We start from the raw sequence: 54,544 nt of genomic DNA, 5'->3' as shown, positions 1-54,544 counted from the left end.
TCGGCGACGGCGACCCTGGACCGGCTGGGCGGCTCCGGCAGCTGGCTGCTCGCGCTGCCGACCTCCTCGGTCGGCGGCCTGCAGGTGCTCTGCCGCAGCGCGCTGGCCGACCGCACGCCGGCGGTGCTCGGCCGGGGCGAGTCGCTCGCCGCGGCCGCGGCCCGGCTGCCGGCCGGCGACCGCCGCTACACCTCGCTGGTGCCGACGCAGCTGCGCCGCTACCTGGCCACCGAGCCCGCGGCGCTGGCCGCGTTCGACGGGGTGCTGGTCGGCGGGGCGGCCACCGATCCGGGTCTGCTGCGGCAGGCCCGGGACGCCGGGGTGGCGGTGCGGACCACCTACGGGATGAGCGAGACCGCCGGCGGCTGCGTCTACGACGGCCGGCCGCTGGACGGCGTCCGGGTGCGGGTCGACGACAGCGGCGTCGAGCTGTCCGGCCCGGTGCTGGCGCTGGGCTACCGGCTGGACCCGGCGGGCACCGCGGCGGCGTTCGCCGACGGCTGGTTCCGCACCCGCGACGCCGGCGACCTGGGCCCCGACGGCCGGCTGACCGTGCACGGCCGGCTGGACGAGGTGCTGGTCACCGGCGGGGTGAACGTGGCCCCGCAGGCGGTCGAGGCAGTGCTCCGCGAGCACCCGGCCGTGGCCGACGCCGTGGTGACCGGGCGGCCCGACGCCGAGTGGGGGCAGCGGGTGGTCGCCGTCGTCGTGCCCGCGGCCGGGGCCGAGCCCTCGCTGGCGGAGCTGCGGCCCTGGGTGGCCGAGCGGCTCGGCCCCGCTGCCGCCCCTCGCGAGCTGCACCGGGTCACCGCCGTCCCCACCCTGCACACCGGCAAGCCCGACCGCCGCGCCGTGGCGGCGGGCATCGAAGGAGAGCGGTAGTGGCCACCCCCGCCCAGTGGCTGGCCGGCGCCCGCCCGAAGACCCTGCCCGCGGCCGTCGCCCCGGTGCTCGTCGGCAGCGGCGCGGCCGCTGCCCTGGACGGGTTCCGCGCCGGGCCGGCCGTCCTCGCGCTGGTGGTCGCCCTGGCGCTGCAGGTCGCGGTCAACTACGCCAACGACTACTCCGACGGCCGGCGCGGCACGGACGCCGACCGGGTCGGTCCGATGCGGCTGGTCGGCTCCGGCGCGGCCCCGCCGCGGCAGGTGCTGGTCGCCGCGGCGCTGGCGTTCGCCGTCGCCGCGGTCGCCGGGCTGGCGCTGGCGGCGCTGTCGAGCTGGTGGCTGGTGGCCGTGGGCGCGGTGAGCATCGTCGCCGCCTGGACCTATACCGGCGGGCCGATCCCGTACGGCTACCGGGCCCTCGGCGAGGTCTTCGTCTTCGTGTTCTTCGGCCTGGTCGCGGTGGTCGGGACGACGTTCGCCCAGACCCGCAGCCTCGAGGGGCTGGCGTTCGCCGCGGCCGTGCCGATCGGCCTGCTCATCGTGGCGCTGCTGGTGGTGAACAACCTGCGGGACGTGCACGGTGACGCCGCCGTCGGCAAACGGACCCTGGCCGTGCTGCTCGGCGAGCAGCGCACCCGGCTGTTCTTCACCGGGCTGGTGGTGCTCGCGTTCGTCCTCGTGGCGCTGATCGGCGCCGCCCGCCCCTGGGCGCTGCTGGCGCTGCTCGCCCTTCCGCTGGCCGTACCGCCGGTGCGGGTCGTGCTGCGCGGCGGGCGCGGTCCGGTGCTGATCGGGGCGCTGCAGACCACCGGCCGGCTGACGCTGGTGACCGGGGTGCTGCTGGCGCTGGGGCTGGCGCTCAGCTGAGGAAGGACCCCGTCCACCTCACCGCTCGCAGGCTCGCGGCGGGCCACTGCAGCGGGGGCGTCACTGCGCGGCGTCGTCCGTGTCGCTGCCCCGCAGGCGGGCGCGCAGCGCCTCCTTGGCCTCCGCCCGGGCGACGATGGCGGCGGTGAGCCGCTCGCGCACGGGCCGCAGCAGGAAGTAGGCGGCAGGCATGCCCAACAGCAGCGCGAAGAGCGCCCCAGGGATGCCCGGGAGACCGGCGAAGGCCAGCACGGCGTAGAGCACGGCGACGATGACCAGCCGGCCCAGCGTGTAGAGCAGGAGCGCCGGCAGCAACGAGGGTGCGGCCGGGGCGGCAGGTGCGGACTGGTCAGCCATGACGGCCCTCCCACTTGGTGGACAGCACGACGGTCGTCCGGGTGCGGGCGACGCCTCTGATCCGGTTCAACGCGCTGATGGTGTCCTCCAGTGCCGCGATGTCGGCCACTCTCACCTTGAGCACGTAGCCCTCGCTGCCGGCGACCCGCCAGCAGTCCTCGACCGAGGGCAGCTGGGCCATCGCCTCCTCCAGGCCGGTGTCGTCGACCGAGTCGCTCTCGATCACCCCGACCAGCGCGGTCACCCCCAGCCCGACCGCGGCCGGGTCGACCACCGCCCGGTACCCGGTAATGACCCCCGAGGCCTCGAGCTTGCCGACCCGCTCGTGCACCGACGGCGCGGACAGCCCGACCTGCCGCGCGAGCTCGGCGTAGCTGGCCCGGCCGTTGGCCCGCAGCAGGGCGATCAGCTGCTCGTCCACCGCGTCGATGACCGTCCTCCGTCCACTGCCCCGTCCGGCCCGGCCCGGCCGGGCCGCTGCGCCGCCGCCGAGTATGTCCACGGACGTACATTGGGGGCGACGAGGGGGGTGGCCGGGGTGGTCTTCCTGGTGATGCTGGTGATTGCAGTGACCGTGGTCGTGCTGGTGATGCGCGCCGGGGCGGCGCAGGGAGGTCCCGGCGGGCGCAGCGGCCCGATCCGGCCGTCCCGACCGCAGCGACCCCAGCGGCCGACCCGGCCGCTGGCACCCGACGACGACCCGGAGTTCCTGCGGGAGCTCGAGCGGCGCACCCGCCGGGACGACGGCGCCCCCAGCTGACGGCCCCCTCCGGGGGCCGCGCCAACGTCCTCAGGCCCCCCTTCAGGGGCCCGCGTCGAGCTTGCGAGGCGTGGGGGGAAGGGTGGTCCTTCCACAGGGGCCCGCGTCGAGCTTGCGAGGCGTGGGGAAACGCGGCGACGTTCTTCGGCCCCGCCCCGGGTCCCGCCCTGAGCTCGCGAAGGGTGGGGAGGGCGGGGTCCTTCCTCAGGCGGCGCTGCTGCCGCGTCCGCCGAGGAGCCGCCGCCAGTCCCACCGGCGTCCTGCCGGAGTGACCGTCGCGGTGGCCGGGGTGCCGGTGCGGGTGTCCTCCGGCCAGCCCAGGCCCGTGCCGTCGCCGGGCTGACCGGGCCAGCCGAGCTCGCCCTCCCCCTCCGGCGAGGTCAGCCGGGGAGCCCGGTTGCCCGGCGCGTGTGCCGGCGTCCCGGTGCCCGGAGTCGGCCTGGCCTCGAGCGCGGCCGCGACCAGCGGGTGCACCTCGGAGCCGTCGGCGGCCGCGTGCCTACCCACGGTGAACCCCACCGCCATGAGTCATGCCGCACAGGATGACATGGGTGCCGCTCCAGGACACGTCCCCGGCGGGACTCCGCCCGGGCGGTGACCCAGGGTGACCGCACCCGGCACGCGGGCCGGTCAGCTCAGTTCAGGCCGCCGTAGCTGTGCAGGCCGGTGGACACCATGTTGACGTAGAGCAGGTTGAACAGGACGACGACCAGCCCGACGATGTTCACCCAGGCCGAGGGCCGCCCCCGCCAGCCCGACGTCGTCCGGGCGTGCAGGTACGCGGCGTAGACGACCCAGGAGATGAACATCCAGGTCTCCTTGGGGTCCCAGCCCCAGAACCGGCCCCACGCGCTCTCCGCCCAGATGGCGCCGGCGATGAGCGCGAACGTGTAGATCGGGAAGCCGAAGACCACCGTGCGGTGGGCGGTGCGGTCCAGCGCGGCCGCGCTGGGCAGCCGGGCCAGCATCGACGTCGGGGAGGTCGTGCCGGCGGGCTTCTCCTCGAACCGCGACCTCACCAGGTACAGCACGCTGGTGATCCCGCTGACCAGCAGGACACCGGAGCCGAGGACCGCGCTGCTGACGTGAACGCCGAGCCACCAGGACCGCAGTGCCGCGACCAGCGGACCGGCCTCGGCGTAGAGGAAGAGCCCGATAAGCACCATGGCGACGACGACCGGGCCGAGCACGAAGACGCCGATGTGCCGCAGCACCGGCGCCCGGACGGCCAGCACGGTGTAGGCGACGACCGCCACCAGCACGACCGCGGTGGCGAACTCGTACATGTTGCCCCAGGGCAGCCGGTCGGTGGCCATCCCCCGGGTCACCAGCACCGCCGCGTGGGTCAGCAGACCGAGCACGGTCAGGGCCATCGCCACCATGCCCACCCGCCGGGCGCGCGGCGGCTCGACCGGCTCCGCCGTGGGCGGCGCGTCGGGCAGTGCCCGGTCCGCACCGGCGGCGACCAGCTCCCGGGAGCGCGCCGGCGCCGACCGGGCACCGAACGCCAGCTCCGCGCAGAAGGCCACCACGGCCAGCGAGTAGAGCCCCACCGTGAGGGAGAAGAGGGTGTCCGACAGCGAGGCCAGGGACGGGTCGATCACGAGGGCGGGATCTCCTTCTCCGGGGCCGCGCCGTCGGGGGACGGCGGGGCCGGGGTGGGACGGGGCGTGCGGTCGGTCCGGGCGGTGAGCGCCGTCCGGACCTCGTCGGTGAGCGCGGCGAAGCGCGGCCCGGTGTCGGCGCTGCCCCGGGTCAGCGACCCGATCGTCAGCACGGTACCCCCGCCGTCCGAGGCGGGCCGGGCGCGGGCGAACACCCGTTCCCGCCGGACCAGCAGCATCCCGAGCAGGCCGGCGAGCACGGCGCCGGCCGCGCCGAGCACCCAGACCTGCCCAGGGTCGTGCGACAGCTGCAGGGCGGCGAACTCCTTGTAGCCGGTGAAGGCGACCACCGTGCCGTCCTCCAGGGTGGTGGACTCCCCCACCGCGAGGTTGGCCGCCCCGACCCGGGTCAGCCGCTCCCGGTCGATCTGGGTCTGGTCCAGCGAGTACACCGACTGCGGCAGCCCGGAGTCCAGGCCCAGGTAGCCGCGGTAGACGAAGACGGCGACCTGCGGGTCCAGCGGCCGGGGGTCCACCGAGGTGAGCACGCCGCCCTGCAGGACGCCGGTGGGCGCGAAGAACCCCTGCAGGGCCAGCTGGTCGGTGGCGCCGGCGCCCAGGTCAGGGAGCTTCAGCGCCCCTTCGCTGGCCATCGTCGTCTGGTCGGCGGGCAGGAACGGCGCGCAGACGTCGGTGAAGGGCGCGGCGCCGGGCACCGTGACGGTGAAGCACGGGCTGAAGCCGTGCCCGGTGACGTAGACCCGGTCGCCGTCGACCCGCAGGGGGTCGTTGACCCCGATGGTCGTGCGGCGCTGGTCGGCGTCCCCGGGCGCGCCGTAGCCGATGTCGGCGGTGAAGGAGGCCGCGGTGCCGTTCTCCTCGTACTCCGCCCGGAAGTCGGTGAGGTCCACGCACAGCGGGGTGAGGTCGGACTGGTCGACCAGCGGGCCGGCGGAGTAGGTGTCGTACTGCTGGAAGGAGTTGCAGAAGCCGCCGCCCTCGGTGACCAGGATGCTGCCCTCGTGGCCCCACAGCTTCCCGCCGGCCAGCCCCAGCAGCAGCGCCAGCAGGGCCAGGTGGAACAGCAGGTTGCCGGTCTCGCGCAGGTGGCCCTTCTCCGCCGAGACCTCCTGCCCGGCGGGCCCCTCGCGGCGGACCACCCGGTAGCGGGCGACCCGCAGCTCCTCCTCCGCCGCGTCCAGCGCCTCGGCCGGGGGCAGCGGGGTCGCGAGCTCGGCCGACTCGGGCAGCCGGTGCAGGTGCCGGGGCGCGGCCGGCGGCGGGGCGAGCACGGCCCGGGCGTGCTCGACCGCCCGGGGCAGCACGCAGCCGATCAGCGAGACGAACAGCAGCAGGTAGATGGCGGCGAACCAGGGCGAGCTGAAGACGTCGAAGGCGTACAGCCGGTCCAGCACCGGCGCCAGCTCCGGGTGGTCGGCGAAGTACCGGCTGACGTTGGTCCGGGACAGCGACCGCTGCGGCAGGAGCGAGCCGGGGATGGCCGCCAGCGCCAGCAGGAAGAGCAGCACCAGCGCGGTGCGCATGGCGGTGAGCTGCCGCCACCAGCGCAGCAGCCGGGAGCCGACGACACGGTGCAGCGGCGGCCGGGAGGGCGGGGTGGGGACGGCCTCCGGGGGCCGCGGCGGGGCGGTGGTGGTCACGGTCGACTCACAGCGGCGCGCCTTCGCCCAGGCCGGTGGCGGCCAGCCAGCCGCGCAGCCACAGCATCATCTCGGTCCAGGCGCCGGTGACCAGCAGGAGACCGACCAGCACCAGGACCGCGCCGCCGACCCGGGTGACCGCCGCGGCGTGCCGGCGGAGGAACGACGTCGCCCCCATCGCCCAGCGCGCGCCCAGCGCCACCAGCACGAACGGCACGCCCAGGCCGAGGCAGTAGGCCACCCCCAGGAGTGCACCGCGGGTGGCCGTGGCCTCGGTGAAGGCGAGCACGTTGACCGCCGAGAGCGTGGGCCCGAGGCACGGCGTCCAGCCCAGTCCGAAGACCACGCCGAGCAGCGGCGCCCCGGCGAGGCCGGCGGCGGGCCGGACGGCGAGCTTCCGGGTCCGCTGCAGTGCCGGCAGCCAGCCCAGGAAGGCCAGCCCGACGACGACGGTGACCACGCCCATCACCCGGGTGATCACGTCCTGGTGCTCGAGCAGCAGCCGGCCCAGGCCGCCGAACAGCGCCCCGAAGGCGACGAAGACGGCGGTGAACCCGAGCACGAACAGCACGGCGCCGAGCACCATCCGGCCGCGGGGCGAGCGCCCGTCGACCGTCGCGCGGACCGCGGTGACGGTGCGCCCGGGCCCGCTGGAGGGCCCGCTGGAGTCTCCGGCGCCGGAGGGTGCCGGGGCGGCCGTCACGGCGCCGGTACCGACCAGGCCGGTGACGTAGGACAGGTAGCCGGGCACGAGCGGCAGCACGCAGGGCGAGGCGAAGCTGATCAGCCCGGCCAGCGCGGCGACCGCGGCGGCCACCAGCAGCGGCCCGTCGGTCACCAGCCCCGTGACGGTCTCCCCCACCCCTCAGACCTCCCCGAGCACCAGGTCGAGCACCGCGCGCAGGTCGTCCTGCTGCACCTCACCGGTGTACACCGCCGCGACCCGGTAGTCCCGATCGAGCACGATCGTCGAGGGGATCGCCGTCGCCGGGTAGTCCCGGAAGGCGAGCGCGGTCTCCCCGGTGGGGTCGAACAGCGAGGGGAACGTGATGGCCTTGCTCTCCACGAAGGCGGTGGCCAGCTGCTCGGCGTCCTTGACGTTGAGCCCGAGGAACTGCACGCCGGAGTCCCGGACCTCGTCGTAGACCTCCTGGAACTGCGGGGTCTCCACCCGGCAGGGCGCGCACCAGGACCCCCAGAAGTTCAGCACGGCGACGTCCCCGGCCAGCTCGGTCGACTGGAACTGCCCGCCGCCGAGCAGGGTGCCGGAGAACTCCGGCGCGGCGGCGCGCTCGGCCTCGGGGATGACCTCGCCGGCCGGCGTCCCCGCCACGAACCGGAACTCGCCCCCGTTGGCCACGTCCACCTGGCCCTGGCCGGTCGAGCAGCCGGGGAGGACGGCCAGCGCCAGGGCGAGCGCCACGGCCGGCCCCCGGGGTGACCGGCTACGCACCGGGCACCGCGTCGGGGTCGGTCGCGCCGGCGGGCTCGGCGTAGTCGATCCCGGTCAGCCGGTCGCCGACGTAGGTCAGCGAGGTGACGCTGGCCAGACCGCACTCCCGGCGCCGGGGGTCGTGCAGGTAGCTGCGTCCCTCGAGGTGCAGCCGCAGCGTCCAGATGGGCAGCTGGTGGCTCACGAGGACGGCGGCGTGCCCCCGGGCGGCGTCCCGGGCGGTGGCCACGGCACCGACCATGCGGGCGGCGATCTCCCGGTAGGGCTCGCCCCAGGAGGGCCGCCACGGGTTGCGCAGCCGCCACCAGTTGGCCGGGTGCCGCATGGCGCCGTCCCCGACGCCGAAGGTCTTGCCCTCGAAGTCGTTGCCGGCCTCGATCAGCCGGTCGTCGGTGGCGACCGGCAGGCCGAGCACCTCACCGATCGGCCGGGCGGTCTGCTGCGCGCGCTCCAGCGGGCTGGCGACCAGGTGGGTGACGTCGCGCCCGACGAACCAGTCGGCGGTGGTGCGGGCCATGTCCTCGCCGGCCGGGGACAGCCGGAAGTGCGGCAGCCGGCCGTAGAGGACGCCGGTGGGGTTGTGCACCTCGCCGTGCCGCATCAGATGCACGACCGTCGTCGGCTGGTCCGGGTCGCTCACGGGGAGAGCACCTGCGCGTCGTTGGCGACGGCGGTCTCCTCGTCACCGGCCGCCGCGGCCGCCGCGCGGGCCGCCGCCGGCAGGGCGTCGAGCACGTGCTCGAGCGCCTCGTCGTCCAGCGCGGCGCTGACGAACCACGCCTCGTAGGCCGAGGGCGGCAGGTACACGCCGTCGGCCAGCATCGAGTGGAAGAAGGCCCGGTGCCGCGCGGTGTCCTGGGTGCGCGCGTCGTCGTAGTCCCGCACCTGCCGCTCGTCGGGGACGAAGAACACCGAGAACATCGAGCCGGCCTGCTGCACGCGGTGCGGCACCCCGGCCGAGAACAGCGCGGCGCTGGCCGCTCCGCGCAGCACGGCGGCGACCTCGTCGCAGCGGGTGTAGACGTCCTCGGTGCACAGCCGCAGCGTGGTGAGGCCGGCCGCGACCGCGACCGGGTTCCCCGCGAGCGTGCCGGCCTGGTACACCGGGCCCGCCGGCGCGAGCTGCTCCATCACCTCGGCCCGACCGCCGAACGCCGCGGCCGGCAGCCCGCCGCCCATCACCTTGCCGAACGTGAACAGGTCGGCGTCGACCGGGTCGATCCCGTACCAGCCGGAGCGGGACACCCGGAAGCCGGTCATCACCTCGTCGAGGACGAGCAGCGCCCCGTGCGCGGCGGTGATCCGGCGCAGCTCGGAGTTGAAGCCGTCCAGCGGCGGGACGACGCCCATGTTGCCGGCGGCCGCCTCGGAGATGACGCAGGCGATCTGGTCGCCCCGCTCGGTGAACACCGCCTCGACCGCGGCGACGTCGTTGTACGGGAGCACGACGGTGTCCGCGGCCGCGCCGGTCGTGACGCCGGGGGTGTCGGGCAGCCCGAGGGTGGCCACACCGGAGCCGGCCGAGGCCAGCAGGGAGTCGACGTGGCCGTGGTAGCAGCCGGCGAACTTGACCACCAGCGGGCGGCCGGTGGCGCCGCGGGCCAGCCGGATCGCGGACAGCACGGCCTCGGTGCCGGAGTTGACCAGCCGGACCCGCTCGACCGGGGCCATCCGGCCGGCGATCTCCTCGGCCAGGTCGACCTCACCCGCGGTGGGCGTGCCGAAGCTGAAGCCGCGGCGGGCGGCGGCGGTGACCGCGGCGACGACCTCCGGGTGGGCGTGGCCCAGGATCATCGGTCCCCAGGAGGCGACCAGGTCCACGTAGCGCCGGCCGTCGACGTCGGTGATCCACGGGCCCCGGCCCTCGGCCATGAACCGCGGCGTGCCGCCGACCGCCCGGAAGGCACGCACCGGGGAGTTGACGCCGCCGGGGGTCACCCGGCCGGCACGGTCGAACAGCTGCGCCGACCCCGGCGCCTCGTACGGGTACCGCTCGCTCATGATCCCACCCTCCCAGGCCTGCCTGTGTGGCTCGCGACGTGCTGGAACGGCCCCGCTGCAGGGTCCCGCCGCGAGCTGGCGAGTGTCGGGGCAGCGGGGTCCCTATCGAACCCAGCGGGCGGCCTCGACCGCCCAGTAGGTCAGCACCGACCCGGCTCCGGCCCGGCGGATGGCGGTGAGCGTCTCCAGGACGGCCCGCCGCCGGTCCACCCAGCCGTTGGCGGCGGCGGCCTCGACCATCGCGTACTCGCCGCTCACCTGGTAGGCGCTGACCGGGACGTCGACGGCGTCGGCGACCCGGGACACGATGTCCAGGTAGGGCAGCGCGGGCTTCACCATGACCGCGTCGGCGCCCTCGGCGAGGTCCTGGGCGACCTCGCGCAGCGCCTCGTCGGCGTTGGGCGGGTCCATCTGGTAGGTCGACCGGTCGCCGAACTGCGGCGCGCCCTCGGCGGCCTCCCGGAAGGGCCCGTAGAAGCCGGAGGCGTACTTGGCCGCGTAGGCCAGGACCGGCGTCTCGGTGTACGCGGCGCCGTCCAGGCCGGCCCGGATGGCGGCGACCTGCCCGTCCATCATCCCGCTGGGCGCGATGACGTGCGCCCCGGCGCGGGCCTGGGCGACGGCCACGGCGGCGTAGCGGTCCAGCGTCGGGTCGTTGTCGACCACGCCGGCCGGGGTGACCACGCCGCAGTGCCCGTGGTCGGTGTACTCGCACAGGCACAGGTCAGCCATCAGCACCAACTCGTCGCCGAGGTCGGACCGGAGCTGCCGCAGCGCGACGTTGACCACGCCGTCGGCGGCGTCGGCCTGGGAGCCGACCGGGTCCTTGTCGGCGGGGATGCCGAAGACCATCAGCCCGCTGATGCCGGCCTCGGCGGCCTCGTGCGCGGCCTTGCGTAGCGAGTCCTGGGTGTGCTGGACGACGCCGGGCATGGAGCGGATCGGCACCGGGTCGGAGATGCCCTCCTTGACGAACACCGGCAGCACGAAGTCGGCCGGGGACAGCCGGGTCTGCGCCGTCCACCGCCGCATCGCCGGGGTGGACCTCAGCCGGCGGCCGCGGGCGAAGCCCGGAGCGGCGCCGCCACCTCGGGGGCCGGTCACTTGGTCCCCTCGCCCTCGGCCTCGGCGCGCCGCGCCTGGGCGAAGGCGGCCAGCGCGTCGACCAGCGGGCCGACCGCCGCGGTCTCGGGCTGCACGTCGACGCGCAGCCCGAACTCGGTGGCGCTGGCCGCGGTCGCCGGGCCGATCACCGACACCACGGTGCGGGCGTGCGGCTTGCCGGCGATGCCGACCAGGTTGCGGACGGTGGAGGAGGAGGTGAAGCAGACGGCGTCGAAGCCGCCGCCCTTGATCGCCTCGCGGACGGCGGCGGCCGGCGGCGCGGCCCGCACGGTGCGGTAGGCGGTGACGTCGTCGATCTCCCAGCCGCGCTCCTTGAGCCCGGCGGCGAGGGTCTCGGTGGCGATGTCGGCGCGGGGCAGCAGCACCCGGTCGATCGGGTCGAACACGTCGTCGTAGGGCGGGAAGTCGACCAGCAGGCCCTCGCTGGACTGCTCGCCACTGGGCACCAGCTCGGGCACGATGCCGAAGTCGCGGACCGCCTGCGCGGTCTGCTCGCCCACGCAGGCGACCTTGACCCCGGCGAAGGCGCGGGCGTCGAGGCCGAGCTCGGTGAACTTCTCCCGGACGGCGCGCACCGCGTTGGTCGAGGTGAACACGATCCAGCCGTAGCGGCCGGTGACCAGGCCCTTCACCGCGCGGTCCATCTGGGCCGGGCTGCGCGGCGGCTCCACGGCGATGGTCGGCACCTCGACCGGGACGGCGCCGTAGGCACGCAGCCGCTCGCTCATGTCGCCGGCCTGCTCCTTGGTGCGCGGCACCAGCACGCGCCAGCCGAACAGCGGCCGGCTCTCCCACCAGGACAGCCGGGCGCGCTTGTCCACGACCGAGCCGATCGTGGCCACCACGGCACCGGTCAGCGAGTCCAGCCCGGCGGTCTTCTCCGCCACCGCGGACAGCTTGGTGACCACGCTCTTCTGCGCGGTGCCGGTGCCCTCGACGGTCACCACGACCGGCGTGCCGGCGCCCAGGCCGCCCTCGAGCAGGCCGGCGGCCGCGGCGGGCAGCTGCGCGGCGTCGGCCTGCAGCACCAGCGGGCTGCCGGTGCCGGTGGCCGCGGCCGCCAGGGCGGCGAGCTGGGCCGGGGAGTCCGCGGCCGACTCGCCACCGGGGACGGGCCGCAGGTCGGCCTGCACGGAGGTGCCGCCGAGCGCCACGCCGGCGTAGGCGGGGACAGCGGTGCCCACGGCCACGCCGGGGACGACGTCGAAGGGCACGCTGGAGCGGGTGACCGCCAGCGCCTCCCGGACCACGGCGTCGCTGGTGAAGGGGTCGCCGGCGACCAGCCGGACGACGGTGCTGCCGTTCTTGGCGGCGGTCACCGCCGTCTTGGCGACCTCGGCCGTCTCGCCGCCCACCGTGCTGAGCTCCAGCCCCGGGTGCTGTTCGCGGACGGCGTCGGTCACCGCGGCCGAGACGTCGGGGTCGACCAGCACGAGGTCGGCGGCGGCCAGCGCCGCGCTCGCCCGGGCGGTGAGCAGCCCCGGGTCGCCGGGGCCGGCACCGACGAGGACGACGGTGCCCTTGCTGCTGGACTGCTTGCGTGAGCGCGTCATCGCGTGCTCCTGTTCCTGCCCCGGGAAGGGGTCGCTGCGGGTGGTACGGGACGGGTGGGGGGTGTGCGGCGGCCGCGGCCGCGTGGGGTGGGGGTCACCGGCTGGCCGCCATCAGGGCGCCGGCGCCCCGGTCGAGCAGCTCGTCGGCCAGGGCACGGCCCAGCTCCCGGGCCGCGGTGGCCGGACCGCTGATCGAGCCGCGGACGCCGTCGCTGCCGTCGATCGCGGTGACCGAGGCACGCAGGTACAGCTCCGCGCCGCCGTCCTCGGCCTCGGCCAGCTCGGCGTAGGCGGCGACCGGTGCGCTGCAGCCGGCCTCCAGGGCCGACAGCACCGAGCGCTCGGCGACCACGCAGGACCGGGCGGCGGGGTCCTCCAGGACGGCGAGCAGCTCCCGGACCCGGGCGTCGTCGCCGCGGCACTCCACGGCCAGCGCCCCCTGGGCCGGTGCGGGGAGCACCTGGAGGGGGTCGAGCACCTCGGTCACCGCGGCGAGCCGGCCCAGCCGGGCCAGCCCGGCACGGGCGAGGACGACGGCGTCCAGGTCGCCCGGGCCGTCGCCGGGCTGCCCGGCGACCCTCGCCATCCGGGTGTCGACGTTGCCGCGGATGGGGACGACGTCCAGGCCCAGGCCCAGCGCGCGCAGCTGGGCCATCCGCCGGGGTGCCCCGGTGCCGATCCGGGACCCGGGCGGCAGCTCGCCGAGGGTCAGGCCGTCGCGGGCCACCAGCGCGTCGCGCGGGTCCTCGCGCGCGGGGACGGCGGCCAGCGCGAGGTCGGCCTCGGCCGCCGTGGGCAGGTCCTTGTAGCTGTGCACCGCCAGGTCGACGGTGCCGGCGCGCAGGGCGTCGCGGAGCGCGCTGACGAAGACGCCGGTGCCGCCCAGCTGGCTGATCGCCGCCGAGGAGCGGTCACCGTGGGTGCTGACGTGCACCAGCTCGACGGGGACGCCGGTGGCCGCGGTGAGCGCGTCGGCGACGTGCCGGGACTGGGTGAGCGCGAGCTGGCTGGCCCGGGTGCCCAGTCGCAGCGGCTGCCCGGTCACGGAGCACCTCCCGGGCGCGGGTCGGGATCGCCGATGCGCAGGTCCAGCGCGGACAGCCGGGTGCCGGCCGGCAGCTCGGGGTCCAGCGCGACAGCGTCCGAGAGCGTGGCGGTGTCGCCGTCGACGCCGATGCCCAGTCCGAACAGGGCGCGCAGCGCGTCGGCGTAGTCGGTGCCGCCCGGGGCGCTGGCCAGCTCCTTCACCCGCACGGTCGGCTCGTGCAGCAGCTTGTCCACGACGCGGCGGACGGTCCGGGCGATCTCGCTGCGGGCCCGGGCGTCCAGGTCGGGCAGCCGGGTCGACAGCCGGAGCAGCTCGGCGTCGACCACGTCGGCGGCCTGGCTCCGCAGCGCGGAGACGGTGGGGGCGACCGCGGCGGCCTGCCGCTCGGCCCGCAGCAGCGACGTCTCCAGCTCGACGAGGGCGTGCGCGGCGGCCACGTCGTCGGCCGCGACCGAGCCGGCGACCGGCTCGCCGGGGTGCGCCGCCCGCTCGCCCTGCAGCATCGCCAGGTCCACCACGTGCACACCGGGCAGGCCCGCCACGGCGGGGTCGACGTCCCGGGGCAGCGCCAGGTCGACGATCGTCAGCGGCCGGCCGGCCCGCCGGGGAAGGGCGGCGCGGACGACGTCCTCGCCGATCACGGTGCCGGTGGCGCCGGTGCAGGTGACCAGCACGTCAGCGGCGGCCAGCTCGTCGGGGAGGTCGGCGAGGTCGGCGGCGCGGCCGCCGATGGTGTCGGCGAGCCGGGCGGCGCCGGCCGGCGTCCGGCTGCTGACGGTCACCCGGGCGCCCCGCCGGGCCAGGGTGCTGGCGGCCAGCGCGCCCATCGACCCGGCGCCGACGACCAGCACCGGCCGCGCGGAGAGCTCGCCCAGGGTGGCGGTCACCCGGTCCAGCGCCACCGACACCAGCGAGGCGCCGGCCCGGTCGATGCCGGTCTCGGCGTGCACCCGCTTGCCCACCCGCAGCGCCCGCTGGGCGATCGGGTGCAGCTCCCGCCCGACGGTGCCCTCCTCCTGCGCGAGCGCGTACGCCGCGCGCAGCTGCCCGAGCACCTGCGTCTCGCCGACGACCATGGAGTCCAGCCCGGCGGCGACGGTGCACATGTGCCCGATCGCCTGGTCCTCGTAGTAGACGGTGACGTAGGGGGCGAGCTCCTCGACGGTGGTGCCGGCGTGCCGGGCCAGCACCCGGCTGACCTCGGTCACCCCGCCGTGGAAGCGGTCGACCTCGGCGAAGACCTCCACCCGGTTGCAGGTGGCCAGCACGATCGCCTCGCTGACGTGGGCGCTGTCGACGAGCTCGTGCAGCGCCTTGACCCGGTCGTCCCCGGTCATGCTGACCTGCTCGAGCAGGGCGACGGGGGCGGTCTGGTGGCTGATGCCGACGGCCAGCAGGCTCACCGGGCACCTCCGGCGCGCGCGGCCACCTGCGGGGCGGGCACGACCACCGGGGTGGGGCCGCCGTCGCGCTGCTGGTCGAGGAAGGCCAGCACCTGGAGCTCCACGGAGAGGTCGACCTTGCGGACGTCGACGTCCGCGGGGACCGACAGGGCCACCGGCGCGAAGTTCAAGATGCTCCTCACCCCGGCGGAGACCAGCCGGTCGCAGACCGACTGGGCCACCTCGGCCGGTGTCGTGATGACGCCGATGGAGGCCTCGGTGTCGGCGACGACCGCCTCCAGGTCGGCCACCGGTCGGACCGTGCACCCCCCGACCCGCTCGCCGACGCGCGCCGGGTCGGCGTCCAGCAGGCCGACGAACTCGAACCCGCGGCTGGCGAAGCCGGCGTAGTCGGCCAGCGCCGCCCCCAGCCGGCCGATGCCGACGAGCACGCAGGGGCGGTTCCGCTCCACCCCGAGCGCCGCGGTGAGCCGCTCCTGCAGCCCGGCCACCGAGTAGCCGACGCCGCGCACGCCGCAGGGGCCGAGGTAGGACAGGTCCTTGCGCAGACCGGCGGGGTTGACCCCGGCGGCCGCGGCCAGCTCACCGGAGGAGACGTGGCTGCGCCCGCCGTCGGCGAGGGCGGCCAGCACCCGCAGGTACACGGCCAACCGGGCGACGGTGGCCTCCGGGACGATCCGGGGCCGCGACTGGGTCACGGGGCAGACTCCACAGCGTTCCGATCACGGCCCGGCGGGGGCCGGCGCGGTCGGGAGGACGTCGAAGGCGCGGGCTCGTGGCGGCCCGGCAACGCCACGGTAACCGCTTGTGAACGCAGGAACAAAGTCGCGAGCGGCGTCCGTGCAGGTGGACGGGCGCGGCTGTGGCGGAGACCACCGTAGCCGAGGGGTCCGGCGGGCGGGTCAGCCGGTGCCGAGGTCCCAACGCAACCGGTCCACGTCCACCGTGAAGTAGGAGTGCTCGCGCCCGTCGAGCAGCACGACGGGCACCCGGTCGCCGTACTCGGCGCGCAGCTCGTCGTCGGCGTCCACGTCGACCAGCTGCGGGACCAGCCCGGCCTCGGCGGCCAGCCGGCCGACCGTCTCCGCGGCGATCTCGCACAGGTGGCAGCCGCTGCGGGTGAGCAGCTGCAGTCGCGCGTCAGCCACCGGACACCTCCCCGTCGGGGGCCGCACCGTCGGCTCCCGCAGCCGCGCGGGCCTCTGCCTCGGCGGCGATCCGTTCCAGGCCCAGCTCCCGGAGCCGGGCCCGGCTGACCTTGCCGGCCAGCGAGTGCGGCAGCTCGGGCACCACGTGCACGGCCGTCGGGACCTTGAACCGGGCCAGCGACGCCCGGGCGTGCGCCAGCAGCTCGGCCTCCCCGACCGGCTCCCCGGGCGCCCGGACCACGATGGCGTGCACCGCCTCCCCGGTGCGCGGGTCCGGCACCCCGATGACGGCGCTCTCGGCGACCCCCGGGTGGGCGTCCAGGACGCGCTCCACCTCCCCGGGGTAGACGTTGAAGCCGCTGACCAGCACCAGGTCACGACGGCGGTCGACCAGCCGCAGGTCGCCGTCGACGTCCCGGTAGGCGATGTCCCCGGTGAGCAGCCACCCCTCGGCGTCGGGCCCGTCCGCCCCGTCGGGCCAGTACCCGGAGAACAGGTTGGGGCCGCGGGCACACAGCTCGCCGGCCTCCTCGCCGTGGTGGTCGGGACCGTCCTCGCCGTAGGGGTCGCCGAAGACGCCGGGCCGCACCCGGCTGCCCGGGTCGGGACCGGCGACCGGCCCCCCGGCGGTGTCGCGCAGCGCGAGCTGGACGCCGGGCAGCGGTCCGCCGATGCACTGGGGCTTGGCCCGGCCGGTGGCCAGCGTGCTGGCCAGCACCGGGCCGGCCTCGGTCAGGCCGTAGCCCTCCCACACCGTGACCGCCGCGCGGTCCCGCATGCCGGTGAAGACGGCGGCCGGGAGCGGCGCGGCGCCGCAGGAGGCGGTGCGCACGGCGGCGAACGCGCGGCGCAGCGCCGTGTCGCTGCCCGCCGCGTCGGCCGCGGCCAGCCAGGCGGCGTACATCGGCGGCGCCCCCGGGACGGCGGTGACCTCCTCCTCGACCATCAGCCGCAGCGTGGCGACCGGGTCGAACTCCTCGACCAGCACTCCGCAGGCACCCGTCGCCGCCACCAGGCCGAACCCGGAGTTCAGGCCGTAGACGTGGAACAGCGGCAGCACCAGCAGGACCCGGTCGTCGGCCCGGACCGGCGGCGGGTCCAGCGCGAGGCACTGCTCCTGGTTGGCCAGCAGCGCGGCGTGGGTCAGCATCGCCCCGCGCGGCAGCCCCGTCGTCCCGCTGGTGTAGGCGAGCAGGGCGAGCGCCGTCGGGTCGTCGGGAGCCGGCGGCGGAGGTCGGTCGGCCGTGGGCGGGCCGTCGAGCACCGGCACCCCGGCGAGGTCGGACCGGGCCGCGCCGCCCACCAGCAGCCGCGCGCCCGAGTCGGTGAGCAGGTGGGTGACCTCGGGGTCGGTGTAGGCGGTGTTGACCGGCACGACGACCAGCCCGGCACGCAGTGCCCCGACCGCGGCCAGCACCCACTCGACGCCGTTGGGCAGCTGCACGGCGACCCGGTCGCCGGGGACCAGGCCGCGCTCGGCGTACCCGGCGGCGACCCGGTCCACGGCCGCGTCCACGTCGGCCCAGGTCAGCCGGCGGGACCCCTGGACCAGGGCCGGGTGGTCCCCCCGCACGGCGGCGGCCCGGCGCACCAGCGCGTCGAACGTGCGGGCGTCCCCGTCGGGTCCGCGAGCCGGCACCGTTCCCTCCCGAGGTCGCGCGGAGCCGTCCGGGACGGCGTCGCGTGGACGCAGCGCCCCGATGTTGTCACCATGGTCGTCGGCCCGCAGCGTGCGAGCGTCCCCTGATGGCCCGAGCCTTCGGCTCGGGGGTACGGACGAGGAGGTCCCACCGGCATGTCCCGCCCCCGGCTGGCGACGTCCCGGCCCGTCGTCGGCCGCGCCGGGCAACCGGCCACCTGCGCCGTCCCGCTCCCCCGGGCCGGCGACGCCCCGTCCGCCGCGGTGCGTCCGATCGGCCGGCTCGCCGCGCCGGCGGGGGACGCCGGCCCGCGACGGACCGAGGAGGAGACGGTCTGGCACCTGGTCCGCCGGGCCCAGGCCGGGGACGCCGAGGGCTTCGGTCTGCTGTACGACCGGTACGTCGACGTCGTCTTCCGGTTCCTGCTGCACCGGGTCGGCGACCGGGCCACCGCCGAGGACTTCACCAGCGAGACCTTCGTGCGGGCGCTGCGCCGGATCGACTCGCTGTCCTTCCAGGGCCGCGACGTGGGCGCCTGGCTGGTGACCATCGCCCGGAACATCGTGCTGGACCACGTCAAGAGCAGCCGGTTCCGGCTCGAGGTGACCACCGGGGACATGCGGGACGCCGACCGGGTCACCCCGGGACCGGAGGACACGGTCCTGCAGGCGATGACCCACGCCGAGCTGCTGGACGGGGTGCGGCAGCTGTCCGAGGACCAGCGGGAGTGCCTGGCGCTGCGGTTCCTGCAGGGCCTCACGGTCGCCGAGACCGCCGCGGCGATGGGCCGCAAGGACGGCGCGGTCAAGGCGCTGCAGCACCGGGCCGTCCGGCGGCTGGCGACGCTGTTCCCCGAGGGTCTGCGGTGACCGGCGACCCCGTCCCCGGCACCCCCAGGGCGGCGGCCGGTCCGCCCGGCCCCCGCCGCTAGGGTCGGACGAGGCGGCGGAGCCTCCGCCGGAGGGGGTGAGCGCCGTGGTCCGAGTGCCCTTCCGGGGCGGGGCGGCGCGGATCCCCGAAGGCCTCCCCGACGAGGAGACCAGGGCGCTCGTCGCCGGCACCGCCTCGGCCGCCGCGGCGGAGACCGAGCTCCCCCCGACGCCCGATCCCGACCGCACCGCCGCGGCGTTCTTCGACGTCGACAACACGATGATGATGGGCGCCTCGATCTTCTGGTTCGCCCGAGGCCTGGCCGCCCGCGAGTACTTCACCACCCGGGACGTGGCCTCCTTCATCTGGCAGCAGGCGAAGTTCCGGGTGGCCGGGACCGAGAGCAGCATCGACATGCACACCGTGCGGGACAACGCCCTGGCCTTCGTCGCCGGCCGCACCGTCGAGGAGATCCGCCGGGCCAGCGAGGAGATCTACGACGAGCTGATGGCCGACCGGATCTGGTCGGGCACCCGCAACCTCGCCCAGCAGCACCTCGACGCCGGGCAGCGGGTCTGGCTGGTCACCGCGACGCCCGTGGAACTGGCCTCGATCATCGCCCACCGGCTCGGGCTGACCGGCGCGCTGGGCACCGTCGCCGAGGTCGTCGACGGGAAGTTCACCGGCCGGCTGGTCGGGGAGCTGATGCACGGCGAGGCCAAGGCGCAGGCGGTCCGGGCGCTCGCCGAGCGGGAGCACCTGGACCTGTCCCGCTGCACCGCCTACAGCGACTCGACCAACGACCTGCCGATGCTGACCCTGGTCGGCACCGCCGTCGCGGTGAACCCGGACAGCGAGTTGCGCGCCGTCGCCCGGTCCCGCGGCTGGCTGGTCAAGGACTTCCGCACCGGCCGCAAGGCGGCCCGGATCGGCGTCCCCACGGTGGGTGCGGCGGCCCTGTCCGGCGGCGTGGTCGGCGGCCTGGTCGCCCTCCGCCGCCGCAACCTCTGGCCCTTCTGAACTGTCGTCCTCCGGACTCCCACCGCAGCCAGGGGCCGTGCCCCACTGGCGCTGAGCCGCTGCTGCCGCTCCTCGGGGAGGGCTTCGCCCCCCCGTCGTCGCGGCGTGCGGCTACCGCCGCACGTCCGTCTTCCAGCACGTTGCGTCGCTGACTCTCCTCGGGGAGCCTCCGGCCCCCCTCGTCGAGTCAGCTGAAGACGCTGCGACGCTGGAGCAGGAGCCGGTAGAGGGAGTGCTGGATGGTCTCCCGGACCTGGTCGGTCAGGTTGAACACCACCATCGGGTCGTCCGCGGCCGCCGGGCCGTAGGACGCCGTCTCGATCGGCTCGCCGAAGGCGATGAACCACTTCGAGGGCAGCGGCACCGCGCCGAGCGGGCCGAGCAGCGGGAACGTCGGCGTGATCGGGAAGTAGGGCAGTCCCAGCACGCGGGCGACCGTCTTGACGTTGCCGATCATCGGGTAGATCTCCTCGGCCCCGACGATCGCGCAGGGCACGATCGGCACCCCCGTGCGCAGAGCCGCCGTGACGAAACCGCCCCGGCCGAACCGCTGCAGGGTGTACCGCTCGCTGAACGGCTTGCCCACGCCCTTGAACCCCTCGGGGAAGACGCCGACCAGCTCGCCGCCCTGCAGCAGCCGTTCGGCGTCCTCGTTGCAGGCCAGGGTGGCGCCCATCTTGCGGGCCAGCGCTCCCATGAACGGCGTGGAGAACACCAGGTCCGCGCCGAGCAGCCGGAACCGCCGGGCGGCCGGGTGGTCGTCGTGCAGCGCGACCGTGGTCATCAGCGCGTCCACCGGGATGGTCCCCGAGTGGTTGGCCACCACGAGGGCGCCCCCGACGTCGGGCACGTTCTCCACGCCCTGCGTCTCCACCCGGAACCACTTGGAGAACCACGGCCGCATCATCGGCAGCAGCACGTGGTCGGTCAGGTCCGGGTCGAAGCCGAACTCGTCGGTGTCGTAGTCGCCGGTGAACCGGCGGCGGAGGAACTGCAGCGCGTCGCCGAGCTGCTCGTCCCATCCGGACGGCGGGGTCGGCGTGGGCTCGTCGTCCCCCGGGTGCAGCGGGATGACCCTGGCCTCAGGCACCGGGCAGCTCCGTTCGTCGGTGGGGTGTCGTCGGCGCGGTCACAGGTCGCGCACCGCGCGCAGGCCGGGCACGACCGGAGCGGGCGTCGCACGGCGCAGCGACCGCCGGACGGACCCGAGGGCCGCGGCGCCCTCGGCGACCCGGGACACCACCGTCCCGGCGCCGGCGGCAACCGCCCCGACCAGCTCCGGGGCGACCACGGGAGCCAGCGTCCGCCCGTAGTCGGCCAGCGCGGCCGACGTGGTGTAGCGCGGGGAGTAACCCAGCTGGTCCCGCAGTACGCGGGTGTCCAGCACGCGACCGAAGTTCAGCAACCGCATCTGCTCCGGTGACCAGTCGACCATGCCCGCGCGCCGGGTGAGCTTGGACAGCGACCCGATGGCCGGGGAGGGGACGGGGAGCGGGATGCGCCCTAGCCGGCGGATCGCCTGGGAGAGCAGCACCGTCCCGGGAGCGCCGACGTTGGCCGTGCCGGCGAAGTCCCCGGTGGTGGCGCGCACCAGGACGGCCAGCGCGTCGTCCTCGTGCAGCAGCTGCAGGCGCGCGTCGTAGCCGAGCACGGTCGGGACGAGCGGCAGCCGGAAGAACTCGGTCAGCAGCGAGTCGATGCGCGGGCCGATGAAGTGCGCGAAGCGCAGCACCGCCACGTCGACGTCGGGACGCCGCCGCGCGAAGGACCGGACGTAGCCCTCGATGTCCAGGCTGTCCTTGGCGAAGCCACCGCTGGGCACGTGCCGGGCCTGCATGGCCTCGGTGAAGACGGCGGGGTCGCGGGGACTCGCGCCGTACACCGCGCTGGTGGACTTGAGCACCAGCCGGCGCAGGGTGGGCGCCCGCTGGCAGGCGGCGAGCAGCTGCATGCTGCCGATGACGTTGAGCTCCTTCATCGGCACCCGCCCGCCGGCACCTGCCGGCGTCGCGCTGATGTTCATGTGCACGACCGTGTCGACGGCCGCGGACTCGATCACCTTGGCGATCAGCGGGTTGCGGATGTCGGCCCGGACGAACTCGGTGCGGCCCAGGCGCCGGAGCACCTGGGGGGACGGGGGGACGGTGTCCACCCCGATGACCCGGCCGATGGCCGGGTCGGCAGCCAGCTCGGCCGCCAGCGCACCCCCCAGCCACCTGCTCACACCGGTGACGAGGACGACCGCGGGCGGCACGAGCGTCAGCTCACTTCTTGTTGCGTCGCTGGACGCGGGTCTTCTTGAGGAGCTTGCGGTGCTTCTTCTTCGCCATCCGCTTGCGGCGCTTCTTGATGACCGAACCCATGTCAGTGCTCCCGACGTCGTGGTCGCGCGGCGACCGGGAGGGTGACCGGGGCGGTCACGCCGGGCACCGTGCGAGGTGAACAGCTCGTGCGCGGGCCACCCCGCCACGGGGCGGCACCGCTCGACGTCCGAGCCTACCTGCCAGGTGTCGACGGGCCGAGACACTCACCCTGCCGGGTCCCGCCGCGAGCCCGGTGACGTGCTGGAGCGGCCCCGTCGCAGGGTCCCGCCGCGAGCCCGGTGACGTGCTGGAGCGGCCCCGTCGCAGGGTCCCGCCGCGAGCCTGCGAGTGGCGGGGGGCGGCGGGGTCCTTCCTCAGGCGATGTCGGTGTAGGCGTCGCGCAGGTAGTCGTGCACGGCGCGCTCCGGCACGCGGAAGGAACGGCCGACGCGGACGGCGGCGAGCTCGCCACCGTGCACCAGGCGGTAGACGGTCATCTTGGAGACGCGCATGAGGGCGGCGACCTCGGCGACGGTCAGGAAGGCGACGGCGGCGCGGGGGGCCGGGACGGCGGCCGGGCGACCGACCGGCACGGAGGCCGGGTGGGCGGCCGGGACCGGGCGGCCGAGCGAGGCGGCCGAGATGGGCCGGCCCATCTGGCGCGGCGCCGGGACACCCGGGCGAGCGGTCTGCACGGTGGCGCGGTGGGGCATGGTCATCTGGATCATCTCCGGGTTCAGCACGAGTCGGGCCACCGGCTTCCCCACCGGCGGACGGGACACGCACGTGCTGTTGAGAAGAACCCTAGGGGGACCTGAGTGACAGAAGCGATGGGTGAAACGGACAGGCGGACCGGTCCGTCCTGGGCACAAGTGGACAGAGACACAGGGTGACACTCCTGTGACGGCGTGTTATCCACAAGCCGACGAGTCGACACCACCCCTCGTCCACAACCAACTGTGGAGAACTACACCGCTGTCTTTCACTTTCCACACACTGGGTGCCTCGTTGCTCACTGCCCGCATCGACACCCGGTCACCCATGACGTGCTGGAAACGCCACATCACGAACCGTGTCCGGTCAGTGCGCAGCACCCAGCTCCACGGAGCGGTCATGGGCCGCCTCGATGGCCGCGATCAGGGCCGCCCGGACACCGTGCCGCTCGAGCTCCCGGATGGCCGCGATGGTCGTCCCACCGGGGCTGGTGACCGCCTCCCGCAGCTGCACCGGGTGCTCCCCCGAGTCGCGCAGCATGACCGCCGCCCCCAGCGCCGTCTGCACGATCAGGTCCGCGGCCAACGTCCTGGGCAGGCCCAGCAGGATGCCGGCGTCGATCATCGCCTCGACCAGGAAGAAGAAGTAGGCCGGGCCGCTGCCGGACAGTGCGGTCACGGCGTCCTGCTGGCTCTCCGGCACCCGGCGCACCCGCCCGACGGGTGACAGCAGCGCCTCGGCCTCGTCCAGGTGCGCGTTCGAGGCGTGCGTGCCGGCGGACAGCACGCTCATGCCCTCGTCGACCAGAGCGGGCGTGTTGGGCATGACCCGCACGACCGGCGTGCCGGCCGGCAGCGCGTCCTCGATGCGGGCCGTCGGCACCCCGGCGGCGACCGAGACGACCAGGTGGTCCGCGGTGACGTGCGGTCCGAGCAGGGCGAGCAGGGCGTCGATGTCCTGCGGCTTGACCGCGAGCAGCAGCACGCGGCACCGACCGGCGGCCCCGGCGAGGTCCTCGGTGGCCACCCCGTAGCGCGTGGTCAGCTCCGCGGCGCGCTCCGCGCTCCGCTCCACGACGACGATGTCCCCCGGCCCGGCCCCGTGCGCGCCCGCCTGGCGGATCAGCCCGGCGAGCAGCGCCTCGCCGATCTTGCCGCCGCCGATGATGGCCAGTCCCGAACGCCCGCCTGTGGTCACGGCGGCGACGGTAGTGCCCGGGCCCGGGGACGACGTCCGTGGCCGCCCTGCCGGTCCCGCGGCCGGACGGGCTCAGCCGGCCAGCAGCCCCGCGGCCGGCGCGATGACCAGCAGTGCCCCGGCGAACACCAGCACCGCCAGCAGCGGCACCCCCAGCTGGGCCTGCTCGTGCCGGTGCCGCCACGCCGCGACCCCGGCGACCAGGGCGGTGAGCACGAGGGGCGCGGCGATCAGCGCGACGTAGGGCATCAGCTCCCACAGCACGGTGAACGCGAAGTAGGTGCCGACCCCGATCCCGACGGCCAGCAGCAGCTCCAGCGCGAAGCGCAGCCAGGCCAGCGCGCTCTGCACCGCGGTCGGTGGGGGCGCGTCGGGGTCGGCCGTCTCGGCGGCCAGCGCACCGGCGGCCACGGCGGCGAACGAGCCCGTCGCCACCGGGTCGTCGGTGCTCGGCACCCCCGGCTTGCGGGAGGGCCGCAGCCCACGGATCCCCGAGGTGGTCGGTCCGGCCGTGGCAGCCGCACGGTGCGACGACCGGGGCGCGGGCGCGGCCGGCGGGGTCGCAGCCGGCGCCGCTGCCCCGGCGCGGGCCGCGGCCGGCGCCGGGCTCGCGGGGGCCGGCGCGGCGGGCGCGGCGGAGACGTTGCGGCCGGTGCGGGCCTCCTCCCGCGGAGCCTCCCGCGGGCGGGCGACCTGGGCCGGCGGTCCGGGGTCGGCCGGTGGCCTCAGCCGGCTGTGCGGCTGGTCCGCGGGGGCCGGTCGGGCCGGCCAGTCGGCCCGGGCGGCCTCGTCGCTCCGCTTAGGCCGGGTGCCGAACTCGGACTCGAGTCCGTGCTGCCGAAGGATCTCGGCGACCTCGGCCTGGGTCCTGGCCTCCGGGCGGGGAGGAGCGGCGGACGCGCCCCGCGGCGGGGCGGGCGCTTTCCGCGGTGCGGCGTCCCGCGACTGGGCCGGGGTCTGCCGGCCCCGGGAGCCGGTGCCGGGGCCGCCGTCCGGTCCCGGGCGCAGCTTCGACGGCGGCTGGTCCTCCGGCGCCGGTCGCGCCGGCCAGTCCGCCTTCGGCTCGCCCTCCCGCCGGCGCCGGCCCGGCCGGGTGCCGAACTCGGACTCCAGGCCGTGCTCGCGCAGGATCTCCGCCAGCGAGCGGACGGTGTGGTCACCCGGAGGTCCGGACATCACGCCCCCTCCAGGACGTCGAGGCGACGCAGGATGACCCCTTCACGCAGCGCCCATGGGCAGACACGGACGCACGGTACGTCCACGGCGCGCATGGCAGCCTGCGCCACGACGGCGCCCGCGGGAACCTGGTGCGCCCGCTGGGGAGAGACCCCCTGCAGCTCGGCGAGCGCCGAGGACTCGATCCGCGAGACGAACCCGATCACCTGGGAGAGGCCGGTCGCGGTCAGCTCACGCGGCACGCGCAACCCGGCGCCGGACGGCGCGGCCCCCGCGAGCCGGGCCAGGCTGCGGAACGTCTTGGACGTCGCGGCGACGAGGTCGGGCTCGCCGGCCGCCTGCAACTTGGCGCCGACGGGGGCGAGGACGTCCTCGGCGTGCAGCCGGAGCTCCTCCAGCGCGGCCAGGTCCGGCCGGCCGCCGCTCTCCGCCTCGGGCAGGAACCGCCGGGTCATCCGGCCGGCGCCCAGCGGCACGGAGAGCGCCACGTCGGGGTCCTCGTCCAGGCCGGAGGCCAGCTCCAGCGAACCGCCGCCGATGTCCAGGACGAGCAGCCGGCCGGCGCTCCACCCGAACCACCGGCGCACCGCCAGGAAGGTCAGCCGCGCCTCGTCCTCCCCGGTGAGCACCTGCAGGTCGACGCCGGTCTGCTCGCGGACCCGGCGCAGCACCGCCGCCCCGTTGTCGGCCTCCCGGATCGCCGAGGTGACGAAGGCCAGCAGGTCGTCGCACCGCTGGTGGGCGGCCTGCTGCTTGGCCCGCTGCACCGCGGTGAGCAGCGCCTTCTCCCCCGCCTTGGACAGCTTCCCGTCCTCGCCGACGTGCTCGGCGAGCCGCAGCACCGAGCGGTCGTCGTGCATCGGGGTGGGGTGGGCACCACGGTGCGCGTCCACCACCAGCAGGTGGACGGTGTTCGATCCGACGTCCAGCACACCGAGCCGCATGCCGCAGAGTCTGCCGGGTCGGGGACCTACGCTGCGCCGGTGGCACCGCAACGACCGTCCGCGCCGCCCGAGGTGGGCCTGGACTTCGCCCGGGAGTGGGTCGAGTTCACCGACCCGGCGGACGCCGACCACCGGGTGCGGGCCGACCTGACCTGGCTGACCTCCGCCTGGACCTGTGTCTACGGCCGCGGCTGCGCCGGCGTCGTGGCGGGCCGGCCCGAGGACGGCTGCTGCAACCACGGCGCCTTCTTCACCGACGGGGACGACCTGGCCCGGGTCGGGACGGCGGTGGCCGAGCTCGGGGACGCCGACTGGGCGCACGCCGCGCAGTGGCGGGAGGACTGGACCGAGCCGGACACGCTGACCGAGCCGGACCCCGACGCCGACCCCGACGCCCCGGACGACCCCGATGCCGAGCCCGTCGAGCAGGCGCTGCGCACCCGCGTCGTGGACGGCGCCTGCGTGTTCCTCAACCCCCCGGGCTGGCCCGGCGGTGCCGGCTGCGCCCTGCACGCCATGGCGGTCCGCCAGGGCCGTCACCCGCTGGAGACCAAGCCCGACGTCTGCTGGCAGCTGCCGGTCCGCCGCGAGCAGGAGTGGGTCGACCGGCCCGACGACACCCGGGTGCTGGTGTCGACCATCGGGGAGTTCGACCGGCGCGCCTGGGGCCCGGGCGGGCACGACCTGCACTGGTGGTGCACCGGGTCCCCGGTGGCACACGTGGCCGCCGAGCCGCTGGTCGAGACCTACGCCGCCGAGCTGGTCGCGCTGCTGGGCGCGCCGGCCTACGCCGAGCTACGCCGGCTCACCCAGGCCCGCCTCGACGCCGGGCTCGTCGCCCCGCACCCGGCCGGCCCCGGGCCAGTGCCGGTGCAGCTGCACCGGCGCCGGCCCGGCTGAGCCACCGGCGCCCGCGGCCCGGAAGGTCTGCCGGTAGGCACGCGGGGACACCCCGCGGCGGCGGGTGAACTGGTCGCGCAGCCCCGCCGCGGTGCCGAACCCGACCAGCCGCGCGACCTCCTCCACCGGGGCGTCGCTCTCCTCGAGCAGCGCCTCGGCGGTGGCCAGCCGCTGGTCCAGCAGCCAGGCGTGCGGCGTCGTCCCGGTGGTGAGCTTGAACCGGCGGGCGAAGCTCCGTGGGCTCATCAGCGCCCGGCGGGCCAGCAGGTCGACGGTGATCTCCTCGGCCAGGTGCGCCCGGGCCCAGTCGAGCACCACGCCGAGGCGGTCGTCCTCGCAGCGCGCCACCGGAGCGTCGATGAACTGCGCCTGGCCGCCGTCCCGGTGCGGCGGGACGACCATCTCGCGGGCCAGCGCGTTGGCCGCCGCGGCGCCCCACTCGCGACGGACCAGGTGCAGCAGCGTGTCGACGCCGGCCGCCGTCCCGGCACCGGTGAGCACCTGGCCGGCGTCGACGTAGAGCACCGACGGGTCGACGTGCACAGCGGGGAAGCGTGCGGCGAGCTCGCCGGCGTACTTCCAGTGCGTGGCGGCCCGCTGCCCGTCGAGCAGGCCGGCGGCGGCCAGCACGAAGGCGCCGGTGCACTGGCTGACCACCAGGGCGCCGCGGGCGTGGGCCGCGCGCAGCGCCGCCAGCATCTCCGGCGGGGGGTCGGCGGAGTACAGCTCCCAGGCGGTGAGCAGGACGACGTCGGAGACGGCCAGCCGGTCCAGTCCGTGCTCGACGACGACGGCGATGCCGGTGTCGGTGCGCAGCACGCCCGGACGGGGACCGACCAGGGCGAAGTCGAACCGCGGCAGGCCCAGTGCCCGGCGGTCGTAGCCGAAGACCTCGGCGGCGACGCCCAGGCCGAAGCTCCCCACCGATCCGTCGGCGACGACGGCGCTGACGACCAGGGGGCGGGCGGTGTGGTCCACGTCTCCATGATGGCAGGTTCGACGCGGTCGTGGTCAGTCCTGCCACTCGTCGCACGGGGAGCTCGGCGCCACGCTCGTCCCATGTTGCTGATCACCTGCCCCACGACGGGGACCGACGAACTGGTCGCCGACCGGCGCATCCGGTCGGTCACGAACCACCCCACGCACATCGCGCTGGCCGTCGACTGCCCGTGCGGTGCGGTGCACGTGTACCGCACCGGGCGGCGCTGGGAGGAGCGGCCCGACCGGGTGCCGGCCCGGGAGGCGCGACAGCTGCTCCCGGCCTAGGCTCGAACACATGAGCGAATCGAACGCACCCGTCAACTCCGGCCAGCAGGGCGACCCGACGGCGGAGAAGGACCCCTCCGACTGGGTCACCGGCGGCGAGCCGGCCACCGGCGCCCAGAAGAGCTACCTGAACACCCTCGCCCGGCAGGCCGGCGAAGAGGTGCCCGACGACATCACCAAGGCGGACGCCTCGGTCAAGATCGATGAGCTGCAGGAAGAGACCGGTCGCGGCCAGTGACAGGCCGCGGCCCGTAGGGCCCCGTCCCGAGGCTCACCCCGAGCTCGCGAGGGGTGAGGAGGACGGGGTCCTTCCGGCCGCAGGCGGTCACCTCGGGCGGCGGGCCCGCATGGCCCCGTCCGGAGGCTCACCCCGAGCTTGCGAGGGGTGAGGAGGACGGGGTCCTTCCGGCCGCAGGCGGTCACCTCGGGCGGCGGGCCCGCATGGCCCCGTCCAGAGGCTCACCCCGAGCTTGCGAGGGGTGAGGAGGACGGGGCCCTTCAGGCGTCGAACTTGTAGCCGAGGCCCCGCACGGTGAGCAGGTACCGCGGGTTGGCCGGGTCGGGCTCGATCTTGGCCCGCAGCCGCTTCACGTGGACGTCGAGGGTCTTGGTGTCCCCGACGTAGTCCGCGCCCCAGACCCGGTCGATGAGCTGCCCGCGGGTGAGCACCCGGCCGGCGTTGCGCAGCAGCAGCTCGAGCAGGTCGAACTCCTTGAGCGGCAGCGCGACCGGGTGCCCGTCGACGGCCACCACGTGCCGTTCCACGTCCAGCCGCACCGGACCGGCGGTGAGCGAGGTGTCGGCGGTGGGCTCCGGGTCGGTGCCGCGGCGCAGCACCGCCCGGATCCGGGCCAGCAGCTCGCGAGCGGAGTAGGGCTTGGTGACGTAGTCGTCCGCGCCCAGCTCCAGGCCGACCACCTTGTCGATCTCGCCGTCCTTGGCGGTCAGCATGATGATCGGGACCGAGCTCCTGGCCCGCAGCGAGCGGCAGACCTCGGTGCCCGACAGCCCCGGCAGCATCAGGTCCAGCAGCACGATGTCGGCGCCGGCGCGGTCGAACTCCGCCAGCGCGCCGACCCCGTCGGCGGCCACCACCGTCTCGTAGCCCTCACGGCGCAGCATGTACGACAGCGCGTCGGAGAAGGACTCCTCGTCCTCCACCACGAGCACTCGGGTCATGGACGTCCTCTCGTCGCGGCCCCGGTGGGGCCGTCCTCTCGTCGGGCCCTCGGCGGGCCGTCCGTTCGTGTGTCCTGTGCCGGCGGGTCCTCGCCGGGGTGCACCTCGCCACCGGACGGGCCGCCGGCCTCGGTCGCGGCACCGTCGACGAAGGGTGGCCGAGGCGTGGCGCGCAGCTCGGCCAGCGGCGGGACCGGTGGCCGCTCGGCGTCCCCTGCCGGGTCCGGCGCCGTCACGCCGGCAGCCAGCGGGATGCGCAGGGTGAAGGTCGAGCCCAACCCCTCCTCGCTCCACACCGACACCGACCCGCCGTGGTTGCTGGCCACGTGCTTGACGATCGCCAGCCCGAGGCCGGTGCCGCCGGTGGCGCTGGCCCGGGACTGGTCGACCCGGTAGAAGCGCTCGAACACCCGGCCTCGGTCCGGCCGTGGGATGCCGATGCCGGAGTCGGTGACCGCGATCTCGGCGAAGCCGGACCGGGCGCGGGCGCCCACCGCGATCGTGGTGCCCTCGGGGCTGTAGGACACGGCGTTGGCCAGCAGGTTGGTCAGCGCGGTGGCGAGCTGGGCCTCCACACCCTGCACCACCAGTCCGGGCTGTGCCCCGACGGCGAGCTGGATGTCCTTGGCGGCGGCGGCCGCGCGGGTGCGGTCGACGGCCTCGCCGACCACGGTGGCGATGGCCACCGGCGCCAGCTCGGGCAGCGGCTCGGCGCCCTGCAGCCGGGAGAGGTCGATGAGCTCCCGCACCAGGCGGGCCAGCCGGTCGGCCTCGTGCTGCATCCGGGCGGCGAAGCGCTGCACCGTCTCCGGGTCGTCGGCCGCCCCCTGCACCGCCTCGGCCAGCAGGGCCAGCGCACCCACCGGCGTCTTCAGCTCGTGCCCCACGTTCGCGACGAAGTCGCGGCGCACCGCCTCCACCCGCCGTGCCTCGGTCACGTCCTGGAGGACCAGCGCCACCGGCGCCGGGGTCAGCGCCGGCCCGCTCTCCAGCCGGACGCCGTGCACGCCGACCGTGCGCGGCCCGCCGCCGACCAGGTCACCGGGCAGGGCCACGTCGGCCCGGCGGCTGCCGTGGGCCTGCACGCTGCGGGCGACGTCCACCAGGCCGGGGACCAGCAGGCGGTTGCCGCGCAGGATCCCCAGCGCGCGGGCGGACGGGTTGGCCATCAGCACGGCGTCGTCGGGTCCGAGCACCACGACGGCGGGGTCCATCAGGTCGACCAGCCGGCGGCTGAGCGCGGCCTCCTCGTCGGCCCGCAGCTCCACGCCCGGCTGCCGGCCGGGGTTGTCGTCGGCACGGCTGCCGGGCCCGAACAACGCCCAGCCGGCCCGCGCCGCCGAGACGGCGAGCAGCAGGCCGATCAACAGGCCCGCCACCAGGGCGACCACCGGGTCCACGGCTCGATGCTAGATCGACACGACCGCCTGACCAGCGACTCCGGGGAGGATCACCCCTGCAGGGCGCAAGAGTTCACCGCGGCGTGCCCGCCCGTTCACCCGCCGGTCCCCTCGGCGCCGCCGGGACGTCTCTACGCTCGGTGACACACGTGTGTCGACGGTCCAACCGCGGCCGTCACGCGGGTGGACGACCTGCGCCGGCGGCGGCGCGAGGAGGAGGAACCGTGCGGGAGAGCTACCGCGAGGAGCTGGAGGACATCACCGCCTGCCTGGTGGAGATGTCGAACTCGGTGGGATCGGCGATGAGCACGGCGACGACCGCGCTGCTCGACGCGGACGTGGCCCTCGCCGACCTGGTGATCACCGGCGACGCGCGCATCGACGCGGTCCGGGAGAGCATCGAGGAGCGCTGCTTCACGCTGCTCGCCCGGCAGCAGCCGGTCGCCACCGACCTGCGGATGATCACCACCGCGATGCGGATCGTCGCCGACCTGGAGCGGATGGGCGACCTCGCCGAGCACATCGCCAAGGTGGCCCGGATGCGCTTCCCGGACCACGCGGTGCCGCAGGAGGTCCGGCCGATGTTCCTGGAGGCCGGGCACGTCGCCGAGAGCCTGGTGACCAAGGCCGGCACGGTCATCGCCAAGCGCGACGTCCAGGCCGCCGCCGAGCTCGAGGCCGAGGACGACGTCATGGACCGGCTGCACAAGCAGATGTTCCTGGAGCTGCTGTCCGACGACTGGCCGCACGGCATCGAGACGGCGATCGACGTCACCCTGCTGGGCCGCTACTACGAGCGCTTCGCCGACCACGCGGTCAGCGTCGCGCGTCGCGTCGTCTACCTGGTGACGGGCGAGAAGCCGAAGCCCGCCACCCCCGCCGACTGAGGCCGGCCCTCTCCACGGCCAGAGGCGGCCCTGTCGCCGAGGTCGGCCCCGTGGCAGGGCCCCGCGCCGAGCGTCAGCGAGGTGTGGGGGGCGACGGGGTCCTTCACTTCTTGCCCTGGTTCTTGACCGCCTCGATCGCCGCGGTCGCGGCCTCCGGGTCCAGGTACTGCCCACCGGGCCGGGTGGGACGCAGGTCGGCGTCCAGGTCGTAGCGCAGCGGGATCCCGGTGGGGATGTTGAGGCCGACGACCTCCTCCTCGCCCATGCCGTCGAGGTGCTTGACCAGCGCCCGGAGGCTGTTGCCGTGCGCGGCCACCAGGACGGTCTGCCCGCGGCGCAGGTCGGGCACGATCGCGTCGTACCAGTAGGGCAGCATCCGGACGACGACGTCGGCCAGGCACTCGGTGGCCGGGCGGGCCTCCGGGGGCAGCGAGGCGTAGCGCGGGTCGCCGTCCTGGCTGTACTCGCTGTCGGCCTCGATCGGCGGCGGCGGGGTGGCGTAGCTGCGGCGCCAGGTCATGAACTGCTCCTCGCCGTACTCGGCGAGGGTGGCCGCCTTGTCCAGGCCCTGCAGCGCGCCGTAGTGCCGCTCGTTGAGGCGCCAGGACCGGTGGACCGGGATCCACTGCCGGCCCGCCGCGGCCAGCGCGAGCTCCGCGGTGGTGATCGCCCGCCGCAGCAGCGACGTGTGCAGCACGTCGGGCAGCAGGTCGTGCTCGGTGAGCAGCTGCCCGCCGCGGGTGGCCTCGGCCCGGCCCTTCTGCGAGAGCTCGACGTCCACCCAGCCGGTGAACAGGTTGGCCTTGTTCCACTCGCTCTCACCGTGGCGGAGCAGTACCAGGGTCCCGGTGTCGGTCACGAGCGACATCCTGCCCGACGGCCGCCGCCGCGGCGCCGCGTGCTCGGCAGCTGCCCGCCCCCGGGCAGGATCGGCCCATGAGCGCACTGGCCCGCTGGGCCGACGAGCTGGCCGCCTGGGCCATCGACCCGGCCCTGCTGGCCGCCGCCCCGGAGTCCCCCTACGGCTTCCCGGCCGGGCTGTTCGGCGCCGACCGCGGAGCCGCCGTCACCACCGAGGTCATCGCCGCGGTCGCCCCGGGGAGCGTGCTGGACGTCGGCTGCGGCGGCGGCGCGGCCAGCGTGCCGGTCGGCGCCGCGGAGCTGCTCGGGGTCGACGAGTCCGCGGAGCTGCTCGCCCGCTTCGCCGCGGCGGCCGGGCCGCGGGCCCGCACCTGGCTCGGCCGCTGGCCCGACGTCGCCGGCGAGGTGCCGGCCGCTGACGTCGCGGTGGCCGCCAACGTCGTCTACAACGTGCCCGATGTCGAGCCGTTCGTCCGTGAGCTCACCGGCCACGCCCGCCGGCGGGCGGTGGTGGAGCTGACCGACGTGCACCCGTGGACGTCGATGGGCCGGCTGTGGCGGCACTTCCACGGCCAGGAGCGGCCGAACGGGCCGAGCGCCGAGCTGTTCGGCGAGGTGCTCACCGAGCTGGGGCTGGCCTGGGAGTCGCGGACCTGGCCGCGCGCGGACCCGTGGCGGGACGCGCCCGCCGACGTCGTGCTGGCCTTCACCCGCCGCCGGCTGTGCCTGCCGGCCTCCCGGGACGCCGAGGTGGCGGCGGCGATGGCCCGGTTCCCGGACGAGCGGCCGCGCAGCGGCACCACCTACTGGTGGGAGGGCTCGGCCGAGCGGTCCTGACCGGCCGCCGGGGCTCGGCCCGGCATCCACACCAGGACGACGGCGGTCGCCACCAGCGTGGCCGCCACGGTGCCCAGCGCGGTCAGGTGCATGGCGTCCACGAACGCCTCGCGGGCCGGCTCGACCACCCCGAGGGCGGACCGGGCCGCCTCGGCGCCCCCGCGCTGCGCCTGCTCGACCGCCGCGAGGGTGCCCACGATGGACTCCCGGGCCTCGTCCCGGGCGTCGGGCGGGAGCGCGTCGGCCGCGCCGCCCAGCCGGGAGGCGTAGGCCGAGGCCATCACCGAGCCCAGGATCGCCACGCCCAGCGCGCCGCCCACCTGCCGGACGGAGTTGTTCACCGCCGCTCCCGCGCCGGCCTTCTCCCGCGGGACCACGGACATGATCGCCTCGGTGGCCGGCGCGAGGACCAGCCCCATCCCGCTGCCCTGCACCGCGAAGTCCACGAGTACCAGCCACAGCGGCGCGTCCTGGTCCAGCAGCTGGACGCCGGCGAAGGAGACGGCCACCAGCAGGAACCCGGCGGCCACGACGGCCTTGGGGCCCAGCCGCGAGGACAGCCGGGAGCTGACCGGCCCCATCACCGCCATCCCGACGGCCACCGGGATCAGCACGGCACCGCTCTGCAGCGGCGACAGGTCGCGCACGCCCTGCAGGTAGAAGACCAGGTAGAAGGTGGCGCCCTGGAGGGCGAAGAAGTTCAGCGCCAGCGCGCCCGCGGACGCGGAGAACGCCGGGTTGCGGAACAGGCTGACGTCCAGCGCCGGATGGACGGTGCGGCGCTGCCACCAGACGAACACCGCCAGCAGCACCAGCCCGCCGAGGAGCGGGCCGAGCACCTCCGGCGTGGTCCAGCCCGCGCCCGAGCCGCCGCGGATGATCCCGAACACCAGGCCGGCCAGCGCGACGATCGACAGCAGCACGCCGGGCACGTCCAGCCGTCCCGGCGAGGGGTCCCGGGACTCGGGCACCACCAGCAGGATCCCGGCCGCGCCGAGGGCGGCGACCGGGACGCCGAGCAGGAAGACCGCTCCCCACCAGAAGTGCTCGAGCACCAGCCCCCCGGCGAGCGGGCCGCCGGCCACCGCGATGCCGGCGGCACCGGCCCAGATGCCGATGGCCCGGCCCCGTTCGCCGGCCGGGAAGACGTTGGTGATGACCGCCAGGGTGGCCGGCTGGACCGCGGCGCCACCGACGCCCATCAGCGCCCGCCAGGCGATCAGCTCGATCGCCGAGCCGCTGAAGGCGGCCAGCACCGAGCCGACCGAGAAGATCGCCAGCCCGGCGAGCAGCACCTTGCGGCGGCCGATCCGGTCACCGACCACGCCCCAGCTGAACAGCAGCCCGGCGAAGACGAGGATGTAGGAGTCGATCGCCCACTGCAGCTCCCCCTGGGTCGCCGACAGCTCCTCCTGCAGGGTGGGCAGGGCGACGTTGAGGATGGTGTTGCCGGTGATCACCATCAGCAGGCAGACGATCATCGTCGCCAGCACCCACCACCGCCGCTCGTAGCCCGGCGGCCGCTCGTCCTCGTCGGCGTCCGGCCGGGTCTGCTGCGCGGGGCGGGTGGCCCTCATCCCGCCGGCTCGCCGTCGTCCCGGTCGCGGTCGGTCCCGTCCGGGCGCCCGGACTCCACGAAGGCGGCGAAGGCGGCGAGGTTGGCCAGCGACTCACCGCGCTGCACCCGCCAGGCCCACTCCCGCCGGATGGAGCTGCCGAAGCCGATCTCCAGCATCGTGTTGAAGTGCTCGTCGGCGTAGGTGAGCACGGCGCCCAGCAGGGTGTCGATCTCCTCCGGGGTGACCGCGCCGTGCCCGAGCCGGCCGGTGAGCCAGACGTCGCCGACGCGGTCGATGGAGTAGCTGACCCCGTACATGCGGGCGTTGTGCTGCAGCAGCCAGGTCCACAGCTGCTCGCGGTTCTCGTCCGGCTGCCGGCAGACGAAGGCCTCGATCCGGAAGCCGTGGTCGCCCACGATCATGCCGACCACGGTCCGGAGCTTGTTGGTGCCGGGGAGGGTGACGACGAACCGGCCGGGGGCGGTCTGCTCGAACTCCAGCTCGGCGGCGCGCAGCGTGCTCTCCACGACGGCGGCCAGCTCCGCCACGGTCCGCCTGCTCATCGCGCCGCGGTGCCCCCTGGCAGCAGCCGGACGGCGTCCCGGGTCAGGCGGTCGCGCGCCGACTGCAGCTGCCCCCTGCCGGCGGCCATCTCGGCCATCGCCGCGGTGTAGGCGGCCACCAGGGAGTCCACGGTGCGGTCCCAGCTGAACCGGCTGGCGTGCCGGCGGGCGCCGGCGGCGAGCAGCTCCCGGCGGGCGAGGACCCGCCGGATCGCCGCGGCGTAGTCGGCCGGGTCCCGGCCCGCGACGAGCAGGCCGGAGACGCCGTCGTCCACCGCGGTGTGCAGGCCGCCGACGGCGGCGGCCACGACCGGGGTGCCGCAGGCCTGCGCCTCCAGGGCCACCAGCCCGAAGGACTCGTTGTGGCTGGGCACGACGGCCACGTCGGCGGCGCGGTAGTGGTCGGCGAGCCGGGCGGGCGGCTGAGGTGGCAGGAACCGGACGACGTCGGTCACGCCCAGCCGCACCGCCAGCTCCTGCAGCCGCCGGGGTTCGGCCAGGCCGGAGCCGCTGGGCGCGCCCACCACGAGCACCTGCAGCCGCTCGCGCAGGGCCGGGTCGTCGGCGAGCATCCGGGCGGCGGCCTGCAGCAGCAGGTCGGGTGCCTTCAGCGGCTGGATGCGGCCGACGAAGAGCAGGACGACGGCGTCGGCCGGCACCCCGATCCGCGCCCGGGCGGCCCGCTGGTCACCGGGGCTGAACTGCTGGAGGTCCACCCCGGGCGGGACGACCAGCGTGCGCCGCGGGTCGGCGTCGTACCAGCGGACGAGCTGGTCGGCCTCGTCGGCGGTGTTGGCCACCAGCCGGTCGGCCTCGGCCACCACCTGCTCCTCGCCGATCACCCGGGCCAGCGGCTCGGGGGCGTCGCCCTCGGCCAGCGCGGCGTTCTTCACCTTGGCCAGGGTGTGCGCCGAGTGCACCAGCGGGACACCCCAGCGGTCCCGGGCCAGCCAGCCCACCTGGCCGGACAGCCAGTAGTGGGAGTGCACGACGTCGAAGTGCCCGGACTCGTGCTGGGCCTCCTCGCGCAGCACCGCGGCGGTGAAGGCGCACAGCTGGCCGGGGAGGTCGTCCTTGCCCAGGCCCTCGAACGGGCCCGCGCTGACGTGCCGCACCGTGACGCCGGGGCTCATCTCGACCACCGGCGGCAGGTCGCTGGAGGTGGCCCGGGTGAACACGTCGACGGCGATGCCGCGCTCGGCCAGCCGGCGGGACACCTCGACGACGTAGACGTTCAGGCCCCCCGCGTCCCCGGCACCGGGCTGGTCCAGCGGGCTGGTGTGCACCGAGAGGGTGGCGACCCGGCGGGGCACCGGGTGGCCGGCGCCGTGCCAGGCGGCGCGTGGGTGCCGGCGAGCGGGCACGGCTCTCCTCCCGCTCGGGCGTGTGCACGGCGCCCGGACGGGACACCCTCTCGACGCGTCAGTCTGCCTCAGCGCCAGGATGGACACATGTCCAGCCCTCCCCCGCCGCCCGTCCCCGCCGCCCCGCTGGCCGGCGCCGGCCGGGTCGCCGTGGTCACCGGCGCCTCCAGCGGCATCGGCGCGGCGACCGCGACCCGGCTGGCGGCCGAGGGCTTCGACGTCGTCCTCGGGGCCCGGCGGCTGGACCGGCTGACCGAGCTGGCCGGGCGGATCGGCGGCCGGGCGGTGCGGCTGGACGTGACCGACCCGGCCTCGGTGGCCGCCTTCGCGGCGGGGCTGGACCGGGTCGACGTGCTGGTCAACAACGCCGGCGGGGCCTTCGACGCCGCTCCCGTCGCCGAGGCGGACCTGGCCTCGTGGCAGCGTGCCTTCGAGGTCAACGTGCTGGGCTCGGTGGCGATGACCCGGGCGCTGCTGCCGGCGCTGCGCGCGTCCGGCGCGGGCGACCTGCTGTTCGTCGGGTCGACGGCCGGGCTGGTCAGCTACGAGGGCGGCGCGTCCTACACGGCCGCCAAGCACGGGGTGCACACGCTCGCGGAGACGCTGCGGCTCGAGCTGGTGTACGAGCCGGTCCGGGTCATCGAGATCGCGCCGGGGATGGTGAGGACCGAGGAGTTCACCCTCAACCGGACCGGCTCCCAGGAGCGGACCGACGCCGTCTACCGCGGGGTGCGCGAGCCGCTGGTGGCCGAGGACGTCGCCGACTGCATCGCCTGGGCGCTCACCCGGCCGCACCACGTGAACGTCGACCTGCTCGTCGTCCGCCCGCGGGCGCAGGCCGCCCAGCACAAGGTCGCCCGCGACGCCGACTGAGCTGCCGGCGGCTCCGACGGGGCTCAGGCGGCGACTGCGGTGGGCTCGGGGACGAGGGTGACCCCGAAGCGCTCCTGCACCCCCGCCACCACCTTCTCCGCGAAGGCCAGCAGCTCCCCCGCCGTGGCGCCGGGCTCGGTGGTCAGCGCCAGGCTGTGCTTGGACGACGTCCCGACCCGGCCCTCGCGGGTCCCGCGGCCGAAGCCGGCGTGCTGCACGAGCCAGGCTGCGCTGAGCTTCACCCGGCCGTCGCCGGCCGGCCAGCTCGGGCAGCCCTCCGGGGCGGCGGACGCCGGGACGACCGGGTTGGTGAAGAACGACCCGGCGCTGCGCGAGTCGGGGTCGGCCGGGTCCCAGACCATGCCCTTCCCCCGGCGCAGCTCCAGCACGGCCGCGCGCACGTCGGCCAGCGGGGCGGTCTCCCCCACGGCCACGCCGAGCCGGGTGGCGAGCTCCGCGTAGCCCACCGGCCGGGACTCCCGTCCCGGCGTGAGCGCGAAGGTCACCGTCAGCACCACGAGCTCGCCGGGGTGCCGCTTGAGCCGGCTGTCGCGGTAGCCGAAGCCGCAGTCGGCCGGGCGGAGCACCCGCTGCCGGCGGGCCGCCCGGTCGTAGACCCGGACGGCGGTGATCGTCTGGGCCACCTCCTGGCCGTAGGCGCCGACGTTCTGCACCGGGGTGGCGCCGGTGGACCCGGGGATGCCGGCCAGTGCCTCCATGCCGGACAGGCCCTCGGCGACGGTGGCGGCCACCAGGTCGTCCCAGGGCTCCCCGGCCTGCACCTCCACCTCGACCGTCCGCGCGGTGGACCGGTACCGCAGGCCGCGGGTGCGGACGGCGACCACGTCCCCGGGCCAGCCCTCGTCCGGTGCGACCACGTTGGAGCCGCCGCCGAGCAGCAGCAGCGGCCGGCCGGCGTCCTCGGCGGCGCGGACGGCGCCGACCAGCTCCTCCTCGGAGGTCACCTCCACCAGACGGTCGGCGGGACCACCGACCCCGAGGGTGGTGAGATCGGCCAGGGGGGCGGACCGGGAGACGAGCACGCCTCCACGCTAACCGCCGTCCCCGGCTACCCTGCGGAACGGTGAGCGAGTCGGGACGGGACCACACCGCCCGCGCCTCCCTGCCCCCGGTCCGCCGCGCTCCCCGGCTGGCCGCCGGCCGCGCCCGCGCGCTGGGCCTGCCGACCCGCGGGACGACGAACGCCAACCGCCTGCGCCGGGTCGACCGCTGGCTGCTGGCCACCCAGCTGCCCCGGCTCCGGGACGCCGCCCGGCCGCTGGTCGTGGACCTCGGCTACGGCGCGTCGGCGGTCACCACCCTGGAGCTGGTCGACCGGCTGGCGCCCGCCGTCCCCGGGCTGGAGGTCGTCGGCCTGGAGATCGACCCGGAGCGGGTCGCCGCCGTCGCCGCCGACCGCGACCCGCCCCGGGTGGACTTCCGGCGGGGCGGCTTCGAGCTGGCCGGCCTGCGACCGGTCCTGGTCCGGGCGTTCAACGTGCTCCGCCAGTACGACGAGGCCTCCGCGGCCCGCGCCTGGGACACCATGCGCGGCGCGCTGGCGCCCGGCGGGCTGCTCGTGGAGGGGACCTGCGACGAGTGGGGACGGCGGGCGGGCTGGGTGGCGCTGGACGCGGACGGCCCGCTGACCCTCACCCTGGCCGCCCGGGTGACCGACCTGGACCGCCCCTCCGACCTGGCCGAGCGGCTGCCGAAGTCGCTGGTGCACCACAACGTCCCCGGCCGGCCGGTGCACGAGTTCCTGCGCGCCTTCGACCTGGGCTGGGCCTCGGCAGCCGGGCTCACCGCCTTCGGGCCCCGGCAGCGCTGGGCCGCCGCGGTCGCCGCGCTGGGCGACCAGGGCTGGCCGCTGGTGGGGTCCAGCCGGCGGGCCCGGCACGGCGAGGTCACCGTCCGCTGGTCAGCCGTCGCCCCGCACTGACCCGCACCTCCCGGAGGAACCCATGAGCACCCCCCGCGAGATCGCCGAGGCCTTCTCCGCCCACCGCTTCGCCGACGCCTACCCGGCGCTGTCCCCCGACGTCCGCTGGACCTGCGTCGGAGCGGTCGTGCTGGAGGGCCGGCAGGCCGTCGTCGACGCCTGCGAGGCCACCCTCGCCGAGCTGGCGGCCGGCACCGCGGAGTTCACGCGCTTCCTCGTGGTCGCCGGCGGCGACACCGTCGCGGTGGACGCGGTCGGCCGGTACACCGACGCGGACGGCGGTGTCTCCGTGGTCTCCTCCTGCGACGTGTACGAGTTCTCCGGCGGGCTGCTCACCGCGCTCACCTCCTACACCGTCGAGCTCGACCCCGCCTCCGCGCCGGTGCCCTGACCGCGCTCGGGCAGGATGGGCGGGTGACCGCCGGCCGCCTGGACCCCGACGAGTCGCACGAGCGGTACGTCGCCACCGTCGTCGAGGAGGGCGAGCGGTTCGGCGTCCTCGCCTGGGAGCTCGGGTCGGGCCGGACGCCGGTGGCCGGCGGCCTGGACGTCCCCGTGCCGTGGGTCCCGGAGTGGACCGTCCGCCAGCTGGTCGCCCACCTGGGCGCCGTGCACCGGTGGGCGACCGCGATCCTGCGCGCGGGCACCGTCGAGGCACCGGAGCCGTCCAGCCGGTTCCGTCCGCCGGACGACGACCTCGCCGGGTGGTACGCCCTCGGCCTCACCGAGCTGGTCGCCACGCTGCGCACCGTCGACCCCGATGCCCCGGCGTGGCACATGAGCCCGGCGGCGTCCCGGCGGGCACGCGAGTGGGGTCGCCGGCAGGCGCACGAGCTCGTCGTCCACCGGCTGGACCTGGAGGCCGCGGCCGGTGTGGCCCACGCGCCGCTCGACCCGCAGCTGGCGGCCGACGGCGTGGACGAGCTCCTCGGGATCATGCTGCCCCGCTGGCAGCACACCCCGCCGCTGGTCGGCGCCCGGGCCGTCGTGGCGGTGACCGCGACCGACGTGGGCCGGTCCTGGCGGGTCGAGGTGGCGGACGGAACGGTCCGGACCGGCCGGGCGGCGCCGGGAGAGCCGGCCGACGCGACACTGACCGGCAGCGCGGAGATGCTGCTCCGGCGGGTGTGGGGCCGCCCTGCCGACGTCACCGTCAGCGGCGACCCGGCCGCCGAGGCCCTGCTCCGCGGCCGATGAGCCGTGGCCGCCGGAGGACCGCCGCCGCCGAGCCGCGGCCGGTCGCGGTGCCCGGGCGCACGGAGGTCGCCGGCGGCACGGCCGAACTGCTCGCCGACGCCGACCGTCCCGGCTCGTGGGAGCTGCTGCTCGACGGCGTCCCGCAGTCGCACGTCGACCTCGCCGACCCTGCGCACCTGGAGTTCGAGTACGTCCGCCGGATCGGGCACGTGCTGGACCTCGCCGCCGAGCCGGGGGCGCCGCTGGACGTGGTGCACCTGGGCGGCGGGGCGCTCACCCTGGCCCGCTACGTCGCGGTCACCCGGCCCGGCTCCCGGCAGCGGGTCGTCGAGCTGGACCAGGCGCTGACCGACCTGGTCCGCAGCGCGCTGCCGCTGCCGCGGGCTGCCCGCGTCCGGGTGCGCGCCGGCGACGCCCGCGCCGGGCTGGCCACGCTCCCGGACGGCAGCGCCGACGCCGTGGTGGTCGACGTGTTCGCCGGGGCGCGGACCCCCGCGCACCTGACCACCGTCGAGTTCGCCACCGACGTGGCGCGGGTGCTCCGGCCCGGGGGCGTGACGGCCTGGAACGTCTCGGACGGCCCTCCGCTGCGCTTCGCGCGGGCGCAGGCGGCCACGCTCCGCGCCGTCTTCCCGCACGTGGCACTGCTGGCCGAGCCGGGGACGCTGCGCGGTCGGCGGTTCGGCAACACCGTCGCCGTGGCGTCGGACGCCGAGCTGCCGGTGGCCGGGCTCACCCGGCGGTGCGCCGGGGACCCGATGCCCTCCCGGGTCGTCGCCGGGGAGGACCTGGGGGCGTTCGTCGGTCAGGCGCAGCCGGTCCGGGACGGCGCCGCCCAGCCCTCGCCCCAGCCACCGGCGGGGGTCTTCGGTCGCTGAGGGACGCCGTCCGCCCCACCCCGACGCCCGGGGAGGCGTCCTGGACGGGGCCGCCGTCCGCCGCCCGGTCGTAGGGTCGGGCCATGACGTACCCCGTGAACCGCCGACTGACCCGGGACAGCCGCCACGCGGTGATCGCCGGGGTGTGCTCCGGCCTGGCCCGCCGCTACGGCCTGTCCCGCGCCGGGCTGCGGCTGGCCTTCGTCGTGTCCTGCATCCTGCCCGGCCCGCAGTTCATCGCCTACCTGGTGCTGTGGGTCGTGATGCCGCGCGACGACCGGTACTGAACGCAGCAGACCCACCCTCGACGCGGTCGAGGGTGGGTCTGGGTTCACCAGCTGCTGTTGCCCCGGTGCAGTCCGCGGACGGCCGGGCGGACGTCGACGAGGTAGACCACCGCCGCGATTACCGCCGGCAGACCGAAGAAGTCCATCGGCCCGCGCCAGAGCAGGACCAGCGCGGCGATCCCGGTGATCGCCGTCCACCCGGGCTTGGTCAGCTTCCCTGCTGCCACGTACGACGCCGCGGGGCGCGCGAGTGCGTCGACGAACGCCCAGACCGCCAGCGCGAGGACGCCGTAGAAGACGACCGCGTAGACGATGGTGTCGAACGTGTACATGGCCCGAGATTACCCGCCGGGACGCCGGCGACCGGTCAGCTGAGGGTGTCGGCCGACGGCGTGCTCTTGGCCGGGACGGCGGTCGGGTCCGGGACCGGGGTGGCGCTCACCGGGGCGGTGGCCTTGGGAGCCCGCTTCGCGCGCTTGCGGGCCGGCTCGTCGGTGCCCTCGGCGGTGGCCTTCGCCGTCGCCGTGCGGACGCTGCGCTTGGTGGCCGCGGCAGCAGCCTCGGTCTCCTCGGCGACCTCGGCGGCGGCCTTGTCGGCGCGGGCCGCGGTCTTCTGGGCGATCGAGGTGACCTGGTCGGACACGGTGCCGACGGTGCCGCCGACCTCGGCCAGGGTGTCCTCGACCGTCGCGGCGACGGAGTCGACGGTGCTGTCCACGACCTGCTCGGTGCGGCCGGCGACCTTGCGGACGACGGGCTGCTGGCGCAGCTCGTCGACGACCTTCTCACCACGGCCGGCCAGCTCGGCCAGCACGGCGGCGGCCTCGGCGCGGGCGGAGTCCACGAAGCCGACGACGGTGCCCTTGAGCACCTCGGGGCGGACCGCCGCGGCGGCGGAGCTGACCGCGTTGCGGGCCTGCTGGGCGGCGTCACCGGCCTGCTCGGCGGCCTGCTCGGCGCGGACCCGGGCCTCGGCGGCGGCGGAGGCCACGCGGGCGCGGGCCTGCTCGGCGCGGAGACGGGCCTCCTTGGCGGCGAGGTCGGCCTGGACCTGCGCCTCGCCGGGCAGCGCCTCGGCGCGGGACCGGGCGGTCCCGACGGCGGTGCGGGCGCGCTCGACGGCGAGGTCGGTGGCGCCGATGGCGGCCAGCAGCCCGGTGCGGCTGGTGTCGACGAGGGTCTCGCCGTAGTGCTTGAGGGTGTCGGTGCGGCTCATGCCGTTGCCTCCTGGGACGTGGTGGACGGTGCGGGGGGTGCAGGCGCGGCCGCCGGGGTGGCGGCCGGGGCCTCGAGGTCGCGGGCGTGCTCCCGGGCGTAGGTCTCGTAGAGCTCCAGGAGCACGGCCTTGTGCCGTTCGGAGAGCGCGTCGTCGGCCCGGATCGCCGCGACGGTGCCGGCCGTGCCGGAGCGCCGGTCGAGGATGCCGGCCTGCTCGTACAGCGTCTCGGCCGAGATCTTCAGCCCGCGGGCGATCGAGGCGAGGATCTCCGCGGAGGGCTTGCGCAGCCCGCGCTCCACCTGGGAGAGGTAGGGGTTGCTCACCCCGGCGGCGCGGGCGAGCTCCCGCACCGAGACCTGGGCGGCGCTGCGCTGGCTGCGGATGAAGTCGCCCACGTGCGAGGTCACCGTCTCGGAGACGGTGGACGCCTCGGCGGCGGCGGTGGCCGCGGCGCTGGCGACGGTCTCGCGGACGGTGCTCACCTGTTCGCGGACGAACTCGGTCGGCTTGGGCACGACACCACGCTAACCTGCACTGCTAGCTGCTGCAAGCGCCCGCTGGCGGAGTGACGCGGATCTCAGACGGTCAGGGCCGCACTCGCCCGGATCTCCCCCACGGACCCTTCGCCGCCGGACACCGGCGTCACCAGCCAGGACGACAACGTCCCGGCCGGCACGCCGAGGCGCAGCAGCGCCGCGGTCAGCGCCGGCAGCCGGCCCCGGTCCCCGCCGTCGTCCAGCTTGAGCGCCACCGCGCCGGCCCCGGGGAGCGCGGCGACGTGCACGCCGTCGGCCCCGCCCTTGACCAGCAGCCCGTCGACGGCCTGCATCAGCTCGGTGTCGTCCCGGCCGGTCCCGGCCACCAGCCACGGGTGTGCCCGCATCGCGTCGGCGACCCGGCGGCCGGGGGTGCCGGGCTCGGCCTCCACCAGGGACAGCACGCTGCGCGCCAGGCCGGTCAGCGACAGCGCGTGCTGCGGCGCTCCGCACCCGTCGACCACGACGGCTGCCACCGGCTCGCCGGCGGCCTCGCCCAGCCGCGCCTCGATGGCCTGCTGCAGCGGGTGGTCCCGGGCCAGGTAGCCCTCGGTCGGCCAGCCGGCCGCCACGCAGGCGGAGAGCATCGCGGAGTGCTTGCCCGAGCAGTTCATGGCGACCCGCTCGGGAGCCCGCCCGTCGACCAGCCAGTGGGCCCGGGTCTCCTCGTGGCCGGGCAGCGCCGGTGGGCAGCCGAGGTCGTCGGGGGTCAGCCCGGCGGCGTCGAGCAGCGCGCGCACCAGCTCGACGTGCCCGTCCTCGCCGTTGTGCGACGCGGCGCCGATCGCCAGCTCGCGGTCGTCCCGGGGTTCCCAGCCGGCGGCCAGCAGCGCGGTGGCCTGCACCGGCTTGTTCGACGACCTGGGCAGCACCGGCCGGCCGACGTCACCGACGCTGGTCACCGCTGCACCGGTGGCGTCCAGGACGACGAGCGCGCCGCGGTGCACGGACTCCAGGACGTCGACGCCCAGCCCCGCCCGCCACGCCTCGACGAGCACCGGGTTCTCCGGCCAGTTGGTGAGTGCGGAGTCGGCCATGCTCAATGGCGGGACTCGTCGGCGAGCAGCTGGGCCACGTCGGCCAGCCCGTCGCGGTAGCGGCGGCCCAGCTCACCGGCGAGGGCGTCCATCACCTGCTGCACGCCGCGCCGCCGCTCGGACAGGCCGCGCTCCCCCTCGGCCAGCGACCGGGCCGCCCGCTCCAGCTGGTCGTCGGGCAGCGCCTGGACGTCGGAGAGGTCGATCCCGCGGGTGAGGCCGGCGACCCAGTGCTCGAGCTCCTCGGGGGCGGTGGGCTGCACGGTCTGGTGGCGGCCCAGGCCGTGCGCCGGGCCGCGGCCCTTCTCGGACAGGATCTCCGGCAGCAGGTCCAGCAGCGACCGCCCGTCGTGCTCGGCCCGGCGCTGCAGCTCGCGGCGGACGATGTCCAGCCGGCCCTGCAGCAGCCGCCGCGTGTAGGAGAGGTTGACCTCGGCCTGCTCGGCGCGGTGCCGGAGGTCGCGGACCTCGGCCATGGACGTGGACTCGATGCCGTCGAGGAAGGCGGGCTCGAGCAGGGCGTCGACGGTGTCGCCGCCGGCGGGGGCGGGGGTCGGGGCGGTCACGGGGCAGCCTCCACGGGCACGGGGGACGGGCGGGTCGGAGCGGGGTCGCCGGGGCCGGCGGGGAGGCCCAGCAGCTGCCGGGCCAGGGTCGGGGACAGCGGCGGCCGCTGCGCGATGCGGGCCAGGCCGGCGGCCCGGGCCACCAGCTGGGCGTTGTCGCGGACGGGCTCCCCCGGCGCGTAGGTCAGCGTGTCCTCCATGCCGACCCGCAGGTGACCGCCGGCCGACAGCGCGGCGAGCATGACCGGCAGGGAGGTGCGGCCCACCCCGGTGGCGGCGAACGTCGATCCCGGCGGCAGCGCGGGCAGGCAGGCGGCCAGCGCCGCCGTCGTCCCGGGCATCCCCCCGGGCACGCCCATCACCAGGTCGACGTGCACGTGCCCGCCGGCCGGGGGGCCGTACCGGTCCAGCAACCGGGCCAGGGTGGCCAGCTGGCCGAGGTCGAACACCTCGTACTCCGGCACGATGCCGCGTTGCTGCATCTGGGTGTGCAGCTCGACGATGAGGTCCCAGGGGTTGTAGAAGACGTCCCGGCCGAAGTTGACCGTGCCCAGGGACAGCGACGCGGCGTCGGGCGCGGCGTCCAGCACGGCCAGCCGGGCCTCGGCCGGGTCGGTCACGGCACCACCGGTGGACAGCTGGACGACCAGGTCGGTCGCCTCGCGGACCGCGGCCACCACCTCGCGCACCCGGGGCAGGTCCAGGGTCGGCCGGGTGTCGGTGTCCCGGACGTGCAGGTGGAGGACGGCCGCGCCCAGCGCCGCACAGTCGCGGGCGGTGGACACGACCTCGTCCACCGTCACGGGCAGCGCCGGGACGTCGTCCTTCGCCGACTCCGCGCCCGTGGGGGCGAGGGTGATCAGCGTGCCGGGGGTCACCATGTCGCGTCTCGGCTCCGCAACCGCTCCGCTCCTCACTCGCTCCGCACCAGGTCGCCTCCGCGGTCGCTCCGCGCCTCGCTCGCTGGCGCTCGCTCGATGCTCACTCCCTGTCGGCTCCGTCGCTCGCTGCGATGCTCACGAACGCGTCGCCTCGGGCCGCATCGTCGCAGACCGGACCGCCCGCACGCGCTCGCGGGCCGCCGCCTGCGCGTCGTCGAGCTCGGACGGCGCGTCGTCGGGGTCGACGACGGCGACGGCCTCGCCGACCCGGAGCTCGGCGTCGGGCTTCAGCGACTGCTTGACCAGCGCCAGCGCGATCACCCCGAGCTCGTGGTGGCGCACGGCGGTGCCGACCCGGCCGACCTCGCGTGCGCCCGAGGTCAGCGGCGTCCCGGGCGCCGGGAGCACCTCGCTCATCCCGTCCAGGTGCAGCAGCACCTGCCGGCGCGGCGGGCGGCCGAGGTTGTGCACCCGGGCGACCGTCTCCTGACCGCGGTAGCAGCCCTTGTCCAGGTGGACGGCGGTCCGCAGCCACTCCACCTCGTTGGGGATGGTGCGGTGGTCGGTGTCCACTCCGGCCCGCGGCCGGCGCGCCTCGACCCGCAGCGCCTCGTAGGCGTCCACCCCGGCCGGCGGCGCGCCCGCCGCGACCAGCGCGTCGGCCCGGGCGGCCAGGTCCGGGCGGGGCACCAGCAGGTCGACGACCGCGGCGCTGCCGTCGCCCAGCGGGGGCATCCGGCGGGCCCAGCCGCCGCCGTCCAGCGCCACCACCGCGCCCGCGCCCACCGGCACCGGCAGGCCGGCGGCGGCCAGGACGTCGTCGCCGCGGGGGCCCACCAGCGACAGCAGCGCCCACGCGTCGGTGACCAGGGCCGGCTCGACGCGCAGCATGAAGCGCATCCGCTCCAGGAAGGCGACCAGGGCCGCTCCGGTGCCCGGCTCCACGTCGCCCCAGGTGGTGCCGGCGAGCTCGGCCAGCACGACGTGGTGCTCGACGTGCCCGTGCGGGGAGAGGACCAGCGCCTCTGAACCGGTGGCGTCGGCCAGCCCGTCCAGGTGCTGGCTGGTGATGCTGTGCAGCCAGCTCAGCCGGTCCGCGCCGGGGACGACGACGACGTCCCGGTCGCTGCGGTCGACCAGGCCGGCACCCTCGGCGAGCCGGCGCTGCTCGGGCAGCGGGTCGCCGTAGTGCGCGGCCACCGACCCGGCCCCGCCGTCGGGCAGCGACAGCGCCACCGCGCCGGGCCGGGAGAGCAGCGGCGAGCGGACCCCGGCCGGGACGGGCCCGGCGGCCGGGCCGCCGTCCGCCGCGGGGGGTGTCACGGGGAGCAGGTCGGGGTGCTGCGGGGTGGTCATGGGTGCTCCGTCCGGTGCTTCTCTGCGCAGGCACGACAGGTGCCCGACAAGGCCACGTGGCCCACGTCCACGGTGAAACCCAGGTCGGCGGCCAGACGTTCCGCCGCGGCGTCGAGCAGGGTCGGGTCCACCGAGGTGATCGAGCCGCACTCCTGGCAGACGACGTGCAGGTGGGCGTGCTCGGCGGCGTGGTAGACCGGCGCCCCCTTGCCCAGGTGGGTGTGCCAGACCAGGCCCAGCCGCTCGAGCAGCTCGAGGGTCCGGTAGACCGTCGAGGTGTCCGGGGCGGCGCCGTCCGGGCCTGCGTCGGCGCGCAGCCGGGCTCCGATCTCCTCCGGCGTCCCGTGCTCGAGCGCGGCCACGGCGGCGAGCACCCGCTGGCGCTGGCTGGTCAGCCGCAGGCCCCGCGACCGCAGCTGCGCGGCCAACGGCGGCGCCTCGGCCTCCTGCGGTGCGGACTCGTCGGACACGGACCGAGCCTAGGACCCGCGTACGGCAAGGTGGGGGCCGTGACGGGTCAACGCGTGGCGGTCTGGCGGGACGGGACGGCGACGGCGGTGCCCCCGGCGGACCCGGTGGTCACCGCCTTCGACCTGGGGCTGGGCCGTGGGGACGGGGTCTTCGAGTCGGTGCTGGTCAGCGGTGCGGCCACGCCGTACCTGGACGCCCACCTGTCCCGGCTCCGCCGGTCGGCGGCGCTGCTGGACATCGCCCACCCCGGGGACGACGCCGTGCGCGCGGTGGTGGCCGCGGCCGCCGACGGCTGGCCCCCCGGCGTCCAGGGCGCCTGCCGGGTCCTGCTCACCCGGGGGCTGGGCGACGGCACACCGCCCACGCTGGTGGCGCTGCTCGCGCCCGTCCCGGCCGAGACGCTGCGCCAGCGCAGCGCGGGCATCGCCGTGGTCAGCCTGTCCCTCGGCGTGCCCGCCGACTTCCGGGCGACGGCGCCGTGGCTGCTGGGCGGCGCGAAGACGCTGTCCTACGCGGTCAACATGGCCGCGGGCCGGCACGCGCACGCGGTCGGCGCGGACGACGTCGTCTTCACCTCCCTGGAGGGCCGGCTGCTGGAGGGCCCGACGTCGACCGTGGTGTGGGCGGCCGGCGGCGTGCTGCACACCCCGCCGGTGGAGACCGGCATCCTGGCCGGCACCACCCAGGCCCGGCTGTTCGCCCGCGCGGCGGAGGACGGCTGGCCCACGGCGGTGACCGCCGGGACGGTGGCCGACCTGCACGCCGCGGACGCCGTGTGGCTGCTGTCGGGCATCCGCGGCGCCGCGACCGTCACCTCGCTGGACGGCCGGCCGCGGGGGGACGGCGACCTGTCCCAGCGGGTGCGGGAGCTGCTCAGCCGGTAACGTACGGACCGGTGCGCCGGGAAGTCTGGTCGGCAGTCCCTGACCCGTCCCCGCACCCCGGAGCCGCCCCGTGACCTCCCCCGCCCGCCTCTTCAGCCGGGGCTCCTACCCCGAGGCCACCCGGATCGCCGAGGTGCTCCGCAGGGAGACCGTCGGTGGGGTCCTGCTGCTGGTGGGCACCGTGATCGCACTGTTCTGGGCGAACTCGCCGTGGGCGGGCGCCTACGAGTCCCTGCGGGACACCCGGGTCGGACCGGCGTCGCTGCACCTGGACCTCACCTTGGGCACCTGGGCGGCGGACGGCCTGCTCGCGGTCTTCTTCTTCGTGGTCGGCCTGGAGCTCAAGCGCGAGTTCGTCGCCGGCGACCTGCGCGAACCGCGGCGCGCGGTCCTGCCGGTGGCGGCCGCGGTCGGCGGGATGGTCGTCCCCGCCGTCCTCTTCGTGCTGGTCAACCTGGGCACCGGGGACGGCGCGCTGCGCGGCTGGGCGATCCCGACGGCCACCGACATCGCCTTCGCCCTGGCCGTCCTGGCGGTGATCAGCACCCACCTGCCCACCGCACTGCGCACCTTCCTGCTCACCCTGGCCGTGGTGGACGACCTGCTGGCCATCACGGTCATCGCGCTCTTCTACACCTCGGCGCTGGCGGTCGTGCCGCTGCTGCTGGCCCTCGTCCCGCTGGCCGTGTTCGGCGTCCTGGTGCAGAAGCGGGTCCGTTCCTGGTGGCTGCTGGTCCCGCTGGCCGTGGTCACCTGGGTGCTGATGCACGAGTCGGGGGTGCACGCCACCGTCGCCGGGGTGCTGCTGGCCTTCACCGTGCCGGTGGTCCGCAGTGCGGCCGCGGGTGGACCGGACGCCGGGCCGGGGCTGGCCGAGCACCTCGAGCACCGGATCCGGCCGATCTCCGCGGGCGTCGCCGTCCCCGTCTTCGCCTTCTTCGCCGCCGGCGTGACCATCGGCGGCCTGTCCGGCCTGGTCGAGTCGCTGTCGGACCCGGTGCCCGTCGGCATCGTCGTGGGCCTGGTCGCCGGCAAGACGATCGGCATCACGCTGGCCACCTGGCTGGTCTCCCGGTTCACCCGCGCCCAGCTCGACGAGTCACTGGGCTGGCCCGACGTGATCGGCCTCGCCATGCTCGCCGGCATCGGGTTCACCGTGTCCCTGCTCATCGGGACGCTGGCGTACGGCGAGGGCTCGACGCGGGACGAGCACGTCAAGGTCGGCGTCCTGGTCGGGACGCTCACCGCCGCCGTCCTGGCCTCGGTGGTCCTCCGGCTGCGCGACCGCCGGTACCGCCGGATCGCCGAGGAGGAGGCGGTGGACGCCGACCGGGACGGCGTCCCGGACGTCTACCAGCGGCCGTCCGCTGAGAGCTGAAGAACGACGTTGCACACCCCCGCCGAGCCGTCGTACGGTCGATGTACACGAGAGAGGAGGTGGTCCGACAGTTGCATACGTTCAGGACTCGTGAGGTGGCTGTCCGCTAGCCGCCGTCCAGATGGGCCGCCCGTTCCGCCGACCTCGACGATCGAGCGAGGCTGAACGACGGCAGATCGCCCGTCCGTCGTACGGCGGCGAGCGAGAACCGGACAGTCACCCGACCCCCGGGCCGCCGACCATTGTCCAGTCGGCCCGCGAGCCGCTCCCCTGCACGCGCAGGGTCCAGCGCCGCGGAGCAGCCCGGGGGTTGTCCGTCTCCTGGGACCACCCGGGGAGGTGCGCAGGTGCAGTTCGCCGGCCGGTCAGTGGCGCTCGACACCACCGCCGGCGACTGGCTCGCCGAGGCGCTGCACCGGGCTCCGCTGGACACGGTGGGGTCGCTGGTCCCGGCTGGTTTCGCCGCGGCCGCCCGGGTCTTCCACCCCGCCGTCCGGTACGTCGGGGACGACGACGTCGAGGTCCCCTGGGCCTCCGTCGCCGCGGCCAACGGCACCAAGACCCACCCGCTGATGCAGTGGGGCTCGGTGACCGGGTCGATGGACTACTTCGAGAACGACGACCAGGCACCGCTGTGGCACGGCGCGCCGGCCCGCGGGCACCTGCCGGTCCCGGTCGCCGAGCGGCTCATCGAGGTGCTGGCGCGGCACACCACCACCCCGGACGTCTGCTGGTTCGGCGTCCGGCAGGGCGGTGCGGTGATCGCCGACCACCCGACCCTCAGCCTGGGCGCCCGGGACTTCTGGCTGGTCAACGGCTCCATCGGGCTGGCCACGGTGAACTTCGCCGCGGAGCCGTTCGAGCAGAGCGCCAACCTGTGGTGGCCGGCGGACCGGGCGTGGCTGGTGGCCACCGACATCGACCTGGTGTCCACCTACGTCGGGGGCTCGGCGGAGTGCATCGCCGAGCTGCTGGCCACCGAGGGGCTGGAGGCCGCCCCGGCCGACGCCCGGCAGCGCACCACCTGGGACGCCGACCAGGTCAACCCGCCGCCCCCCGACGCCCCGGACCAGTAGAGCTCGGACATGGTCAGGCGTGCGGGAACCACCCAGGGACGGCGGTGCTGAGATGGGCTCCAAGGTCGTCGTGAACCGGTGCATGTCGCTCGACGGCTTCATCGCCGGACCCGGCCACTCCATGGACTGGGGCGGTGGTCGGGCGCTCGCCGAGTTCATGGCACCGGAGGACGTCGCGGAGATCGCGGCGGCCACGGGCGCCATGCTCGTCGGCCGGCGGACCTGGGAGGTCGGCGCCCGGATGGCGACCGAGGAGCCGGCCCGCGCCGACTACCCCGTCTCCGGACCTCTGTTCCTCCTCACCCACCGGCCGCTGGATCCGCCGGACCCGGACGTCAGGATCCTCACCGGCGACATCGGCGAGGCGGTCGCCACGGCTCTGGACGCGGCCGGCGGCAAGGACCTCGAGGTCCTCGGCGCCGACGTGGCCGGCCAGTGCCTCCAGCGGGGGCTCGTCGACGAGATCCTGGTGTACGTGCTGCCGGTCCTGCTCGGCGACGGCATCCGCTTCTCGCCCCCGGGCCTGGCGAGGACCAGCCTGGAACCGATCAGCAGCACGCGGTCCGGCGACGCCACCATCCTCCGCTTCCGGGTCCGGGAGCGGTCCGACCGGACTGGCTGATCGCCGCCCCTCGACGTCCCGGACCAGCGGCCACCCCGCAGGGCCCCGCCACGAGCCTGCGAGTGGTGGGGGCCGGGTGGTCCTTGCTCAGAGGTGGGCGAGCTCGGCGGCGAGGTCGTCGAGGCCGAGGCTGCCCTGGCTCAGCGCCGCCATGTGCCAGGCCTTGAGGTCGAAGTCCGCACCCCGGGCCTGCTGCGCCGCGGCCCGGCCGGCGAGCCACGCCCGCTCCCCCAGCTTGTAGCTGATCGCCTGCCCGGGCATGCCGAGGTAGCGGACCAGCTCGCTGTCGAGGAAGGCGGCGTCCCGGCCGCAGTACTCGCCGAAGAAGGCCCGGGCCAGCTCCGGGGTCCACGGCTGCCCGCGGTGCTCGGCCAGCACCCCGTCGGCGTCGGCGGGGACCGGCAGCTGCAGGTGCATGCCGATGTCGACGACCACGCGCACCGCGCGCATCTGCTGGGCGTCGAGGTAGCCCAGCCGGGCGCCGGGGTCGGTGAGGAAGCCGAGCTCGTCCATCAGCCGCTCGGCGTACAGCGCCCAGCCCTCGACGTTGGCCCCGACGGAGCCCAGCGACGTCTGGTAGGTGGACAGCGACGGGGAGACGTACGCCCACTGGGCCAGCTGCAGGTGGTGGCCGGGGACGCCCTCGTGGTACCAGGTGGACACCAGGTCCCAGACGGGGAAGCGCTCCCGGCCCAGGGTCGGCAGCCAGGTGCGGCCGGGGCGGGAGAAGTCCTGCGTCGGCCGGGTGTAGTACGGCGCCGCCGCGCTGCCGGGCGGCGCGATCATCGCCTCGACCGTGCGGATGGGCTCGGCGAGCTCGAAGTGGACGCCGTCCAGGGCGGCGATCGCCACGTCCATCATCGTCTGCAGCCGCTCCCGGATCGCCTCCACGCCCTCGACGGCCTCGCCGTTCTCGTTCAGCCAGCGCATGGCCTCCATCGGCGTGGAGCCCGGGAGGACCCGCTCGGCGGCGGTGCGCTGCTCCTCGCGGATACGCAGGTGCTCGCCCCAGCCCCAGGCGTAGGCGTCCTCCAGCCCGGTCCCGGCCCCCAGGTCCGTGCCGTTCCAGGCCCGGGCGAAGCGGGCGTACCGCTCCCGGCCGACGGCGTCTGGCGTGCCCTCGGCCTGCGGCGCGTACGTGTCACGCAGGAAGTCACGGACCTCGGCCACGGCCCCGTCGGCGGCTGCCGCGGCGGCGTCCAGCTCACCGCGCAGCTCGTCGGGGCCGGCGGCCACCAGACCGGCGAAGTAGGGGCCGGCCAGCCACTCGTCGAGCTGCCCGACGACGGTGGAGACCTGGCGCGGGGCGGCGAACAGGCCGCGGGAGGCGCCCTCGGTGAGGCTCGCGCGGTAGCCCCGGTAGGCCTCCGGGACCCGGGCCAGCCGCCGGGCGAGGACCGCCCAGTCCTCCGTCGTCCCCGTCGGCATCATGGAGAAGACCTGGCGCACCGAGTGCACCGGCGAGAACAGGTTGGACAGCGCCCGCAGCCCCTCCCCGGCCTCGTGCTGGTCCAGGCCCGCGGTCAGCCGCTCGCGCAGCAGCCGGGCGCAGCGCAGCTCCACCGGGTCGCCGGCCAGCGCGGGGTCCTCGGCCAGCACCCGGTCCAGCTCGGCCAGCGTTGACCGCTGCAGCGCCGCGCCGGCCTCCAGGCCGGCCGGGCTGAGGTCGGGCAGCTCGTCGTTGCCCGGCCGGGTGCCCAGCTGGGTGGCGACGATCGGGTTCAGGTCGCAGACGGCGTCGACGTGCGCGTCGGCGACCAGCCGGGGGGTGGCGGGGCGGGCAGGCTGCCGGGTGGTGGGGCGGGGCGCGCTCACGGAGCTCAGCGGATCCTCTCCAGTCGGGCGGACATGGTGGGGCGCAGCGGCTGCTCGCCGGCCGCGCGGTCGACGGCGTACATCAGGGCGCCCTCGACGATGCCGTACAGCCGCTTGGCCCGGCTGGTCTCGGGGTGGTCGGGGGTGCGGGCCAGGACGTCGCTGTCCAGCTCCCAGCTGGTCGTCGTCCGGGCACGGCCGACGTAGATCTCCACCAGACCGGTCGGGGAGGTGACCAGCAGCTCCACCTCGTCCTCGCCCCGGGGCCGCCAGAAGCCCGACTCACGCTGGTCGGGGCCCTCGACCCGCCCCGCGGCGGACAGCCGCCAGGTGCGGGACTCGTAGGCCAGGAAGCCGCGGCCGTCATGCGCGAAGCGCACCCACTGGCCGAAGCGGTGGTCGCCCTCGGCGCCCGCGGCCTGCCCCTCGCCGTGCCACTCGCCCAGCAGCGGCAGGACCGACAGCAGCTCGTGGGCGACCTCCGGGCCCTCCCGGACGTCGACGCTGTCGGTCACCGGGAGCTCGGTGGGACCGGTGGCCGGGCCCTCGGGGAGGCCGGGTGGTACCGGGGCGCTCATCGGTCCCGCCCCGGCCGCTCGCGGCGCGTCAGTCGCCACGCGGCGGACGCGCAGCCTCCCGCGGCCAGCGCGGTGAGCGCGACCAGGAACCAGGCGGACAGCAGACCCATGCCGCCACGGTATCCGCGCCCTCAGCGCCCGGCGGGCGGTGCCCCCGGGACCGGTGCGCCCACGGTCGACCGGACGACGTCGTCCCAGGGCGTGGCCGCCAGCCCGAAGGTCGTCGTCGTCGCGGAGGCGTCCAGCAGGTACGGCTGGTCCCATTGGTGGGCGACGTCGACGAGCTCCCGGGCGAGGGGGACCACCAGGCCCGCGGCGCGCAACAGCGGCCACGGGACCCCGCTCACCGGCACCGGGGGGCGGCCCATCGCCCGGGCCAGGTCGGCGAGCGCCTGGCGCTGGCT

General features: G+C 76.0%; 62 protein-coding genes (2 of these 62 running past the window's edge). 20 read left to right on the top strand and 42 right to left on the bottom strand.

The genetic code is table 11. The features are described from left to right. Window positions 1-882 carry the 3' portion of an o-succinylbenzoate--CoA ligase gene (gene menE / locus ACWIX6_RS03510; RefSeq protein WP_448615468.1) on the top strand. It extends 267 nt beyond the left edge of the window, so the window shows 882 of its 1,149 coding nt (coding positions 268-1,149); the start codon falls outside the window, past its left edge; it ends in the stop codon at window positions 880-882. Next, complete coding sequence (locus tag ACWIX6_RS03505) at window positions 882-1,751, top strand: 1,4-dihydroxy-2-naphthoate polyprenyltransferase (RefSeq protein WP_448615467.1); 870 nt, start codon at window positions 882-884, stop codon at window positions 1,749-1,751. Before menE ends, ACWIX6_RS03505 begins: the two co-directional genes overlap by 1 nt. 60 nt (window positions 1,752-1,811) lie before the next feature. On the opposite strand, the gene ACWIX6_RS03500 is transcribed toward ACWIX6_RS03505, so the two are convergent. Together ACWIX6_RS03500 and ACWIX6_RS03495 are read right to left on the bottom strand one after the other, a co-directional pair. Beyond that, entirely contained in the window at window positions 1,812-2,108 is a 297-nt protein-coding gene (locus ACWIX6_RS03500; RefSeq protein ID WP_448615466.1) for a DUF4229 domain-containing protein, read from the bottom strand. Next, entirely contained in the window at window positions 2,101-2,529 is a 429-nt protein-coding gene (locus ACWIX6_RS03495) for an Lrp/AsnC family transcriptional regulator (RefSeq protein ID WP_448615465.1), read from the bottom strand. Before ACWIX6_RS03495 ends, ACWIX6_RS03500 begins: the two co-directional genes overlap by 8 nt. Before the next feature lie 108 nt (window positions 2,530-2,637). Between ACWIX6_RS03495 and ACWIX6_RS03490 the strand changes: the two genes are divergently transcribed. Next, window positions 2,638-2,868 carry a hypothetical protein gene (locus tag ACWIX6_RS03490; RefSeq protein ID WP_448615464.1) on the top strand — a complete coding sequence of 77 codons (231 nt, stop codon included), beginning with the start codon at window positions 2,638-2,640 and terminating at the stop codon, window positions 2,866-2,868. Window positions 2,869-3,072: 204 nt separating this feature from the next. Here ACWIX6_RS03490 and ACWIX6_RS03485 read toward each other — a convergent pair whose 3' ends face one another. From ACWIX6_RS03485 to ACWIX6_RS03420, 14 genes are all read right to left on the bottom strand, one after another. Beyond that, window positions 3,073-3,393, bottom strand: a complete 321-nt coding sequence (locus ACWIX6_RS03485) for a hypothetical protein (protein ID WP_448615463.1) — start codon at window positions 3,391-3,393, stop codon at window positions 3,073-3,075. A 110-nt stretch (window positions 3,394-3,503) separates the two neighbouring features. Continuing rightward, window positions 3,504-4,472: a c-type cytochrome biogenesis protein CcsB gene (gene ccsB, locus ACWIX6_RS03480; RefSeq protein ID WP_448615462.1), complete on the bottom strand. Its 969-nt coding sequence runs from the start codon at window positions 4,470-4,472 to the stop codon at window positions 3,504-3,506. Beyond that, window positions 4,469-6,133 (bottom strand): cytochrome c biogenesis protein ResB, encoded by a 1,665-nt coding sequence (resB, locus tag ACWIX6_RS03475; protein WP_448615461.1) that lies wholly within the window; start codon window positions 6,131-6,133, stop codon window positions 4,469-4,471. Before resB ends, ccsB begins: the two co-directional genes overlap by 4 nt. Window positions 6,134-6,140: 7 nt before the next feature. Then, the gene (locus ACWIX6_RS03470; protein WP_448615460.1) at window positions 6,141-6,995 is read right to left on the bottom strand and encodes a cytochrome c biogenesis CcdA family protein; all 855 of its coding nucleotides are present in this window, start codon (window positions 6,993-6,995) and stop codon (window positions 6,141-6,143) included. 3 nt (window positions 6,996-6,998) lie between these two features. After that, window positions 6,999-7,556 (bottom strand): TlpA family protein disulfide reductase, encoded by a 558-nt coding sequence (locus ACWIX6_RS03465; RefSeq protein ID WP_448615459.1) that lies wholly within the window; start codon window positions 7,554-7,556, stop codon window positions 6,999-7,001. Window positions 7,557-7,578: 22 nt separating this feature from the next. Beyond that, window positions 7,579-8,226 (bottom strand): histidine phosphatase family protein, encoded by a 648-nt coding sequence (locus ACWIX6_RS03460; protein WP_448615458.1) that lies wholly within the window; start codon window positions 8,224-8,226, stop codon window positions 7,579-7,581. After that, on the bottom strand, window positions 8,223-9,587 hold the full coding sequence (gene hemL, locus ACWIX6_RS03455) for a glutamate-1-semialdehyde 2,1-aminomutase (protein ID WP_448615457.1): 1,365 nt from the start codon (window positions 9,585-9,587) through the stop codon (window positions 8,223-8,225). Before hemL ends, ACWIX6_RS03460 begins: the two co-directional genes overlap by 4 nt. Window positions 9,588-9,689: 102 nt before the next feature. Next, window positions 9,690-10,691: a porphobilinogen synthase gene (gene hemB / locus ACWIX6_RS03450; protein ID WP_448615456.1), complete on the bottom strand. Its 1,002-nt coding sequence runs from the start codon at window positions 10,689-10,691 to the stop codon at window positions 9,690-9,692. After that, entirely contained in the window at window positions 10,688-12,265 is a 1,578-nt protein-coding gene (locus ACWIX6_RS03445; protein ID WP_448615455.1) for a uroporphyrinogen-III synthase, read from the bottom strand. Before ACWIX6_RS03445 ends, hemB begins: the two co-directional genes overlap by 4 nt. Before the next feature lie 94 nt (window positions 12,266-12,359). Continuing rightward, window positions 12,360-13,310 (bottom strand): hydroxymethylbilane synthase, encoded by a 951-nt coding sequence (gene hemC / locus ACWIX6_RS03440; protein ID WP_448615454.1) that lies wholly within the window; start codon window positions 13,308-13,310, stop codon window positions 12,360-12,362. Beyond that, complete coding sequence (locus tag ACWIX6_RS03435) at window positions 13,307-14,716, bottom strand: glutamyl-tRNA reductase (protein WP_448615453.1); 1,410 nt, start codon at window positions 14,714-14,716, stop codon at window positions 13,307-13,309. Before ACWIX6_RS03435 ends, hemC begins: the two co-directional genes overlap by 4 nt. Next, window positions 14,713-15,414, bottom strand: a complete 702-nt coding sequence (locus ACWIX6_RS03430; RefSeq protein ID WP_448615452.1) for a redox-sensing transcriptional repressor Rex — start codon at window positions 15,412-15,414, stop codon at window positions 14,713-14,715. Before ACWIX6_RS03430 ends, ACWIX6_RS03435 begins: the two co-directional genes overlap by 4 nt. 204 nt (window positions 15,415-15,618) lie before the next feature. Beyond that, window positions 15,619-15,864, bottom strand: a complete 246-nt coding sequence (locus ACWIX6_RS03425) for a glutaredoxin family protein (protein WP_448615451.1) — start codon at window positions 15,862-15,864, stop codon at window positions 15,619-15,621. Further along, the gene (locus ACWIX6_RS03420) at window positions 15,857-17,503 is read right to left on the bottom strand and encodes an AMP-binding protein (RefSeq protein WP_448615450.1); all 1,647 of its coding nucleotides are present in this window, start codon (window positions 17,501-17,503) and stop codon (window positions 15,857-15,859) included. The genes ACWIX6_RS03425 and ACWIX6_RS03420 overlap by 8 nt, the downstream gene beginning before the upstream one ends. Window positions 17,504-17,659: 156 nt before the next feature. Here ACWIX6_RS03420 and ACWIX6_RS03415 point away from each other — a divergent pair, with 156 nt between their 5' ends. After that, the gene (locus ACWIX6_RS03415; protein ID WP_448615449.1) at window positions 17,660-18,373 is read left to right on the top strand and encodes a sigma-70 family RNA polymerase sigma factor; all 714 of its coding nucleotides are present in this window, start codon (window positions 17,660-17,662) and stop codon (window positions 18,371-18,373) included. A 106-nt stretch (window positions 18,374-18,479) separates the two neighbouring features. Further along, a complete protein-coding gene (locus tag ACWIX6_RS03410) occupies window positions 18,480-19,394 on the top strand; it encodes an HAD family hydrolase (protein ID WP_448615448.1) in 915 nt (304 codons plus the stop codon). 187 nt (window positions 19,395-19,581) lie between these two features. On the opposite strand, the gene ACWIX6_RS03405 is transcribed toward ACWIX6_RS03410, so the two are convergent. From ACWIX6_RS03405 to ACWIX6_RS03375, 7 genes are all read right to left on the bottom strand, one after another. Beyond that, entirely contained in the window at window positions 19,582-20,484 is a 903-nt protein-coding gene (locus tag ACWIX6_RS03405) for a lysophospholipid acyltransferase family protein (protein ID WP_448615447.1), read from the bottom strand. A 39-nt stretch (window positions 20,485-20,523) separates the two neighbouring features. Then, window positions 20,524-21,648, bottom strand: coding sequence for an NAD-dependent epimerase/dehydratase family protein (locus ACWIX6_RS03400; protein ID WP_448615446.1), 1,125 nt, complete (start codon window positions 21,646-21,648; stop codon window positions 20,524-20,526). A gap of 10 nt (window positions 21,649-21,658) precedes the next feature. Beyond that, the gene (locus tag ACWIX6_RS03395; protein WP_012854759.1) at window positions 21,659-21,757 is read right to left on the bottom strand and encodes a 30S ribosomal protein bS22; all 99 of its coding nucleotides are present in this window, start codon (window positions 21,755-21,757) and stop codon (window positions 21,659-21,661) included. Between the two features lie 314 nt (window positions 21,758-22,071). After that, window positions 22,072-22,464 (bottom strand): helix-turn-helix domain-containing protein, encoded by a 393-nt coding sequence (locus ACWIX6_RS03390; RefSeq protein WP_448615445.1) that lies wholly within the window; start codon window positions 22,462-22,464, stop codon window positions 22,072-22,074. Window positions 22,465-22,777: 313 nt separating this feature from the next. Next, on the bottom strand, window positions 22,778-23,608 hold the full coding sequence (proC, locus tag ACWIX6_RS03385) for a pyrroline-5-carboxylate reductase (RefSeq protein ID WP_448615444.1): 831 nt from the start codon (window positions 23,606-23,608) through the stop codon (window positions 22,778-22,780). 72 nt (window positions 23,609-23,680) lie between these two features. Continuing rightward, window positions 23,681-24,784, bottom strand: coding sequence for a hypothetical protein (locus ACWIX6_RS03380; protein ID WP_448615443.1), 1,104 nt, complete (start codon window positions 24,782-24,784; stop codon window positions 23,681-23,683). Next, entirely contained in the window at window positions 24,784-25,728 is a 945-nt protein-coding gene (locus tag ACWIX6_RS03375; protein ID WP_448615442.1) for a Ppx/GppA phosphatase family protein, read from the bottom strand. The genes ACWIX6_RS03380 and ACWIX6_RS03375 overlap by 1 nt, the downstream gene beginning before the upstream one ends. A 39-nt stretch (window positions 25,729-25,767) precedes the next feature. Here ACWIX6_RS03375 and ACWIX6_RS03370 point away from each other — a divergent pair, with 39 nt between their 5' ends. Beyond that, window positions 25,768-26,628, top strand: coding sequence for a hypothetical protein (locus ACWIX6_RS03370; protein WP_448615441.1), 861 nt, complete (start codon window positions 25,768-25,770; stop codon window positions 26,626-26,628). Here the strand turns inward: ACWIX6_RS03370 and ACWIX6_RS03365 are convergent. Continuing rightward, window positions 26,524-27,606 carry a helix-turn-helix domain-containing protein gene (locus tag ACWIX6_RS03365; RefSeq protein ID WP_448615440.1) on the bottom strand — a complete coding sequence of 361 codons (1,083 nt, stop codon included), beginning with the start codon at window positions 27,604-27,606 and terminating at the stop codon, window positions 26,524-26,526. The two genes, ACWIX6_RS03370 and ACWIX6_RS03365, sit on opposite strands and share 105 nt — an antisense overlap. A gap of 81 nt (window positions 27,607-27,687) precedes the next feature. On the opposite strand from ACWIX6_RS03365, the gene ACWIX6_RS03360 reads away from it, so the two are divergent. Continuing rightward, window positions 27,688-27,894, top strand: a complete 207-nt coding sequence (locus ACWIX6_RS03360) for a hypothetical protein (RefSeq protein WP_448615439.1) — start codon at window positions 27,688-27,690, stop codon at window positions 27,892-27,894. A gap of 10 nt (window positions 27,895-27,904) precedes the next feature. Then, the gene (locus ACWIX6_RS03355) at window positions 27,905-28,132 is read left to right on the top strand and encodes a DUF3072 domain-containing protein (RefSeq protein ID WP_448615438.1); all 228 of its coding nucleotides are present in this window, start codon (window positions 27,905-27,907) and stop codon (window positions 28,130-28,132) included. A gap of 260 nt (window positions 28,133-28,392) precedes the next feature. Here ACWIX6_RS03355 and ACWIX6_RS03350 read toward each other — a convergent pair whose 3' ends face one another. Both ACWIX6_RS03350 and ACWIX6_RS03345 read right to left on the bottom strand, forming a co-directional pair. Further along, entirely contained in the window at window positions 28,393-29,073 is a 681-nt protein-coding gene (locus ACWIX6_RS03350) for a winged helix-turn-helix domain-containing protein (RefSeq protein ID WP_448615437.1), read from the bottom strand. Continuing rightward, entirely contained in the window at window positions 29,070-30,473 is a 1,404-nt protein-coding gene (locus tag ACWIX6_RS03345; protein WP_448615436.1) for a sensor histidine kinase, read from the bottom strand. The genes ACWIX6_RS03350 and ACWIX6_RS03345 overlap by 4 nt, the downstream gene beginning before the upstream one ends. 224 nt (window positions 30,474-30,697) lie before the next feature. Here ACWIX6_RS03345 and phoU point away from each other — a divergent pair, with 224 nt between their 5' ends. Continuing rightward, window positions 30,698-31,360, top strand: a complete 663-nt coding sequence (gene phoU / locus ACWIX6_RS03340) for a phosphate signaling complex protein PhoU (RefSeq protein ID WP_448615435.1) — start codon at window positions 30,698-30,700, stop codon at window positions 31,358-31,360. Window positions 31,361-31,463: 103 nt separating this feature from the next. On the opposite strand, the gene ACWIX6_RS03335 is transcribed toward phoU, so the two are convergent. Beyond that, the gene (locus tag ACWIX6_RS03335; RefSeq protein ID WP_448615434.1) at window positions 31,464-32,228 is read right to left on the bottom strand and encodes a phosphoglyceromutase; all 765 of its coding nucleotides are present in this window, start codon (window positions 32,226-32,228) and stop codon (window positions 31,464-31,466) included. A gap of 68 nt (window positions 32,229-32,296) precedes the next feature. On the opposite strand from ACWIX6_RS03335, the gene ACWIX6_RS03330 reads away from it, so the two are divergent. Next, a complete protein-coding gene (locus tag ACWIX6_RS03330; RefSeq protein ID WP_448615433.1) occupies window positions 32,297-33,058 on the top strand; it encodes a methyltransferase domain-containing protein in 762 nt (253 codons plus the stop codon). Here ACWIX6_RS03330 and ACWIX6_RS03325 read toward each other — a convergent pair. From ACWIX6_RS03325 to mshA, 3 genes are read right to left on the bottom strand one after another with little or no spacing between them, the layout of a single operon-like run. Continuing rightward, window positions 33,025-34,635, bottom strand: a complete 1,611-nt coding sequence (locus ACWIX6_RS03325) for an MFS transporter (RefSeq protein ID WP_448615432.1) — start codon at window positions 34,633-34,635, stop codon at window positions 33,025-33,027. The genes ACWIX6_RS03330 and ACWIX6_RS03325 overlap by 34 nt on opposite strands. Continuing rightward, window positions 34,632-35,180, bottom strand: a complete 549-nt coding sequence (locus tag ACWIX6_RS03320; protein ID WP_448615431.1) for a YbjN domain-containing protein — start codon at window positions 35,178-35,180, stop codon at window positions 34,632-34,634. The genes ACWIX6_RS03325 and ACWIX6_RS03320 overlap by 4 nt, the downstream gene beginning before the upstream one ends. Then, a complete protein-coding gene (mshA, locus tag ACWIX6_RS03315) occupies window positions 35,177-36,544 on the bottom strand; it encodes a D-inositol-3-phosphate glycosyltransferase (protein WP_448615430.1) in 1,368 nt (455 codons plus the stop codon). Before mshA ends, ACWIX6_RS03320 begins: the two co-directional genes overlap by 4 nt. Before the next feature lie 87 nt (window positions 36,545-36,631). Between mshA and ACWIX6_RS03310 the strand changes: the two genes are divergently transcribed. Further along, window positions 36,632-37,417 carry an SDR family oxidoreductase gene (locus ACWIX6_RS03310; protein ID WP_448615429.1) on the top strand — a complete coding sequence of 262 codons (786 nt, stop codon included), beginning with the start codon at window positions 36,632-36,634 and terminating at the stop codon, window positions 37,415-37,417. 23 nt (window positions 37,418-37,440) lie between these two features. Here the strand turns inward: ACWIX6_RS03310 and ACWIX6_RS03305 are convergent, their stop codons facing one another. Continuing rightward, a complete protein-coding gene (locus ACWIX6_RS03305) occupies window positions 37,441-38,460 on the bottom strand; it encodes a UDP-N-acetylmuramate dehydrogenase (protein WP_448615428.1) in 1,020 nt (339 codons plus the stop codon). Between the two features lie 41 nt (window positions 38,461-38,501). Here ACWIX6_RS03305 and ACWIX6_RS03300 point away from each other — a divergent pair, with 41 nt between their 5' ends. From ACWIX6_RS03300 to ACWIX6_RS03280, 5 genes are all read left to right on the top strand, one after another. Beyond that, complete coding sequence (locus tag ACWIX6_RS03300) at window positions 38,502-39,359, top strand: class I SAM-dependent methyltransferase (RefSeq protein ID WP_448615427.1); 858 nt, start codon at window positions 38,502-38,504, stop codon at window positions 39,357-39,359. Window positions 39,360-39,381: 22 nt separating this feature from the next. After that, window positions 39,382-39,750, top strand: a complete 369-nt coding sequence (locus ACWIX6_RS03295; protein WP_448615426.1) for a nuclear transport factor 2 family protein — start codon at window positions 39,382-39,384, stop codon at window positions 39,748-39,750. A 23-nt stretch (window positions 39,751-39,773) separates the two neighbouring features. Beyond that, window positions 39,774-40,556 carry a maleylpyruvate isomerase family mycothiol-dependent enzyme gene (locus tag ACWIX6_RS03290; RefSeq protein WP_448615425.1) on the top strand — a complete coding sequence of 261 codons (783 nt, stop codon included), beginning with the start codon at window positions 39,774-39,776 and terminating at the stop codon, window positions 40,554-40,556. Further along, window positions 40,553-41,434, top strand: a complete 882-nt coding sequence (locus ACWIX6_RS03285; RefSeq protein WP_448615424.1) for a spermidine synthase — start codon at window positions 40,553-40,555, stop codon at window positions 41,432-41,434. The genes ACWIX6_RS03290 and ACWIX6_RS03285 overlap by 4 nt, the downstream gene beginning before the upstream one ends. An 83-nt stretch (window positions 41,435-41,517) precedes the next feature. Beyond that, window positions 41,518-41,721: a PspC domain-containing protein gene (locus ACWIX6_RS03280; RefSeq protein WP_448615423.1), complete on the top strand. Its 204-nt coding sequence runs from the start codon at window positions 41,518-41,520 to the stop codon at window positions 41,719-41,721. A gap of 44 nt (window positions 41,722-41,765) precedes the next feature. Here the strand turns inward: ACWIX6_RS03280 and ACWIX6_RS03275 are convergent, their stop codons facing one another. The 8 genes from ACWIX6_RS03275 to ACWIX6_RS03240 form a co-directional block, all read right to left on the bottom strand. Then, on the bottom strand, window positions 41,766-42,053 hold the full coding sequence (locus ACWIX6_RS03275; protein ID WP_448615422.1) for a DUF2516 family protein: 288 nt from the start codon (window positions 42,051-42,053) through the stop codon (window positions 41,766-41,768). A gap of 35 nt (window positions 42,054-42,088) precedes the next feature. Further along, a complete protein-coding gene (locus ACWIX6_RS03270) occupies window positions 42,089-42,937 on the bottom strand; it encodes a hypothetical protein (protein ID WP_448615421.1) in 849 nt (282 codons plus the stop codon). Beyond that, window positions 42,934-43,455, bottom strand: coding sequence for a helix-turn-helix domain-containing protein (locus ACWIX6_RS03265; RefSeq protein WP_448615420.1), 522 nt, complete (start codon window positions 43,453-43,455; stop codon window positions 42,934-42,936). Before ACWIX6_RS03265 ends, ACWIX6_RS03270 begins: the two co-directional genes overlap by 4 nt. Before the next feature lie 62 nt (window positions 43,456-43,517). Beyond that, entirely contained in the window at window positions 43,518-44,513 is a 996-nt protein-coding gene (locus ACWIX6_RS03260) for an asparaginase (RefSeq protein ID WP_448615419.1), read from the bottom strand. Between the two features lie 2 nt (window positions 44,514-44,515). Continuing rightward, on the bottom strand, window positions 44,516-45,079 hold the full coding sequence (locus tag ACWIX6_RS03255) for an RsiG family protein (RefSeq protein WP_448615418.1): 564 nt from the start codon (window positions 45,077-45,079) through the stop codon (window positions 44,516-44,518). Further along, window positions 45,076-45,960, bottom strand: coding sequence for a 3-keto-5-aminohexanoate cleavage protein (locus ACWIX6_RS03250; RefSeq protein WP_448615417.1), 885 nt, complete (start codon window positions 45,958-45,960; stop codon window positions 45,076-45,078). The genes ACWIX6_RS03255 and ACWIX6_RS03250 overlap by 4 nt, the downstream gene beginning before the upstream one ends. 135 nt (window positions 45,961-46,095) lie before the next feature. Then, window positions 46,096-47,316, bottom strand: a complete 1,221-nt coding sequence (ygfZ, locus tag ACWIX6_RS03245; RefSeq protein WP_448615416.1) for a CAF17-like 4Fe-4S cluster assembly/insertion protein YgfZ — start codon at window positions 47,314-47,316, stop codon at window positions 46,096-46,098. Beyond that, window positions 47,313-47,786, bottom strand: coding sequence for a Fur family transcriptional regulator (locus ACWIX6_RS03240; protein WP_448615415.1), 474 nt, complete (start codon window positions 47,784-47,786; stop codon window positions 47,313-47,315). Before ACWIX6_RS03240 ends, ygfZ begins: the two co-directional genes overlap by 4 nt. Before the next feature lie 39 nt (window positions 47,787-47,825). On the opposite strand from ACWIX6_RS03240, the gene ACWIX6_RS03235 reads away from it, so the two are divergent. From ACWIX6_RS03235 to ACWIX6_RS03220, 4 genes are all read left to right on the top strand, one after another. Then, window positions 47,826-48,671, top strand: a complete 846-nt coding sequence (locus tag ACWIX6_RS03235) for an aminotransferase class IV (RefSeq protein WP_448615414.1) — start codon at window positions 47,826-47,828, stop codon at window positions 48,669-48,671. A gap of 70 nt (window positions 48,672-48,741) precedes the next feature. Further along, window positions 48,742-50,049, top strand: a complete 1,308-nt coding sequence (gene nhaA, locus ACWIX6_RS03230; RefSeq protein WP_448615413.1) for a Na+/H+ antiporter NhaA — start codon at window positions 48,742-48,744, stop codon at window positions 50,047-50,049. A gap of 347 nt (window positions 50,050-50,396) precedes the next feature. Further along, window positions 50,397-51,125, top strand: a complete 729-nt coding sequence (locus ACWIX6_RS03225; RefSeq protein ID WP_448615412.1) for a hypothetical protein — start codon at window positions 50,397-50,399, stop codon at window positions 51,123-51,125. A 52-nt stretch (window positions 51,126-51,177) separates the two neighbouring features. Then, the gene (locus ACWIX6_RS03220) at window positions 51,178-51,747 is read left to right on the top strand and encodes a dihydrofolate reductase family protein (RefSeq protein WP_448615411.1); all 570 of its coding nucleotides are present in this window, start codon (window positions 51,178-51,180) and stop codon (window positions 51,745-51,747) included. Window positions 51,748-51,834: 87 nt separating this feature from the next. Here ACWIX6_RS03220 and ACWIX6_RS03215 read toward each other — a convergent pair whose 3' ends face one another. The 3 genes from ACWIX6_RS03215 to ACWIX6_RS03205 all read right to left on the bottom strand — a co-directional run. After that, window positions 51,835-53,562: a DUF885 domain-containing protein gene (locus tag ACWIX6_RS03215; RefSeq protein ID WP_448615410.1), complete on the bottom strand. Its 1,728-nt coding sequence runs from the start codon at window positions 53,560-53,562 to the stop codon at window positions 51,835-51,837. A gap of 5 nt (window positions 53,563-53,567) precedes the next feature. Continuing rightward, entirely contained in the window at window positions 53,568-54,077 is a 510-nt protein-coding gene (locus ACWIX6_RS03210; RefSeq protein ID WP_448615409.1) for an FABP family protein, read from the bottom strand. Window positions 54,078-54,271: 194 nt separating this feature from the next. Continuing rightward, window positions 54,272-54,544, bottom strand: partial view of an NAD-dependent epimerase/dehydratase family protein gene (locus ACWIX6_RS03205; protein ID WP_448615408.1) — the 3' end only. Its footprint extends 672 nt past the window's final position; 273 of the gene's 945 nt are visible here — the last part of the coding sequence; its start codon lies off the right edge, out of view; its stop codon occupies window positions 54,272-54,274.

The sequence above is a fragment of the Modestobacter sp. URMC 112 genome, from assembly GCF_053502575.1.
Note: the sequence above shows the minus strand (reverse complement) of the source record. Positions and strands in the feature narration are given on the sequence as shown.

What these genes read in the sequence shown, in the direction of transcription:
- ACWIX6_RS03335 (WP_448615434.1), bottom strand. Translation starts at nt 32,228, where the DNA reads ATGTCGCTCGTGACCGACACCGGGACCCTGGTACTGCTCCGCCACGGT.
- ACWIX6_RS03280 (WP_448615423.1), top strand. Translation starts at nt 41,518, where the DNA reads ATGACGTACCCCGTGAACCGCCGACTGACCCGGGACAGCCGCCACGCG.
- ACWIX6_RS03310 (WP_448615429.1), top strand. Translation starts at nt 36,632, where the DNA reads ATGTCCAGCCCTCCCCCGCCGCCCGTCCCCGCCGCCCCGCTGGCCGGC.
- ACWIX6_RS03500 (WP_448615466.1), bottom strand. Translation starts at nt 2,108, where the DNA reads ATGGCTGACCAGTCCGCACCTGCCGCCCCGGCCGCACCCTCGTTGCTG.
- ACWIX6_RS03275 (WP_448615422.1), bottom strand. Translation starts at nt 42,053, where the DNA reads ATGTACACGTTCGACACCATCGTCTACGCGGTCGTCTTCTACGGCGTC.
- ACWIX6_RS03285 (WP_448615424.1), top strand. Translation starts at nt 40,553, where the DNA reads ATGAGCCGTGGCCGCCGGAGGACCGCCGCCGCCGAGCCGCGGCCGGTC.
- ACWIX6_RS03380 (WP_448615443.1), bottom strand. Translation starts at nt 24,784, where the DNA reads ATGTCCGGACCTCCGGGTGACCACACCGTCCGCTCGCTGGCGGAGATC.
- ACWIX6_RS03360 (WP_448615439.1), top strand. Translation starts at nt 27,688, where the DNA reads ATGTTGCTGATCACCTGCCCCACGACGGGGACCGACGAACTGGTCGCC.
- ACWIX6_RS03445 (WP_448615455.1), bottom strand. Translation starts at nt 12,265, where the DNA reads ATGACGCGCTCACGCAAGCAGTCCAGCAGCAAGGGCACCGTCGTCCTC.
- ACWIX6_RS03260 (WP_448615419.1), bottom strand. Translation starts at nt 44,513, where the DNA reads ATGGCCGACTCCGCACTCACCAACTGGCCGGAGAACCCGGTGCTCGTC.
- ACWIX6_RS03375 (WP_448615442.1), bottom strand. Translation starts at nt 25,728, where the DNA reads ATGCGGCTCGGTGTGCTGGACGTCGGATCGAACACCGTCCACCTGCTG.
- ACWIX6_RS03355 (WP_448615438.1), top strand. Translation starts at nt 27,905, where the DNA reads ATGAGCGAATCGAACGCACCCGTCAACTCCGGCCAGCAGGGCGACCCG.
- ACWIX6_RS03485 (WP_448615463.1), bottom strand. Translation starts at nt 3,393, where the DNA reads ATGGCGGTGGGGTTCACCGTGGGTAGGCACGCGGCCGCCGACGGCTCC.
- ACWIX6_RS03325 (WP_448615432.1), bottom strand. Translation starts at nt 34,635, where the DNA reads ATGAGGGCCACCCGCCCCGCGCAGCAGACCCGGCCGGACGCCGACGAG.
- ACWIX6_RS03220 (WP_448615411.1), top strand. Translation starts at nt 51,178, where the DNA reads ATGGGCTCCAAGGTCGTCGTGAACCGGTGCATGTCGCTCGACGGCTTC.
- ACWIX6_RS03350 (WP_448615437.1), bottom strand. Translation starts at nt 29,073, where the DNA reads ATGACCCGAGTGCTCGTGGTGGAGGACGAGGAGTCCTTCTCCGACGCG.
- ACWIX6_RS03415 (WP_448615449.1), top strand. Translation starts at nt 17,660, where the DNA reads ATGTCCCGCCCCCGGCTGGCGACGTCCCGGCCCGTCGTCGGCCGCGCC.
- hemL (WP_448615457.1), bottom strand. Translation starts at nt 9,587, where the DNA reads ATGAGCGAGCGGTACCCGTACGAGGCGCCGGGGTCGGCGCAGCTGTTC.
- ACWIX6_RS03250 (WP_448615417.1), bottom strand. Translation starts at nt 45,960, where the DNA reads ATGGTGACCCCCGGCACGCTGATCACCCTCGCCCCCACGGGCGCGGAG.
- ACWIX6_RS03295 (WP_448615426.1), top strand. Translation starts at nt 39,382, where the DNA reads ATGAGCACCCCCCGCGAGATCGCCGAGGCCTTCTCCGCCCACCGCTTC.
- ACWIX6_RS03330 (WP_448615433.1), top strand. Translation starts at nt 32,297, where the DNA reads ATGAGCGCACTGGCCCGCTGGGCCGACGAGCTGGCCGCCTGGGCCATC.
- ACWIX6_RS03395 (WP_012854759.1), bottom strand. Translation starts at nt 21,757, where the DNA reads ATGGGTTCGGTCATCAAGAAGCGCCGCAAGCGGATGGCGAAGAAGAAG.
- ACWIX6_RS03270 (WP_448615421.1), bottom strand. Translation starts at nt 42,937, where the DNA reads ATGAGCCGCACCGACACCCTCAAGCACTACGGCGAGACCCTCGTCGAC.
- ygfZ (WP_448615416.1), bottom strand. Translation starts at nt 47,316, where the DNA reads ATGACCACCCCGCAGCACCCCGACCTGCTCCCCGTGACACCCCCCGCG.
- ACWIX6_RS03320 (WP_448615431.1), bottom strand. Translation starts at nt 35,180, where the DNA reads ATGAGCAGGCGGACCGTGGCGGAGCTGGCCGCCGTCGTGGAGAGCACG.